Source organism: Duganella sp. GW821-FHT07F09, from assembly GCF_059418705.1.
The window spans coordinates 754,478-810,535 of sequence record NZ_JBWKQJ010000001.1; the positions used below are offsets into that span (position 1 = coordinate 754,478).

General features: G+C 67.0%; 51 protein-coding genes (2 of these 51 only partly in view). 28 read left to right on the forward strand and 23 right to left on the reverse strand.

Annotated elements, in window-relative coordinates; translation table 11 throughout:
- Together AC07P1_RS03465 and AC07P1_RS03470 are read left to right on the forward strand one after the other, a co-directional pair.
- Window positions 1-44: the final stretch of a bifunctional 2',3'-cyclic-nucleotide 2'-phosphodiesterase/3'-nucleotidase gene (locus AC07P1_RS03465; protein ID WP_494694507.1), read on the forward strand. The gene continues 2,053 nt to the left of window position 1, outside the view; 44 of the gene's 2,097 nt are visible here — the last part of the coding sequence; its start codon lies off the left edge, out of view; its stop codon occupies window positions 42-44.
- Window positions 45-60: 16 nt separating this feature from the next.
- A complete protein-coding gene (locus tag AC07P1_RS03470) occupies window positions 61-810 on the forward strand; it encodes a tetratricopeptide repeat protein (protein WP_494694508.1) in 750 nt (249 codons plus the stop codon).
- Between the two features lie 177 nt (window positions 811-987).
- Here AC07P1_RS03470 and coaD read toward each other — a convergent pair whose 3' ends face one another.
- The 6 genes from coaD to AC07P1_RS03500 form a co-directional block, all read right to left on the reverse strand.
- Complete coding sequence (gene coaD / locus AC07P1_RS03475) at window positions 988-2,136, reverse strand: pantetheine-phosphate adenylyltransferase (RefSeq protein ID WP_494694509.1); 1,149 nt, start codon at window positions 2,134-2,136, stop codon at window positions 988-990.
- 31 nt (window positions 2,137-2,167) lie between these two features.
- Window positions 2,168-3,541: an ATP-binding protein gene (locus AC07P1_RS03480; protein ID WP_494694510.1), complete on the reverse strand. Its 1,374-nt coding sequence runs from the start codon at window positions 3,539-3,541 to the stop codon at window positions 2,168-2,170.
- Window positions 3,542-3,555: 14 nt separating this feature from the next.
- On the reverse strand, window positions 3,556-4,215 hold the full coding sequence (locus AC07P1_RS03485) for a response regulator (RefSeq protein ID WP_494694511.1): 660 nt from the start codon (window positions 4,213-4,215) through the stop codon (window positions 3,556-3,558).
- Window positions 4,216-4,278: 63 nt separating this feature from the next.
- Complete coding sequence (locus AC07P1_RS03490) at window positions 4,279-5,808, reverse strand: DegQ family serine endoprotease (protein WP_494694512.1); 1,530 nt, start codon at window positions 5,806-5,808, stop codon at window positions 4,279-4,281.
- Between the two features lie 213 nt (window positions 5,809-6,021).
- Complete coding sequence (locus AC07P1_RS03495; protein WP_090314987.1) at window positions 6,022-6,480, reverse strand: Hsp20 family protein; 459 nt, start codon at window positions 6,478-6,480, stop codon at window positions 6,022-6,024.
- A 14-nt stretch (window positions 6,481-6,494) separates the two neighbouring features.
- Window positions 6,495-6,692: a hypothetical protein gene (locus AC07P1_RS03500; RefSeq protein WP_494694513.1), complete on the reverse strand. Its 198-nt coding sequence runs from the start codon at window positions 6,690-6,692 to the stop codon at window positions 6,495-6,497.
- Window positions 6,693-6,929: 237 nt separating this feature from the next.
- Between AC07P1_RS03500 and AC07P1_RS03505 the strand changes: the two genes are divergently transcribed.
- The 3 genes from AC07P1_RS03505 (at window position 6,930) to AC07P1_RS03515 (ending at window position 10,222) form a co-directional block, all read left to right on the forward strand.
- On the forward strand, window positions 6,930-8,810 hold the full coding sequence (locus tag AC07P1_RS03505; protein ID WP_494694514.1) for a M61 family metallopeptidase: 1,881 nt from the start codon (window positions 6,930-6,932) through the stop codon (window positions 8,808-8,810).
- 82 nt (window positions 8,811-8,892) lie between these two features.
- Window positions 8,893-9,843, forward strand: a complete 951-nt coding sequence (locus tag AC07P1_RS03510) for a sensor domain-containing diguanylate cyclase (protein ID WP_494694515.1) — start codon at window positions 8,893-8,895, stop codon at window positions 9,841-9,843.
- Between the two features lie 31 nt (window positions 9,844-9,874).
- Complete coding sequence (locus tag AC07P1_RS03515) at window positions 9,875-10,222, forward strand: hypothetical protein (RefSeq protein ID WP_494694516.1); 348 nt, start codon at window positions 9,875-9,877, stop codon at window positions 10,220-10,222.
- On the opposite strand, the gene AC07P1_RS03520 is transcribed toward AC07P1_RS03515, so the two are convergent.
- The 3 genes from AC07P1_RS03520 to imuA form a co-directional block, all read right to left on the reverse strand.
- On the reverse strand, window positions 10,223-10,990 hold the full coding sequence (locus tag AC07P1_RS03520; RefSeq protein ID WP_494694517.1) for an alpha/beta hydrolase family protein: 768 nt from the start codon (window positions 10,988-10,990) through the stop codon (window positions 10,223-10,225).
- A 129-nt stretch (window positions 10,991-11,119) separates the two neighbouring features.
- Window positions 11,120-12,598, reverse strand: coding sequence for a Y-family DNA polymerase (locus AC07P1_RS03525; RefSeq protein ID WP_494694518.1), 1,479 nt, complete (start codon window positions 12,596-12,598; stop codon window positions 11,120-11,122).
- A complete protein-coding gene (gene imuA / locus AC07P1_RS03530) occupies window positions 12,531-13,256 on the reverse strand; it encodes a translesion DNA synthesis-associated protein ImuA (RefSeq protein WP_494694519.1) in 726 nt (241 codons plus the stop codon). Before imuA ends, AC07P1_RS03525 begins: the two co-directional genes overlap by 68 nt.
- Before the next feature lie 137 nt (window positions 13,257-13,393).
- Here imuA and AC07P1_RS03535 point away from each other — a divergent pair, with 137 nt between their 5' ends.
- Window positions 13,394-14,665 (forward strand): putative Na+/H+ antiporter, encoded by a 1,272-nt coding sequence (locus tag AC07P1_RS03535; protein ID WP_494694520.1) that lies wholly within the window; start codon window positions 13,394-13,396, stop codon window positions 14,663-14,665.
- A 122-nt stretch (window positions 14,666-14,787) separates the two neighbouring features.
- The gene (locus AC07P1_RS03540; RefSeq protein WP_494694521.1) at window positions 14,788-15,792 is read left to right on the forward strand and encodes an alpha/beta fold hydrolase; all 1,005 of its coding nucleotides are present in this window, start codon (window positions 14,788-14,790) and stop codon (window positions 15,790-15,792) included.
- Window positions 15,793-15,797: 5 nt separating this feature from the next.
- Here AC07P1_RS03540 and AC07P1_RS03545 read toward each other — a convergent pair whose 3' ends face one another.
- From AC07P1_RS03545 to hrpA, 3 genes are all read right to left on the reverse strand, one after another.
- On the reverse strand, window positions 15,798-16,406 hold the full coding sequence (locus AC07P1_RS03545) for a carbohydrate binding domain-containing protein (RefSeq protein WP_494694522.1): 609 nt from the start codon (window positions 16,404-16,406) through the stop codon (window positions 15,798-15,800).
- 254 nt (window positions 16,407-16,660) lie between these two features.
- Window positions 16,661-17,869, reverse strand: a complete 1,209-nt coding sequence (locus AC07P1_RS03550) for an extracellular catalytic domain type 1 short-chain-length polyhydroxyalkanoate depolymerase (protein ID WP_494694523.1) — start codon at window positions 17,867-17,869, stop codon at window positions 16,661-16,663.
- A gap of 78 nt (window positions 17,870-17,947) precedes the next feature.
- Window positions 17,948-22,216: an ATP-dependent RNA helicase HrpA gene (gene hrpA / locus AC07P1_RS03555; protein WP_494694524.1), complete on the reverse strand. Its 4,269-nt coding sequence runs from the start codon at window positions 22,214-22,216 to the stop codon at window positions 17,948-17,950.
- A gap of 54 nt (window positions 22,217-22,270) precedes the next feature.
- On the opposite strand from hrpA, the gene argA reads away from it, so the two are divergent.
- Window positions 22,271-23,581 (forward strand): amino-acid N-acetyltransferase, encoded by a 1,311-nt coding sequence (argA, locus tag AC07P1_RS03560; protein ID WP_315223018.1) that lies wholly within the window; start codon window positions 22,271-22,273, stop codon window positions 23,579-23,581.
- Between the two features lie 35 nt (window positions 23,582-23,616).
- Complete coding sequence (locus AC07P1_RS03565) at window positions 23,617-23,889, forward strand: oxidative damage protection protein (RefSeq protein WP_494694525.1); 273 nt, start codon at window positions 23,617-23,619, stop codon at window positions 23,887-23,889.
- Window positions 23,890-23,947: 58 nt separating this feature from the next.
- On the opposite strand, the gene rpiA is transcribed toward AC07P1_RS03565, so the two are convergent.
- Window positions 23,948-24,625 (reverse strand): ribose-5-phosphate isomerase RpiA, encoded by a 678-nt coding sequence (gene rpiA / locus AC07P1_RS03570; protein WP_494694526.1) that lies wholly within the window; start codon window positions 24,623-24,625, stop codon window positions 23,948-23,950.
- A 262-nt stretch (window positions 24,626-24,887) separates the two neighbouring features.
- Between rpiA and AC07P1_RS03575 the strand changes: the two genes are divergently transcribed.
- The 4 genes from AC07P1_RS03575 (at window position 24,888) to AC07P1_RS03590 (ending at window position 28,610) form a co-directional block, all read left to right on the forward strand.
- On the forward strand, window positions 24,888-25,265 hold the full coding sequence (locus tag AC07P1_RS03575; RefSeq protein ID WP_494694527.1) for a response regulator: 378 nt from the start codon (window positions 24,888-24,890) through the stop codon (window positions 25,263-25,265).
- A complete protein-coding gene (locus tag AC07P1_RS03580) occupies window positions 25,262-25,888 on the forward strand; it encodes a chemotaxis protein CheC (RefSeq protein WP_494694528.1) in 627 nt (208 codons plus the stop codon). The genes AC07P1_RS03575 and AC07P1_RS03580 overlap by 4 nt, the downstream gene beginning before the upstream one ends.
- Before the next feature lie 12 nt (window positions 25,889-25,900).
- Window positions 25,901-26,869, forward strand: coding sequence for a GGDEF domain-containing protein (locus tag AC07P1_RS03585; RefSeq protein ID WP_494694529.1), 969 nt, complete (start codon window positions 25,901-25,903; stop codon window positions 26,867-26,869).
- A gap of 313 nt (window positions 26,870-27,182) precedes the next feature.
- A complete protein-coding gene (locus AC07P1_RS03590) occupies window positions 27,183-28,610 on the forward strand; it encodes a cytochrome P450 (protein ID WP_494694530.1) in 1,428 nt (475 codons plus the stop codon).
- A gap of 32 nt (window positions 28,611-28,642) precedes the next feature.
- On the opposite strand, the gene AC07P1_RS03595 is transcribed toward AC07P1_RS03590, so the two are convergent.
- From AC07P1_RS03595 to AC07P1_RS03605, 3 genes are all read right to left on the reverse strand, one after another.
- A complete protein-coding gene (locus AC07P1_RS03595) occupies window positions 28,643-29,155 on the reverse strand; it encodes a hypothetical protein (protein ID WP_494694531.1) in 513 nt (170 codons plus the stop codon).
- 7 nt (window positions 29,156-29,162) lie between these two features.
- Window positions 29,163-29,870 (reverse strand): hypothetical protein, encoded by a 708-nt coding sequence (locus AC07P1_RS03600; protein ID WP_494694532.1) that lies wholly within the window; start codon window positions 29,868-29,870, stop codon window positions 29,163-29,165.
- Between the two features lie 246 nt (window positions 29,871-30,116).
- The gene (locus tag AC07P1_RS03605) at window positions 30,117-30,335 is read right to left on the reverse strand and encodes a DUF7661 family protein (RefSeq protein WP_494694533.1); all 219 of its coding nucleotides are present in this window, start codon (window positions 30,333-30,335) and stop codon (window positions 30,117-30,119) included.
- A gap of 72 nt (window positions 30,336-30,407) precedes the next feature.
- Between AC07P1_RS03605 and AC07P1_RS03610 the strand changes: the two genes are divergently transcribed.
- Window positions 30,408-30,920, forward strand: coding sequence for a hypothetical protein (locus AC07P1_RS03610; protein WP_494694534.1), 513 nt, complete (start codon window positions 30,408-30,410; stop codon window positions 30,918-30,920).
- A 1-nt stretch (window position 30,921) separates the two neighbouring features.
- Here the strand turns inward: AC07P1_RS03610 and AC07P1_RS03615 are convergent, their stop codons facing one another.
- Window positions 30,922-31,701: an NAD(P)H-dependent oxidoreductase gene (locus tag AC07P1_RS03615; protein WP_494694535.1), complete on the reverse strand. Its 780-nt coding sequence runs from the start codon at window positions 31,699-31,701 to the stop codon at window positions 30,922-30,924.
- 97 nt (window positions 31,702-31,798) lie between these two features.
- On the opposite strand from AC07P1_RS03615, the gene AC07P1_RS03620 reads away from it, so the two are divergent.
- Together AC07P1_RS03620 and AC07P1_RS03625 are read left to right on the forward strand one after the other, a co-directional pair.
- Window positions 31,799-32,698: a LysR family transcriptional regulator gene (locus tag AC07P1_RS03620; RefSeq protein ID WP_494694536.1), complete on the forward strand. Its 900-nt coding sequence runs from the start codon at window positions 31,799-31,801 to the stop codon at window positions 32,696-32,698.
- Window positions 32,699-32,928: 230 nt separating this feature from the next.
- Window positions 32,929-33,393, forward strand: coding sequence for a hypothetical protein (locus AC07P1_RS03625; protein WP_494694537.1), 465 nt, complete (start codon window positions 32,929-32,931; stop codon window positions 33,391-33,393).
- Window positions 33,394-33,414: 21 nt separating this feature from the next.
- Here the strand turns inward: AC07P1_RS03625 and AC07P1_RS03630 are convergent, their stop codons facing one another.
- Both AC07P1_RS03630 and AC07P1_RS03635 read right to left on the reverse strand, forming a co-directional pair.
- The gene (locus AC07P1_RS03630) at window positions 33,415-34,071 is read right to left on the reverse strand and encodes a RhiA family protein (protein ID WP_494694538.1); all 657 of its coding nucleotides are present in this window, start codon (window positions 34,069-34,071) and stop codon (window positions 33,415-33,417) included.
- A 119-nt stretch (window positions 34,072-34,190) separates the two neighbouring features.
- Window positions 34,191-34,820, reverse strand: coding sequence for a RhiA family protein (locus AC07P1_RS03635; protein WP_494694539.1), 630 nt, complete (start codon window positions 34,818-34,820; stop codon window positions 34,191-34,193).
- A gap of 297 nt (window positions 34,821-35,117) precedes the next feature.
- On the opposite strand from AC07P1_RS03635, the gene AC07P1_RS03640 reads away from it, so the two are divergent.
- Window positions 35,118-35,348, forward strand: a complete 231-nt coding sequence (locus AC07P1_RS03640; protein WP_494694540.1) for a hypothetical protein — start codon at window positions 35,118-35,120, stop codon at window positions 35,346-35,348.
- A 75-nt stretch (window positions 35,349-35,423) separates the two neighbouring features.
- Window positions 35,424-36,941: a sigma-54-dependent transcriptional regulator gene (locus AC07P1_RS03645; protein ID WP_494694541.1), complete on the forward strand. Its 1,518-nt coding sequence runs from the start codon at window positions 35,424-35,426 to the stop codon at window positions 36,939-36,941.
- Here the strand turns inward: AC07P1_RS03645 and AC07P1_RS03650 are convergent.
- The 4 genes from AC07P1_RS03650 to edd form a co-directional block, all read right to left on the reverse strand.
- Entirely contained in the window at window positions 36,933-37,529 is a 597-nt protein-coding gene (locus tag AC07P1_RS03650; protein WP_494694542.1) for a hypothetical protein, read from the reverse strand. The genes AC07P1_RS03645 and AC07P1_RS03650 overlap by 9 nt on opposite strands.
- On the reverse strand, window positions 37,526-39,733 hold the full coding sequence (locus tag AC07P1_RS03655; RefSeq protein WP_494694543.1) for a protein kinase domain-containing protein: 2,208 nt from the start codon (window positions 39,731-39,733) through the stop codon (window positions 37,526-37,528). Before AC07P1_RS03655 ends, AC07P1_RS03650 begins: the two co-directional genes overlap by 4 nt.
- A gap of 286 nt (window positions 39,734-40,019) precedes the next feature.
- A complete protein-coding gene (gene eda / locus AC07P1_RS03660) occupies window positions 40,020-40,643 on the reverse strand; it encodes a bifunctional 4-hydroxy-2-oxoglutarate aldolase/2-dehydro-3-deoxy-phosphogluconate aldolase (protein ID WP_494694544.1) in 624 nt (207 codons plus the stop codon).
- 3 nt (window positions 40,644-40,646) lie between these two features.
- Window positions 40,647-42,569 carry a phosphogluconate dehydratase gene (gene edd, locus AC07P1_RS03665; protein ID WP_494694545.1) on the reverse strand — a complete coding sequence of 641 codons (1,923 nt, stop codon included), beginning with the start codon at window positions 42,567-42,569 and terminating at the stop codon, window positions 40,647-40,649.
- 249 nt (window positions 42,570-42,818) lie between these two features.
- Here edd and pgi point away from each other — a divergent pair, with 249 nt between their 5' ends.
- The 10 genes from pgi to AC07P1_RS03715 all read left to right on the forward strand — a co-directional run.
- Window positions 42,819-44,468 (forward strand): glucose-6-phosphate isomerase, encoded by a 1,650-nt coding sequence (pgi, locus tag AC07P1_RS03670; protein ID WP_494694546.1) that lies wholly within the window; start codon window positions 42,819-42,821, stop codon window positions 44,466-44,468.
- A 13-nt stretch (window positions 44,469-44,481) separates the two neighbouring features.
- Complete coding sequence (locus AC07P1_RS03675) at window positions 44,482-45,378, forward strand: SMP-30/gluconolactonase/LRE family protein (protein WP_494694547.1); 897 nt, start codon at window positions 44,482-44,484, stop codon at window positions 45,376-45,378.
- 304 nt (window positions 45,379-45,682) lie between these two features.
- Entirely contained in the window at window positions 45,683-47,155 is a 1,473-nt protein-coding gene (zwf, locus tag AC07P1_RS03680) for a glucose-6-phosphate dehydrogenase (protein WP_494694548.1), read from the forward strand.
- Between the two features lie 19 nt (window positions 47,156-47,174).
- Window positions 47,175-48,029, forward strand: coding sequence for an SIS domain-containing protein (locus tag AC07P1_RS03685; RefSeq protein ID WP_494694549.1), 855 nt, complete (start codon window positions 47,175-47,177; stop codon window positions 48,027-48,029).
- A 179-nt stretch (window positions 48,030-48,208) separates the two neighbouring features.
- Entirely contained in the window at window positions 48,209-49,663 is a 1,455-nt protein-coding gene (locus AC07P1_RS03690) for an ATPase domain-containing protein (protein WP_494694550.1), read from the forward strand.
- A gap of 9 nt (window positions 49,664-49,672) precedes the next feature.
- Window positions 49,673-50,077, forward strand: a complete 405-nt coding sequence (locus AC07P1_RS03695) for a response regulator (RefSeq protein WP_494694551.1) — start codon at window positions 49,673-49,675, stop codon at window positions 50,075-50,077.
- Window positions 50,078-50,270: 193 nt separating this feature from the next.
- Window positions 50,271-51,206, forward strand: a complete 936-nt coding sequence (tal, locus tag AC07P1_RS03700; protein ID WP_494694552.1) for a transaldolase — start codon at window positions 50,271-50,273, stop codon at window positions 51,204-51,206.
- Between the two features lie 282 nt (window positions 51,207-51,488).
- A complete protein-coding gene (locus AC07P1_RS03705) occupies window positions 51,489-52,691 on the forward strand; it encodes an efflux RND transporter periplasmic adaptor subunit (RefSeq protein WP_494694553.1) in 1,203 nt (400 codons plus the stop codon).
- Window positions 52,692-52,703: 12 nt separating this feature from the next.
- Window positions 52,704-55,856, forward strand: a complete 3,153-nt coding sequence (locus tag AC07P1_RS03710) for an efflux RND transporter permease subunit (RefSeq protein WP_494694554.1) — start codon at window positions 52,704-52,706, stop codon at window positions 55,854-55,856.
- On the forward strand, window positions 55,849-56,058 hold the 5' portion of the coding sequence (locus AC07P1_RS03715) for an efflux transporter outer membrane subunit (protein WP_494694794.1). 1,275 nt of this gene lie beyond the right edge of the window; only the first 210 of its 1,485 coding nucleotides appear in the window; its start codon is at window positions 55,849-55,851; its stop codon lies off the right edge, out of view. Before AC07P1_RS03710 ends, AC07P1_RS03715 begins: the two co-directional genes overlap by 8 nt.

Consider the following 56,058-nt stretch of genomic DNA (forward strand, 5'->3'; position numbering starts at 1 on the left):
ACGCTAGCGGCTTCGCCAAGTACACGATCGATCTGAGCAAATAAACCGGGGAGCGCGGCGATGAAAAAACCTTCGATGACGATGGTGGCGGCGGCGCTGGCGTCGGCGCTGCTGCTCGGGACCCAGGCGTGCCGGATCCAGCGCGATCCGCCCGACGCGGCGCAGATCGAAACGGTCGGCATGAAGGCGCTGCAGCAGGCCGACGCCGGCGCCGAGCGCAAGCTGATGGCGTGGGCCGGCCAGCACATGCCGGTGGCCCAGCGCGAGCTGGCGCTGTTGTACAAGACCCGGCCGGACCAGCGCGCCGAGGCGCTGAAGCTGTTCGAGCAGGCGGCGCGCGGCGGCGACATCGAGGCCGCTTTCCAGCTGGGCGAGCTGTTGCGGCTGGGCGTGGCGGCCGGCGTGCCCGCGCAACCGGCGGCGGCCGCGCCGTGGTACGCGCTGGCGGCGCAGCAGCGGCACGCGCGGGCGGCGCTGGTGCTGGGCCAACTGTACAAGAACGGCGACGGCGTGGCGCGCGACGACCAGCTGGCCGCGCGCTGGCTGGCGGCCGCCAGCGAAGGCGGCAACGCGCACGCGATGTTCCTGCTGTCGTACTTCTATAGCGAGGGGCGCGGCGTGGCACGGGACCCGGCCAGGGCGCGCGCATTGCTGGAGGAGGCGGCCGAGCACGAGTACCCGCCGGCGCTGCAGGAGCTGGCGATGACGGTGCAGCTGGGCGACGCCCACAGCGCCAGGGACGAGCGCCGCGCCGGCTACCTGCTCAAGGAGGCGACCGAGCACCGCCGCAACAACTGGAACCGTTTTTGATCGCGGAGCAAGTGCCGCGACATAAACCACGAAAACACGTAGGGCGGATTAGGCGGAACGCCGTAATCGGCCATTTTTGAGCCGCCGACGGCGCCACCATGGCCGATTACGCTGCGCTAATCCGCCCTACGTGGTTCCGAGGTTGGCACCGGACCCGGGCCGTTTCAGGATGGTCCGCTAGCCGGCGTCGAGCGCCGCCATCTCGCGCCGCATGTTGTCGATGGCGCGCTCGTTGTAGGTGTCGGCGAAGTAGGCGTTGCCGAACAGCTGGCCCGCCTCGGCCTTGCGGCACAGGTGCGCCAGCGCGCCGCCCCGGTCCTGGCGGTATTTGACGTCCGGCAGATGGCTGTATTCGCGCCGGATGCCGCGCGCGTAGTTCTGGTAGACCTCGTCGTCCTGGCCGAGGATGGCCAGGTCGACGCTGAGCATGACGTCCTTGAGCCGGTGCGTGATCGATGCCTCCTGGAAGTGGTCGGTGGCGCGTATCAGTTGCGCCGTGTCGTCCATCTCCTGCGCCAGGTGGCTGCCCAGCCACAATTGGGCGCTGGCCTCCTCGTTGGTCGGCTCGCCCGCCCCGCCCCGGTGGCCGTACTCGGCGTCGTGGAACCAGAACGCCTGCTTGACGATGTCGACGTCGGCCGGCTCGGGGCCGGTGTTGGCGGCCCAGGCGCGGATCTCGCACAGGCCGTGCACCAGGTGGTCGAGGTTGTGGTAGTGGCGGTCGGCGCCGCCGTAGGCGGTGGCGCCGGTCAGGCGCACGAACCATTGGTCGGCGTGGGCGATGGCCGGCACGTCGGCGTGGGCGTAGTCCCACAGCGTTTCCCATTCCTTGCGCAGCCAGCTGAGCACCCAGGCGTGGTAGGCCGGGCCGGGCACGAATTTCTTCATGATCCAGTTCCAGCCGATCGGCCCCTCGAGCGCCTTGACGAAGCTCGAGCTGACCGAGCCCAGGTCGCGCGGCGGCATGACGAAGATGGTCTTGGCGCCCTGCAGCACGTCGACGTTGGTTTGCTGGATCAGGTTTTCATAGTCGAAGTCGGCCGTGGTGCGGATGCCGCGGATCAGGCAGTCGGCGCCGTGCTTCTTGGCCGCGCGCGCCGTGTAGTCGCCCTTGACGATGACGACCTGCACGTTGTCCCAGCCCTGCTCGGCGCAGCTGAGCGCGATGATGCTCTTGCGCTCCTCGGCCGTGAACTTGGGTTTCTTGGCGGTGTTTTCGGACAGGAAGACCACCACCTCGTCCGCGATCGAGCGGGCCTCGTTGATCACCCACATGTGGCCGTTCGTGATCGGGTCCAGCGTCCCCGAAAAGCCGATCTTCTTCATACGCCGCTCCAACCTGTGTCAAAGGGGCATTTTAGACCGGAGTGGGCGTCGCAGTCTCGGGAAAATCGACTTTGACCTTCAAGCCGCCCAAACGCGCGGACTGGTCGAGGGTGAGCACGGCGCCGTGGCGCTCGGCGATGGACTTGATGATGGCCAGGCCCAGGCCGCTGCCGCCGGCCGCGCTGCCGGGCACGCGGTAGAAGCGGTTGAACACGCGCTCGCGCTCGTCGGCGGGGATGCCGGGGCCGGAATCCTCGACGCTGAGGACCACCCGTCCCGGCGCCGACTTGCTGCCCGGCACGCGGCGCAGGTCGAGATCGACCGTGCCGCCGGCCGGCGTGTACTTGATGGCGTTGTCGACCAGGTTGCGCAGCAGGATGATGAGGGCGTCGGGCTGGCCGTCGACGCCGGCCTCGTCGGCGTGGTGCAGGCCGAGGTCGATCTGGCGCGCCTGCGCCAGGCCGGCCATGTCGCCCAGGGTGCGCTTGACCAGGTCCGACAGGCTGAGCGCCTCCATCCGCGTGTCGTCGACCGAGCCCTCCTGGCGCGCCAGCACCAGCAGTTGCTCGACCAGCCGGGTGGCGCGCTCGATGCCGGCCGTGACCCGGCCGATGGCGACGTTGCGCGCGGCCTCGTCCTGCGCGCGCCCCAGGCTGAGCACCTGGAGTTTGAGCGCGGCCAGCGGCGAGCGCAGCTCGTGGGCGGCGTCGGCGACGAAGTGCTGTTGCGCCTCGAAGGCGGTGCGCACGCGGCCGAACAACAAGTTAAGCTCGTGCACCAGCGGCAGCACCTCGTCCGGTAAATCGTTTTCCGACACCGGCGACAGATCGTCGGCCTGGCGCGCGGCCACCTGGCGTTTCACGCGCGAGACGGGCGCGAGCGAGCCGCTGACCACCCACCACACCACCAGCATCAAAATCGGCGCCATGACGGCGATCGGGCCGACCGTGCGCAACGCCAGGGTGCCGGCCATGCGCTGGCGCACCGCCATGTCCTGGGCGACCTGCACCGTCTGATTGCTCGTTTGCACGGAGAAGATGCGGTAGGTGGTGTTGTTGGCCTTGACGTTGGAAAAGCCCAGCACGGCGCGCTGCGGCAGCGCCGCGCGCGACAGCGAGCGGAACACCTGGGCGCCGTCGGGCGTCCACACCTGCACCACGAGGTCGTCGTTTTCGGGGTCGGCCACGGCGTCGGCGGCCTTGTTGGTCAGGGTCGCGCTGGAACGCAGCGACATGGCCATTTGTTGCATGTGATAGTCGAAGATCTGGTCGGCGTCGCTCAGCGCGCTGCGGTAGGCGATCAGCGCCTGGGCGATCGCCGCCATGGTGATGGCCGCCAGCAGAAACCACAGCAGCCTGCCCCGCAGCGAGTGCGTGACCACCGGCACCCGTGGCAGCGAGGGCATTTTCACCTTCACCTTCATAGCTTGGGCACCATGTAGCCGAGGCCGCGCACGTTCTGGATCAGCTCGGCGCCGAGCTTTTTGCGCAGGCCGTGGATGTAGACCTCGACGGCGTTGCTGTTGACCTCGTCCTTCCAGCTGTACAGTTTTTCCTCCAGCTGGTGCCGCGACAGCACGATGCCGGGGCGGGCGATCAGCGCTTCGAGCACGGCCCACTCGCGCGCCGACAGGTTGACCTGCTTGCCGTCGGCGAACACTTCGCGCGTTTGCGGATTGACCGAGACGTTGCCGTGTTCGAACACCGGCTCGGCGCGGCCGGCCGAGCGGCGCAGCAAGGCGCGGATGCGCGCCAGCAGCTCGTCGAGGTCGTAGGGTTTGAGCACGTAGTCGTCGGCGCCGGCGTCGAGGCCGGCGATGCGCTGCTCCTTGGCGTCGCGCGCGGTGGCCACCAGCACCGGGGTCAGTTCCTTGCGCGCGCGCATCGAACGCAGCACCTCCAGGCCGTCCTTGCGCGGCAGGCCCAGGTCGAGCAGCACCAGGTCGTAGGTTTGCGTTTGCAGCGCGGTGTCGGCCATGTCGCCGTCCTTGACCCAGTCGACCGCGTAGTGTTCGGCCCGCAGCAGGTCGAGCACCACTTCGCCGATCATCGTGTCGTCTTCCACCAGCAGAAGTCGCATAGTGTGTTTCCTTTCTTGTTATTGTCGAATTCCGCCAGGGGTGTTGCACATTGCCGGCCCGGATCAGCCCAGTCGCACCGGGATGAAGATTCTCTCATCTCCGCGCTGGATCAGCAACGCCACCGACTTGCCGGACTTGTCGACCACCTGGCGCACCTGGTCGACGGTGTTGACCGCCAGGCCGTTGACCGACAGCAGCACGTCGCCCGGCTGGATGCCGGCGTTGGCGGCCGCGCCGCCGGCGTCCTCGATCACCAGGCCGCCGGGAATGCCGGACTGGCGTTTTTCCATCTGGTCGAGCGGACGCAGCGACAAGCCCAGTTTCAGCCTGGCGGTGGACTGGTCGGGGCGGTCGAGGGCGACGGCGGCGACCTTGTCGTTGGCGTTGCCCAGGGTCGCCGTCAGCGGCACCAATTTGCCGTTGCGCCACACCTCCAGGTTGATCTTCGAGCCCGGCTCGGCCAGGCCGACCATGGCCGGCAGGTCGATCGAACTGACGATCTTCTGGCCGTTCATCGTGCGCACCACGTCGCCCGGACGCAGGCCGGCCTTGTCGGCCGGGCCGCCGCGCTCGACGTTGGCCACCAGCGCGCCCTCCGGCGTGGCCAGGTTGAACGACTCGGCGAAGCTCTGGTCGATCTCTTGCACCGTCACGCCCAGCTTGGCGTGTTCGACCTTGCCCTTGGAGACGATCTGGTCCTTGATCTTGGTGGCGACGTCGATCGGGATCGCGAACGACAGGCCCTGGTAGCCGCCGGTCTGGCTGTAGATCTGCGAGTTGATGCCGACCACCTCGCCGCGCGTGTTGAACAGCGGCCCGCCCGAGTTGCCGGGATTGACGGCGACGTCGGTCTGGATGAACGGCACGTACGAATCGTCCGGCAGGGTGCGGCCCTTGGCGCTGACGACGCCGGCGGTGACGGTGTTGTCGAGGCCGTATGGCGAGCCGATCGCCAGCACCCACTCGCCCACCTTCAGGTTGTCGGTCTTGGCCAGCGGCACGACCGGCAGGTTCTTGGCGTCGATCTTGAGCACGGCGACGTCGGTCTTGGGATCGGAGCCGAGCACCTTGGCGCGGAATTCGCGGCGGTCGGTGAGCTTGACGACCACCTCGCGGGCGTCGCGCACCACGTGGGCGTTGGTCAGGATGATGCCGTCGGCGCTGATGATGAAGCCCGAGCCCATGCCGTGGGTCGGCATGTCGCGCTGGCCGCGCGGCTGCTGCTGGCCCTGGAAGCGGCGGAAGAATTCCATGAACGGGTCGTCGCCGAAGGCATCGCCGCGCCCTTGCGGGCCGTTGCCGTCGTACGAGGTCTTGACGCTGCCGGTGACGTTGATGTTGACCACGGCCGGCCCGTTGTGGGCGGCCACGACGCTAAAGTCCGGCAACGAGATGCCGGGCGCCGGCACGGCCACGGGCGCGGCCTGGGCGGCGGCGGGCGCAGCGGCGACGGCGACAGGAGCGCCGCCGGCGGCCGTCGCGCTGTTCTGGTGGACCACCACCGCACCGCCCGCGCCGATCGCGGCCAGCACGGCCACGGCGGCGACTGCGCGCTTGGCGGTCTTCGATCCGGACGAAGTAGTTTGGGACATATGCACTCCTGAATTGAATGAGGTTTTGTAGATGTATTCAATATGAGGCAAAAAACTTAGACGCCACTTAACATATGTTATCGATACAAATTCTTACAAACAATATTATTTAGACAAGATCAGGGGCGGGCGCGACGGACGTGCAACTGGCCGGATAAACCGGCCAGTTGGTCCTACTCGCGTGCCACCGAAGGCGCGCACCCTACAACCGGATTACGCCGCCTGGCGTTGCTCCAGAGCCGCGACGTTGTCGCTGCCATCGATGACGATTTTACGCGGCTTGAGGGCTTCCGGAATCTCGCGCACCAGTTCGATGGTGAGCATGCCGTTGTCGAAGGACGCGCCGGTCACTTTGACGTGGTTGGCCAACTGGAAGCGCTGCTCGAAGTCGCGCGCCGCGATGCCGCGGTGCAGATAGGTGCGCTCGGTGGCGTCCTTCTGCTTGCGGCCGACAACCTGCAGCGAATCGCGTTCGAAGGTGATGTCGATTTCCGACCGGTCGAAACCGGCGAGCGCCATCACGATCCGATACTTGTCTTCGGAGACCAACTCGATGTTGTACGGTGGGTAGCTTGGTGCGGAATCTCCCCGCTGGGCATCGTTCAGCAGTTGTGCCAGACGATCAAAACCGATAGCGGAACGATACAGAGGAGTGAGGTCAAAAGTACGCATGATAAATATCCTTTTCAAGTTAAGCGATATGGAAGCGTGGCCCCCATCTGGGCGACCACTGAGTCCGATATAGGTCGTTTTCCGGGGCTTTCAAGGCCTTGAAAAACGCCTTCAACATCCCCAGCGGCCCACTTTTTTGAAAAATTTTTGGATTTTTTTCGTTTGCCGGCCACCCTGCCAGGCGCCAGCTTCGCGGTCACTGTGGATTTCATTCGATTTCCTCTTCTATTTTGTTCTGCTTTCCTCTAGTTAGACCTGCTAAGTCGCTATCGGTTCTCGAGCCGAAAGAAGCAGAGAAAAATAGAAGGAAAGAGACGTCGAAATCGAAGACTTCCTACAGGGGACCGTGGGGGCATACCCCTCCATGTATTCCCGGAGCATTTGCCAACTTGCCCACGTGCTAAACTCTTTCTCTTGCCCAACCTTTCAACCTTTTTTCACGCCGCCCCATGTCCCCTACCCGTGCCGCACTTGCCGTCCTGTTGGCCACCGCCTTCAGCGCCCAGGCAGAAACGATCTCCGAGCAGCCCTACCCGGGCACCATCGTGCTCAAGGTCGACGCCAGCAACTTCGCCCAGCAAATCTTCCGCGTGCGCCAGACCATCCCGGCCAAGCCCGGCAAGCTGACCTTGCTCTACCCGCAGTGGGTGGTGGCCAACCACGGCCCCAGCGGCGCGCTCAACCAGTTCGCCGGCCTGAAGGCCAGCGCCAACGGCAAGCCGCTCGACTGGAAGCGCGACCCGCTCAATGTGTGGGCCTTCGCCATCGACGTGCCGGCCGACGCCAGCGCCGTCGACGTGGAATTCCAGTACCTGTCGCCGATCGAGGCCAACCAGGGCCGCACCACCTTCACCGCCGACATCCTGGGCGTGCAGTGGCAGTCGCTGGCGCTGTATCCGGCCGGCTACCGCAGCCGCAACATCACCGTGCAGCCGAACCTGACCGTGCCGCCCGGCTGGCAATTCGGCAGCGCGCTGGAGACGGCCGCGCGCAACGGCGACGAGATCGCCTTCAAGCCGCTCGACCTGGAAACCCTGCTCGATTCGCCGCTGTTCGCCGGCCGGCATTTCCGCCGCGTCGACCTCGATCCGGGCGCCAAGGTGCCGGTGCACCTGAACATGGTGGCCGACAGCGCCGAGCAGCTGGCGGCGACGCCGGAACAGATCGCGCCGCACCGCGCGCTGATCCAGCAAGCTTATAAACTGTTCGACTCCAAACACTATCGCCACTACGACTTCCTGTTCGCCATCAGCGACGAATTCGGCGGCATCGGCCGCGAGCACCACGAGTCGAGCGAGAACGGCGTCAAGCTGGGCTACTTCACCGAATGGGCCAAGTACGAGGCGCGGCGCGAGCTGCTGTCGCACGAATTCGTGCACTCGTGGAACGGCAAGTTCCGCCGCCCCGACGGCCAGGACGTGCCCAACTTCAACACGCCGCTCGACAATTCGCTGCTGTGGGTCTACGAGGGCCAGACCCAGTACTGGGGCGCGGTGCTGGCCGCGCGCTCGGGGCTGATCAAGCCGGAGAACACGCGCGACCTGCTGGCCGCGTCGGCCGCGCGGCTGGACAACGTCAAGGGCCGCGAATGGCGCGCGGTGCAGGACACGACCTACGATCCGATCGTCAACGCCCGCCGCCCGCAGGTGTGGAACAACTGGCAGCGCGGCGAGGACTACTACCAGGAAGGCCAGTTGATCTGGCTCGACGCCGACACCCGCATCCGCGAGCTGTCCGGCGGCAAGCGCTCGCTCGACGATTTCGCGCGCGCCTTCTTCGGCGTCGACGACGGCGCCCGGGTCGCCAAATACTATACGTTCGACGAGCTGGTGGCGGCGTTGAACGCGGTGCAGCCGTACGACTGGGCGGCGTTCCTGCGCAGCCGCGTGGACGGCCACGGCCCCGGCGCGCCGCTCGACGGCCTGGCGCGCGCCGGCTGGAAGCTGGTCTACGCCGAGCAGCAAACCCCGTTCCTCAAGGCCCAGGAGGAGCTGGCCAAGTCGGCCAACTTCCAGTATTCGCTGGGTTTCTCGGTGGGCGCCGAAGGCAAGCTCGAGGCGTTCATGTGGGAAGGCGTCGGCTTCAAGGCCGGCATGTCCGGCGGCTCGACCTTGCTGGCCGTGGATGGCCGCGCCTACAAGCCGGAAGTGCTGCGCGCGGCCGTCACCGCCGCCAAGGACGGCAAGCAGCCGATCCAGTTGCTGGTCAAAAAGGGCAATCTGTACCAGACCTACGCGCTCGACTACCACGGCGGCCTGAAGTACCCGCGCCTGGAACGCATCCCGGGCACGCCGGACCGGCTGGAAGCGATCCTCAAGCCGCTGAAGTAAGCCGCCCACGGGATGGCGCCGGCGTGTTTTTCCGGCGCCATCCCGGGTTATACTGGCGCATCCCCCTTCGCGATGGATGCCCATGACCGACCGCCCGCAAAGCGCCGCTTCGAGCACCGAACCGCCGCCCGCTCAACCGCAGCCGGAACTCGAACGGCTGCGCGCCTCCGACCGGGTGTTCCAGGCCCTGCTCGACCACGCGCCGGTGCTGATCTCGACTAAGGATTTGCAAGGCACGGTGCTGATGGCCAACCGCCATTTCGACATCCTCGACGGCTACGATCCGGACAAGTTCATCGGCGCCAACATCTTCACCCTGTTCCCCCGCGACATCGCCGAGCAGCTGTGGCGCAACGACCGCCGGGCCGCGCTGGAACGACGCGCGGTGCACGAGGAGGAATCGGTCTACCACCGCGACAAGACGCTGCACACCTACATGACGGTGAAATTCCCGCTGTTCGACGACGACGGCGAGGTCTACGGCACCTGCGCCGTCTCGACCGACATCACCGAGGCCAAGGCGGCGCAATACGACAGCGTCACCGACGAATTGACCGGTCTGAAGAACCGGCGCTACTTCAACATCCGCTTCACCGAGGAACAAAAGCGCGCCCACCGCGACCGCCGCATGTTGACCCTGCTCTTGATCGACGTCGACCGCTTCAAGCAGTACAACGACACCTACGGCCACCCACAGGGCGACCAGGTGCTCAAGGCGGTGGCCGACACCATGCGCCGCTCGCTGAACCGGCCGGGCGACCTGTGCTTCCGCATCGGCGGCGACGAATTCGCCTGCCTGTTCGCCAGCGGCGGCCCCGACGAAAGCGCCGCGCTGGCCGAGCAGATCCGCGCCGGCGTGGCCGCGCGCATGATCGCGCACGAGGGCAACCCGCCCGGCGGCCACGTGACGTTGTCCCTGGGGCTGGCGTTCATCGACCCCGACTCCACCTTGGGCCAGGGCGCCATCTACGAGCTGGCCGACCAGGCGCTGTACCGGGCCAAGCACAAGGGCCGCAACACCGTGTCGCGCTGAAACCCCGGGCCGTTTGGTGTATGCTGGCGGTATGAACAAAGACACCGACATCCAACTGAGCGGCCCCTTCAAGGCCACCGACGGCTCCGGCCGCGCCCACGACGCCAAGGCGATCCGCATCTTCGACGAAGGCTACGGCGCCATCGACGTCTACGTCGATTTCGCCGGCTCGATCAGCGGCCTGCACAAGGACAAATCCCTGATCGACGCCGTCGTCGCCCAGCTGCGCACGGTCGGCTACAAGGGCCCGGCGCTGACGGCCGGCGACCCGGTGCTGCAGGAAAGCAAACTGCTGGTGCTCGAATCGCCCGACGCATTCAACACCTTCGCCGCCGGCAAGGGCTGGAAAGACCTGGCCGAGGAATTCGGCGACGAATAATCAAGCGAGGTAGCGCCCGCTCCAGACGGCGATCAGGTCGGCCACGTAGACGGCGTCCTCGCGCCGGGTCAGCAGGTGGTCGGCGCTGTCGAGCGAGACGAAACTTTTCGGATGCTTGGCGGCCGTGAAGATATCGACCGCGTTGCTGATCGGCACCGTGTCGTCGCCCGGCGCGTGCATCACCATCAGCGCGCGCCGCAGCGCCGCGATCTTGCCCTTCAAATTATGTTCGCCGGCGTCCTCGACGAATTGCCGCTTGATGCGGAACGGCCGCCCCGCCAATTGCACCTGCGCCTCGCCGTCGCGCGCGATCGCGTCCAGGTGCGCGCTGAACAGGCCGGTCACATGCGACGGATCGCTGGGCGCGGCCACGGTGACGACGGCGTTTACTTCCGGCATCCGGTCGGCGGCGGCCAGCACGGCCGCGCCGCCGAGGCTGTGGCCGATCAGCAGGCGCGGCGCCGCGAAGTTATCGCGCAGGAAGTCGGCGGCGGCCACCAGGTCGGCCAGGTTGGACGAGAAATTGGTGTTGGCGAACTCGCCCTCGCTTGCGCCCAGGCCGGTGAAGTCGAAGCGCAGCACGGCGATGCCGTGGGCGGTCAACGCCTGGGCGATGCGGCTGGCGGCGAACACGTCCTTGCCGCACGTGAAGCAGTGGGCGAACAAGGCGTAAGCTTTGATGTCCGCATTGTCGCCATCGGGCGCGTCGAGGCGCGCGGCCAGCCTGGCGCCGTCGGCGCCGGGGAATTCCTGTCGTTGTGATCGCATGTGGGCTCCCTGGATGAGTTCCCCCAAGAATACATGAAAGACCATTGAAACACGTAGGGCGGATTAGCGGGCGAGGCCCGCTAATCCGCCCTACGCGCCTCCGCGATTTTCAGCATTCAACATGTTGTCTCACCCGAACAAACCATGCAAATACCAGCGCGTGACGGCCTCGGCGTCGCTGCCGCCGCGCTCCCGGTACAGCCAGTAATGCGCGTGGTCCTGCCCCTCGGCCATGAAGTAATCGCGCGTCTGCATCTCGCCCCACCAGCCCGCCTCTATGCGCTCGCCGGTCGACACGATCTTCAACGGCGACCCGTAGAACGGCCGGTGGTCGCGCATCAGCAGGGCGATCGGCTTGGCCAGCAGCCACGCCGGGCGCGGCAACCCGGGCATGTCCGGCGGCAGTTGCGCGCGGACATCGGCCGGCCGTATTTTTTCGTGCGCGCCGACCCAGGCGTTGGCGTGCTCGGGCCGATAATCGGCGCGCGGCGCCGCCCGCAGCACGTTCTCCGGCCCCAGCCGCGCGGTCAGCAACTCCAGCAGGCGCTGCCAGTCCTCCTTGCTGCCGCCCGGCTCGGGGAACAGCGATTCGCTCGGCGGCGCCATCGGCCGCACCCGCGGCGCCTCCAGGCACAGGCCGATCACCGGCGCCTCCAGCGTCTGCTTGGCCAGGCGCTCCTTGAGCAGGCGCACCAGATGCTCGTCGCGCCACGTCGGCTCGGCCAGCACCACCTCGATCGCGGTCGGCGGCCGCGCCACCCGGCCGCGCTCGTGCTCCATCAACAAGACGATGCGCTCGACGGCGAACTGGTGGGCGCTGAGCCACCCGGTCAGCTGCAGCAGCAGCCGGTGCGCGCCGAACAGCAGCGCCTCGGCGTTCTCGACGCGGTCGAACAACTCCAATTTGGCGCGGAAGCCGGCCGGCGCCGCCAGCCACTGGTGCATTTCGGGCCGCTCGCCGTGGGCGTCGTCGAGCATGTCGAGCAAGGCGCGTCCGCAGCGCCGCTGCAGGCCCGGACGCGGCAGCGCGCGCGCCGCGCCCACGGTCAGGCAGCCGATGCCCTCCAACCAGCCCAGGTAGGGCCGCGCCGGCGGCAGCAGGTCCACCGGCAGACGCGCCAGGCGTCGCGCCATCGACGCCACCGTCAGCGCCCGCCCGGCGTCGGCGCGCGCCAGCAGCCAGGCGCCGCGCGCGGTCGGCGCGCAGGCGAGCGTGGCGGTGAAACCGAGCGCGCGCAGGCTGGCGGCGATTTGCCGGCACAACGAGCGGATGCCGCCGAACAGGCGCAGGCTGCCCCCCACGTCGAGCAGCAGGGTCGCCTCCTCGGCCGGCGCCAGTTGCGGCGTGAATTGCAGCAGCGCCATCGCCACCGCGTCTAGCGCCTCGGCCTCGCGCCGGGGCGCGCGCTGCTGGAAGCGCGCGTGCGGCGCCAGCATCAGCGCGCCGCCGCGCCGCATGCCCGACTCGACGCCGGCCGCGCGCGCCGCCGCCGACATCGCCGCCACCCGCTCCTGCTCGAGCACGACGGTGCAGTTGTCGTCAGACCAGCGCGGGCAAAACACTTCGAGCGGCAGCCGGGGCAGGTGTAGGGCGATCCAGAGGCGCATGGCGTTGTAGCAAAGAAGGGGTCAAGGGGAGGAACAAGGGGGCGTCGCGCCGCGGCCCGCGCCGCTTGACGAAACCGATGTCGACGCCGCCGGGCGCCGCCGTCAGCGACAGGCGCAGCGGCGCCGGCGAGGCGTCCTGCGCCGCCGCCAGCGGGCGCAACATGCAAAACAGGGTGTCCGCGCTTTGCGCGGCCAGGTGCAGCCGGCGCAAGGTTTCGCCGCGCGCGTGGTTCTGCCACAGCAGCAGCGCGCCGCAACAGCCGCTGCGCAACACCTGCTCGGCCGCCCACAGGGCGTCGCCGCCGCTTTTGCCGCCGGCCCCGGCGCGTATCCAGATCAATTGCGACGGCTCGATCCCCAGCGCGGCCAAGGCCAGCGCCTGCGGCGCGTGCGGCGGCTGCAACAGCACGATGGGGCGCTTGCCCAGCGCGGCCAGCGCCGGACGCAACAAGCGCAACTCGCCGATGCCGTGCTGCTGCAGCAGCAAGTCGATCAAGGTGCCCAGCGGCCAGCCACCGCCGGGCAACTGCGCCGACAGCGCGGCGAAGCCGGTATCGACGCAGCGCGTGGCGCTGTGCGCCAGTTGCGACGCCCGCCATAGCGAGGGATGGACGGTTTCGGGCGCGGCCAGGGCCGTGGTGGTTGCGAAAGGATTCATGAGGTCACCGGCGCATTGTAGCGCAAATACTGTATAAATACACAGTACTATTTCACCCCCGTTTTGGCAAGGCCGAATTTGTTTGGCGCGCGGCATGCTGTAACATGACACCAAGGAAACATCACCAGGACAATATTTTGCACACAATACAACTGGTCGGCGCGGTCATTTTCGGCCTCGCCCTGCTCCACACCTTCACCGCCAAATCCTTCGACGTGCTCGCGCGCCGCCATCCGCGCCACGCCGGCCTGTTCCACCTGCTGGGCGAGGTCGAGGTCGTGTTCGGCTTCTGGGCCTTCATCCTGATCGCCGCGATGGCCTTGCTCGACGGCCCCGACGCAGCCGTCGCCTACGCCGAAACGCGCCACTACACCGAGCCGCTGTTCGTCTTCACCGTGATGGTGGTGGCCGCGTCGCGCCCGGTGCTCGACGTCGTCCGGCGCGTGTTGCGCACCCTGGCCAGGCTGCTGCCGGTGTCGACCGACCTGGCGCTGGCCTGGTTCGGCCTGGCGCTGGTGCCGCTGACCGGCTCGTTCATCACCGAGCCGGCCGCGATGACCCTGGCGGCGCTGATGCTGGCGCCGCTGATCTTCCGCCAGGGCATGCCGGAATGGCTCAAGTACGGCGCGCTCGGCGTGCTGTTCGTCAACGTCTCGATCGGCGGCACGCTCACCGCCTACGCCGCGCCGCCGGTATTGATGGTCGCCTCCACCTGGCAATGGGACAGCGCCTACATGGCGAGCCACTTCGGCTGGAAGGCGGCGCTCGCCGTCGCGTTCAACGCCACCGTCGTCGGCGTCCTGCTGCGCCCGCACCTGCGCGCACTGGCCGCCGCCGCGCCGGGCGCGGACGCGGACGCGGCCGATACACCGCTGCCGGTGCCATGGCCGGTCACCCTGATCCATCTGGCCTTCCTGGCCGGCGTGGTCCTGCTCGGCCACCATCCGGTGCTGTTCCTCGGCCTGTTCATGCTGTTCCTCGGCTTCACGTCGGCCTACCCGCGCCACCAGAGCCCGCTGATCATCAAGGAAGGCTTGCTGGTGGGCTTTTTCCTGGCCGGCCTGGTGGTGCTCGGCGGCATGCAGCAATGGTGGTTGCAGCCCATCGTCGAGAGCCTGTCGCCGCTGGCCTTGTTCTTCGGCGCGCTGGGGTTGACGGCGATCACCGACAACGCCGCGCTGACCTACCTCGGCTCGCTGATCGTGGGCATCTCCGAGCAGTCGCAATACATGCTGATGGCCGGCGCGGTGGCCGGCGGCGGCCTGACGGTGATCGCCAACGCGCCCAATCCGGCCGGCGCGTCGCTGCTGCGGCGCGGCTTCAACGACGAATCGATCGGCGCCGTCGGCCTGCTGCTCGGCGCGCTGGGCCCGACCATCGTCGCGGCGGCCGCGTTCCTGCTGCTGTAGGCCGGACGGTGCCGCCTGGCGGTACTTGTCAAAAAATGATGCCCGATCGTTAAAATGATTCTAATATCTAACTTCCAGGGCGCAACCTTGCCGCCCGCCAACTGTTAGGGATGGCATCGATGATGAAAACAACACCATGGGTCGGCCTGCTGCTGGGCGCTGCCGTCTGCCTGCCGTCGTTCGTCCATGCGGCCGAGGCGCGGGCGACCGACGGCGCCTTCGCCAAACCGCAGCTGCGCGTCGACATCGGCGGGCGCAAGCTCAATTTGCACTGCAGCGGCAGCGGCAAGACCACCGTGCTGTTCGACGGTCCGGCGGCCGATGCCGGATGGGCCTGGTTCAGGGTCCAACCCGAGGTGGCCAGGCACACGCGCGCCTGCGTGTACGACCGCGCCGGCTACGGCTTCAGCGACCCGGCCAAGCGCCCCAACACGTCGCAAAACGTGGCCGAGGACCTGCACAAGGGCCTGGCCGCCGCCGGCGTCAAGCCACCGTATCTACTGGTGGGCAACTCGATCGGCGGCGCCAACGCGCAGGTCTTCGCCTACCGCTATCCGGGCGAGGTCAAGGGCATGGTATTGGTCGAGCCGCAGACCGAGGACGAAACCGCGCGCACCAACCAGGCCTCGGGCGGCATGATCGACAAGGTCTACGCGATGGTGGCCGGACGTAACGCCGAGTGCCTGCGCGAGGCGGGCAAAGGCTTCAAGCCGGGCGGCAAGGCGATGGCCGACTGCATCGGCGATCCGGCCGGCTTCTACGGCCCGGTGCTGGGCCCGCAGGTGCTGGCGGCGATGAAGAAGAAGTCGTACTGGAGCACGGTGGTGGGCGAATACCAGGGCTTCGGCGCCAGCGACGATCAGTTGCGCGCGTTGCGCAAGCCCTTCGGCGACCTGCCGCTGCTGGTGCTCACGCGCGGCGTGAGCCCGTACGCCATCCCCGGCAAACCGCAAAGCGCCATCAACAAGGCGATGGAGGACGAGAACGAAAAGATGCACAAGGAGCTCGCCGCGCTGTCGACCAAGGGTACGCAACGCGTGGTGCCGGGGGCGGGGCACAACATACAAAGCGAGCAGCCGGCCGTCGTGACGGCGGCCGTGCTGGAGATGCTAAAACAGATCGACTAGACCGGTCAGAACGGCGCGTCGCGGCGCTGGCGGCGGCGGGCCACCAGGCCCACGCACGCCAAGCCGGCCAGCAGCATGGCATAGGTATCGGCCTCCGGAACGGCGGAGACCGTCACCTGGTGCAGGAAGGCGCCGCGGTTGTCGCCGCCGAGATTGTGGAAGCTCAGGCCGTAGACACCGGAGGTGGTCGGCGCGAAGGTCAGTTTGCGGGTCGTGATCGGATCGGACGCACCGATCACATAGGTCTGGCGCGTGGTGCCGAAAATGACCTCGACCGTGTCCGAACCCCAATTGCGCTGGTTGCCGGCGAGATCAAAGCTCAACGTATAGATGCCGCCGGCGCCGGCGGTGAAGCTGTTGCTCAACACGCCAGCGCGCTTGGTCGAGCCGTCCAGGTCGACGTAGTGGCCGTTGCCCGGCATCTCGTTGTGGACGAAGCCGGTGCCGTCGACATCGACGGTGCCGTCGCTGACGGTCCAGCCGTGGACGAACTGGGTGGCGTTGTTGGTGGTCTTATCGGCGTCGAAATTGTCCGAGAAGATGGTGACGGCGGCGTGGGAGGACAGACTGGCGGCAAGCATGGCGGCCGCGGCGGCGAATTTACGGATAAACATTGGCACCCTTTAATTTTTATCAACATGACAATGTGACCGCGAATGCGAGCACACAATCATTGTACCAACGAGAAACTATTATTTCAATATAATAACGAATATGAACCCACATCAACATTGCGCTGTTGTTTTAGCCCCCAAAGCGGGGTCAGACATTCGGACACGAACTGAACCGCATTGCTGTTGTGCTCGTGTCCGAATGTCGGCACTGACCCCGGTGGGGTTTAGAATGTCGGCACTGACCCCGGTGGGGTTTAGGCGCGCTGGTGGCGGTTGAAAAATTCCATCATCATCTTGCTGGCGTCCGGGCCGGTCTTGGTGTTGTAGGCCAGCGTTTCGTCGCCGCCGCTCCAGGCGTGTTCCAGATGCTCGATCTGCGCCACGCGCAATAGTAACTTTCTGCCGTCGTAGAAGTCGTGGATGCGGTGGGCGTTGTGGCGCCCGCCCCGCCCCTGCGACTTGAGCGTGGTCTTCGGTTGCGCGACGGCGACGATGCCGTTCAGCGCCTGGCTTTGGCGGACCAGTTGCGCTTGATTGATCGGGCGCACCACGCTGTCGCCCTCGCCCTGGATCAGGATCATCGGCATGCCGGGGAACTGCGGCTGGCGCATCAGCACTTCCCGCACCGCCATGTCCGCGCGCATGCCGCCGCCGTGCTGCATGACGCCCAGCGCGCCTATCTGGCTGTGGCCGGCGCCGAACACCGGGCCGGAATGCATGCCGACCGCCGCGAACAAACGCGGGTGGTTGACGGCGACGATGTTGGCCATGCCCGCCCCCGCCGAGATCCCTGCGATATAGATACGGGAACGGTCGATCGCGTATTCCGTCATGACCTTGTTGACCATGCCGACGATCATCGGCACCTCGCCGCCGCCCTCCTGCGTGGCGCGGTCGTACCATTTCCAGCAACGCTGCGCGTGCGCGCCGACCGATTGCTGCGGATACAGCACGGCGTAGCCCATCTGCTCGGCCCACTGGTTCATGCGCGTGCCCTGCGCGAACTGGGTGGCGGTTTGCTGGCAGCCGTGCAGCATCACCACCAGCGGCAGGCCCTTGCGGATCGCCTGGGCGGGAATGTTATTCGGCAGGTAGAGCCAGTAACCGAGGCGCTGGGCGCGCGTGCCCACGCCGGCCGGCATCGCATAGTGCGAGGCCAGCCATTTGCCCGGCGCCGGCGGGGTGTGGTGAGCGGGCGGCGGCGTGGCGGCACGGGGTTTGGCGGCGGCGCGCGGCGCGGCCGCCCTCGCCGGCGGAACCTTGACCGGCTTGACGGCCACCGTCGCGACCTTGGCCACCTTGGGCTTGGCCACTTTGGCGACCTTGGTCGCCGGCGCGCGCTTGCGCTTGGGCGCGGGCGGGGCGGCGGCCTTGAACAATGCCGTCATCAATTTGTTGACGGACTTACTCTGACGTGTGCCGGTACGCACCAGACTACGCAGCAAACCAGCGGCACTCTTCATCGGGTCGACCTCCTGTTGCCATAAAGTCTACCCTGAAAACCCCATTCGCTTGCGTTCGCCACCTCGCTTATTGCGGCATCAACGCAACATCGACTCCCACACTTTCTGCAAGCGCTTGGCCGACACCGGCATCGGCGTGCGCAGCTCCTGGGCGAACAGCGACACGCGCAACTCCTCCAGCATCCAGCGGAACTCGACCATCTTCGGATCGGTGTTCTTGCCGGCCGATTTGTCCTTGTTGGCGCGCTGGTACAACGCCGCCGCCGACTGCCATTCGGCCATCAGTTTGGCGTCGCGCGCGGGGTCGCCGCGCAGCTTCTCGATGCGTACGTTGATCGCCTTCAGATAGCGCGGGAAATGCGCCAGCTGGCTGTACTCGTTGTCCGACAGGAAGCGTTTGTTGACCAGCGCCTGCAACTGCGCCTGCATGTCGGCGGCGGCCGCCGCCGGCAGCCCCTGCAGGCGCTTGGGCAGGCCGTGGAACTCGGTCAGCACCTGCGACAGCAGGCGCGCGATCTCGTTCACCAGCAGCACCAGGCGCGACTTGCCCTCGTCCTTGCGCTTGGCGAAACTGGCGGCGTCGAGCGGCAACGGATCTTGCAGGCAGGCGATATCGAGCGCCTTGTTGATGATCTGCTCGCGCAGCTCCTCCTGCGTGCCCATGCTCATGAACTGCATGCCCATCTGCTGCAGGCCGGGAATGCCCTTTTCGATGAACTTGATCTGGTCCTTCATCTGCAGCGCGAACAGCCGGCGCAGGCCGATCCGGTGCGTGCGCGCCGCCACCGTCGGGTCGTCGAAGACCTCCAGGTCGCAGTGCGTGCCCTTGTCGACCAGCGCCGGGAAGCCGATCAGGGTCAGCTTGCCCTGGACGATCTCCAGCAGCTCCGGCAGCTCGCCGAAGGTCCAGCTGGTCAGGCCCGTCAAGGTGATGCCGCTGGCGGCGCTGGACGCTTCCCTGGCGCCGCCAGCGTTATCCTTGGCCGCCGCCGGCGCCGCTCCGGCTTTGCCGACGGCGGCGCGTGGCGCCAAGGCGGACGGCGACGCGCCGCCGCTGCCCAACGCCCGCAGCGTCACACCCTGCGTGCCCGAGGTCTCGGCCATCTTCTGGAAGCTCTCGCGCGCCTGCGCACCGAATTCGGCCTGCAAGGTGGCCAGGTTGCGGCCCATCTCCAGTTGGCGTCCGTGCTCGTCGATCACCTTGAAGTTCATGAAATGGTGGGCCGGCAAGGTCTCCGGCTTGAAGTCGGTGGTCAGCACCGAGATCGTGATCTGCGACCGGATGTCGGCGATGATCGCGTCGATCAAGTCGCCCCGGCCGAAGGTGCCCGCCTCGTGCACCCGCTCGCAGAACTTGGCCGCGTAATCGGGCAGCGGCACGCAGTGGCGGCGCAGCTTTTGCGGCAGGGATTTGAGCAGCAGGTGCACCTTCTCCTTCAACATGCCCGGCACCAGCCATTCGCAACGCTCGCGCGGCAACTGGTTGAGCGCGAACAGCGGCACGGCCATCGTCACGCCATCGCGCACGCTGCCCGGTTCGAAGTGGTAGGTCAGCGCCATCTCCAGCCCCGTCACCGACATCATCTTCGGGAACAGGTCGGTGGTGACGCCTGCCGCCTCGTGGCGCATCAATTCGTCGCGGTTCAGGTACAGCAGTTTCGGCTCGGCCGCCGTGGCGTCCTTGTGCCACTTTTCGAAACCGGCGCCGTTGACCACGTCGGCCGGTATCAGCTTGTCGTAGAACGCGGCGATCAGTTCATCGTCGACCAGCACGTCGAGGCGGCGCGACTTGTGCTCGAGGTTCTCGATCTCCTTGATCAACTTGTGGTTGTGGGCGAAAAACGGCGCGCGCGTGTCGTAGTCGCCGCCGACCAGCGCGTCGCGGATGAAGATCTCGCGCGCCTCGGCCGGATTGTGCAGCGCGTAGTTGATGCGGCGCTGGCTGTACACCACCAGGCCGTACAAGGTGGCGCGCTCGGACGCGCTGACCTGCGCCCCGCGTTTTTCCCAGCGCGGCTCGCCCCACGATTTTTTCAGCAGGTGGCCGCCGACCTTCTCCAGCCATTCCGGCTCGATGCGGGCGACGCAGCGCGCATACAGGCGCGTGGTGTCGACCAGCTCCGCCGCCATGATCCACTTGCCCGGTTTCTTCAGCAGCGAGGAACCCGGCCAGATATTGAACTTGATGCCGCGCGCGCCCAGGTAGCCGGCGCCCGGTTCGTCCTCGCTCTTGAAGCCGATGTTGCCCAGCAGGCCGGTCAACAGCGCCAGGTGCAGGTTCTCGTACGTGGCCGGCGCCTCGTTGATGCGCCAGCCCTGCTCCTTGACGATGGTCAGCAGCTGCGAGTGCACGTCGCGCCACTCGCGCAGGCGCAGTTGCGACAGGAAGTTGGTGCGGCAGTTGTCCATCAGCTGGCGGTTGGTCTTCTTATGCTCGATGGCGTTCTCGAACCACTGCCAGATCTTCAGATAGCTGATGAATTCCGACTTCTCGTCGGCGAATTTCTTGTGCGCCTCGTCGGCCGCCTGCTGGTGCTCCATCGGGCGGTCGCGCGGGTCCTGCACCGACAGCGCCGAGGCGATGATCAGCACTTCGTTCAGGCTGGCGTTGTCCAACGCGGCGAGGATCATGCGGCCCACGCGCGGGTCGAGCGGCAGCTTGGCCAGCTTGTTGCCCAGCGCCGTGAGCTGGTTGTATTCGTCGACCGCGCCCAGCTCCTGCAGCAGTTGGTAGCCGTCGGCGATGGCGCGCGCCAGCGGCGGTTCGATGAACGGGAAGGTCTCGACATCGGTCAGGTGCAGGGACTTCATGCGCAGGATGACGGCGGCCAGCGACGAACGCAGGATCTCCGGCTCCGTGAATTTCGGCCGCTGCAGGAAGTCCTGTTCCTCGTACAGGCGGATGCAGACGCCGTCGGCGACGCGGCCGCAACGGCCGGCGCGCTGGTTGGCGGCCGATTGCGCGATCGGCTCGATCTGCAGCTGTTCGACCTTGTTGCGGTAGCTGTAGCGCTTCACCCGCGCCAGGCCGGCGTCGACCACGTAGCGGATGCCGGGCACCGTCAGCGAGGTTTCGGCGACGTTGGTGGCCAGCACGATGCGGCGCGCGTTGGTCAGCTTGAAGACGCGCTCCTGCTCCTCGGCAGACAGGCGGGCGAACAGCGGCAGGATTTCCACGTGCGGCGGGTGGTGCTTGCGCAGCGCCTCGGCGGCGTCGCGGATTTCGCGCTCGCCGGGCAGGAACACCAGCACGTCGCCGGAGCCGAGGCGGCACAGCTCATCGACACCGTCGACCACCGCGTCCATCAGGTCGCGCTTTTCGCGGGCGGCGGCGGTGCGCTGGCCCTTGCCCTCGGCGTTGGCCACCGCCGGATTCTGGACGTCGCTCTCGATCGGGCGGTAGCGCACCTCGACCTTGTACAGGCGGCCGGAGACCTCGATCACCGGCGCCGGCATGTCCGGCGTGCCGAAGTGGCGCGAGAAGCGCTCGGCGTCGATGGTCGCCGAGGTGATGATCACCTTCAGGTCGGGGCGGCGCGGCAGCAGCTGCTTCAGGTAGCCGAGCAGGAAGTCGATGTTCAGACTGCGCTCGTGGGCCTCGTCGATGATGATGGTGTCGTAGTTCTTCAGCAGCGGGTCGGTCTGGGTCTCGGCCAGCAGGATACCGTCGGTCATCAGCTTGACCGAGGCGCCCTTCATCAGGGTGTCGGCGAAGCGCACCTTGAAGCCGACCGTCTCGCCCAGCGGCGTGCCCAGTTCCTGGGCGATGCGCTTGGCGGTGGACGAGGCGGCGATGCGGCGCGGCTGCGTGTGGCCGATCAGGGCCTTCTGGCCGCGTCCCAGCTCCAGGCAGATCTTCGGCAACTGGGTGGTCTTGCCGGAACCGGTTTCGCCGGAGACGATGATCACCTGGTGCTTTTGCAGCGCCTCGGCGATTTCGTGGCGGCGCCCGGAGACCGGCAGGTCTTCCGGGAAGGTTATCGGCGGCAGCGGGTTGCGGAAGGCGCGTTCGGCGGCGCGGGCGGCTTGCTCCTCGGGTGTCAGACGCGGACGGGGCTCGCGGCGGGGCTGGGCGCGCGAGCCACCCTCGCCGTCCGGGCGCGGCGCGCGGACCGGCTGCTGGCCGGCACCGCCCGCGGCTCCGTCGGGGCGCGGCGCGCGCGCGCCCTGGCCCGGCTGGCCGCCCTGGCGCGCCTCTCCCTGCGGACGTGGCCCTCCCTGCCCTTGCCGGGCGCCGGGCGCTTGCGGGGTGCGGGACGGGGCGCCGGTCGGGGCGTTTTGCGGTCTGCGGGGCTGGCCAGGCGTGCTATTGGAGGCGGTTTTCGGTTTATTGCTGGCTTCTGACATTGTTTTTTACAAGATTGGAGCGCGGAACTCGCGCACCGAATTATAATGCGGCTAATGGAAAACCCTACCCAATTCGTCCAATGGCTGCGTTCCGTCGCGCCCTACATCCACGCCTTCCGCGGCAAGACCTTCGTGGTCGCCTTCCCCGGTGAACTGGTCAGCGCCGGCGCGCTGCAGGTGTTGGCCCACGACTTGTCGCTGCTGCACGCGCTCGACATCAACGTCACCGTGGTCTACGGCTCGCGTCCGCAGGTGGCCGAGCAGCTGGCCCTGCGTAACGTCGAGGGCCGCTTCCACAACGGCGTGCGCATCACCGACACGGCCGCCATGGAGTGCGCCAAGGAGGCCGCCGGCGAACTGCGCCTCGACATCGAGGCCGCCTTCAGCCAGGGCTTGCCGAACACGCCGATGTCGAACGCGGCCATCCGTATCATTTCCGGCAACTTCATCACGGCCCGCCCGCTCGGCGTCATCGACGGCGTCGACCTGGAACTGACCGGCGTCACCCGCAAGGTCGACGCCGAGACGATCCACTCGATCCTCGGTTCGGACGGACTGGTCTTGCTGTCGCCGCTGGGCTTCTCGCCCACCGGTGAGGCGTTCAACCTGACCATGGAGGACGTCGCCTGCAGCGCCGCCATCGCGCTGCACGCCGACAAACTGGTGTTCATCACCGAGACCGACATGATGGTCGACGCGGCCGGCACCGAGATCCGCGAGCTGTCGTCGCACCAGGCCGAGGCGGTGCTGCAGGCCGGCTTCCTGCCCGATTCGACCGCGTTCTACCTGAAACACTGCATCAAGGCCTGCGACAACGGCGTCGAACGCTCGCACATCGTGCCGTTCGCGATGGACGGCTCGGCCCTGCTCGAGCTGTTCACCCACGACGGCGTGGGCACCATGATCTCGCACGAGAACCTCGAATCGCTGCGCAAGGCCACCATCGAGGACGTCGGCGGCATCATCAAGCTGATCGAGCCGCTCGAGGCCGACGGCACCCTGGTCAAGCGCGGGCGCGAGTTGATCGAGCGCGAGATCGATTATTTTTCCGTCATCGAACACGATGGCGTGATCTTCGGCTGCGCGGCGCTGTACCCGTTCCCGGAACAGAAAATGGCCGAAATGGCATGCCTGACCGTCAACCCCGAGGTCCAGGCCCAGGGCGACGGCGAGCGCATCTTGAAGCACATGGAGAACCGCGCGCGCGCCATCGGCGTGACCAAACTGTTCGTGCTCACCACGCGCACGTCGCACTGGTTCCAGAAGCGCGGCTTCGTGCCGACCACGGTCGATTCGCTGCCGAAGGACCGGCAACGCATGTATAACTGGCAGCGCAAATCCCAGGTCCTGATTAAATCTTTATAATCACGGTTTATCGAACCGTTTTAGGAGCAACACAGATGGCCCGCACCGTGCAATGCGTCAAACTCAACAAGGAAGCCGAAGGACTGGACTTCCCGCCGTATCCGGGCGAACTGGGTAAGAAGATCTACGAATCGGTCTCCAAGGAAGCCTGGGCCGCCTGGCTCAAGCACCAGACCATGCTGGTCAACGAAAACCGCCTGAACCTGGCCGACCAGCGCGCGCGCAAGTACCTGGCGCAGCAGATGGAAAAGCACTTCTTCGGCGACGGCGCCGACGCGGCCATGGGCTACGTGCCGCCGGCCGAGTAAGCGTAGCAAGTAGTACGGCTAGCAGCACAAAACCCCCGGCCCGGCCGGGGGTTTGTGTTTAAAACGTCAGCGTATTGACGCCTTCGGCCGTGCCCAGCAGGCACACGTTGGCGCCGCGCGCGGCGAACAGGCCCACCGCGATCACGCCGACGATCTGGTTGATCTGCGCTTCCAGCGCCGTCGGATCGGCGATGGCCAGGCCGGCCACGTCGATCAGCATGCCGCCGTTGTCGGTGATGAAAGCCTCGTCCGTGCCCGGCTTCAGGCGCAGCTTCGGCTCGCCGCCCAGCTTGGCCAGCTCGCGCGTGACCGACGCGCGCGCCATCGGCAGCACCTCGACCGGCAACGGGAACTTGCCCATCACGTCGACCAGCTTGGAGCCGTCGGCGATGCAGACAAAGCTTTTCGCCACCGAGGCGACGATTTTTTCGCGCGTGAGCGCCGCGCCGCCGCCCTTGATCATCGCGCCCGTGTGGGTGATCTCGTCGGCGCCGTCGATGTAGACGGCGATCTCCGGCACGTCGTTGAGGTCGAAGACCGCGATGCCGTGGCCGCGCAGGCGGGCGGCGGTGGCCTCGGACGACGCCACGGCGCCCTTGATGTCGGCCTTGATCTTGGCGAGCTCGTCAATGAAAAAATTGGCGGTCGAGCCGGTGCCCACGCCGATGATCTCGTGCTTGACCACGTAATCGATGGCGGCGCGCGCCACGGCTTGCTTCAATTCGTCTTGAGTCATGTTGATGCTATTTCTATATAAAAGGGAAAGCGGTGTGGCCGCAAAGTGACTGACATGCGGCCGGGTAGCCGCCATTTTAACGGATCGCCCCCGCCCGCCCCCGATTTCCGCTAAAAATTGCGCATGGACAACATCGCCCCGGCCCCGGTGTCGCAGACTTGCACAAGGGGGGCGCGGACGGTACGAACCTCGCCAGCGGCGCCGCCGATTGTGCGAGAATGAAACCAGCAGATCCCATCCAAACGTTCGTCCGGGGAGTCCCATGCCGCAAGCTAAAACAGTCTTGATCGTCGACGACAGCCGCGTCTCGCGCCTGATGGCGCGCCAGTACATCAACGGCCTGCACCCGGACTGGATCGTCGAGGAGGCCGGCACCGGCGAGGAGTCGCTGGTCAAGTCGCGCGACGTGCACCCGGACCTGGTGCTGATGGACGTGAACATGCCCGGCATGGGCGGCATCGCCGCCGCCGAGCAGCTGCGGCGCGAGAACCCGGACCTGCCGATCTCGCTGCTGACGGCCAACGTGCAAACGGCCACGCGCGAGGCGGCCGAGGCGATCGGCGTGGGCTTCGTCGAAAAACCCATCACCGAGGCGCGCATCGCCCGCCTGCTGTCGCCGCTCGAAGAGGCCCGGCCATGATCGTGCTGTCCGAGCTGGAGAACGACGCCCTGATCGAGATCTTCAACATCGGCGTCGGCCAGGCGGCCGCCTCGATGAGCGCCATCGTCAACGAGGCGGTGCGCATGTCGGTGCCGTCGATCACCTTCATCCACCGCGCCGACGCCGCGCGCCTGCTGCGCAACCGGGTGTTCGAGTCCGAGCGCATCTGCGGCGTGAGCCAGCACTACGAGGGCGCGTTCGAGACCGAGGCGATCCTGATGTTCCCGGAAGATAAAAGCCTGGAGATCGTGCGCCTGATGGTCGGCGAGAGCGTGCCGCTGGCCGAGCTGACCGACATGGAACAGGAGGCCATGTGCGAGATCGGCAACATCATCCTCAACTCCTGCGTCGGCACCTTGGCCAACATCTTCCAGCACGAGCTGCGCGGCTCGCTGCCGGCCTACCACGTGGGCACCAGCGACGAGATCCTGACCGCCTCGGGCAGCGAGCCGGACGCCGTGGTGCTGATGCTGCACATCGACTTCGTGCTCGAGAAGCACCAGATCCAGGGCTATGTCGCCTTCGTGCTCGACCTGTCGGCCATGCACGACCTCAAGGCGCAGATCAACCAGTACATCGCGCGCGCGATGGGGCAGGCCTGAGCCGTGCGGGCGATGGACAGCAAGCTGCCGGAGGCGCACCGGCTCGCGGTGCTGCGCAGCGTGCTCGGCGCCGTCAACCTGGGCGTGGTGGTGATCGACCCCGACGGCCGCGTGGTGCTGTGGAACGCCTGGATGAGCCGCCATTCGGGGCTGGCGCAGGCCGACGTGGTCGGCGCCGAGTTCCTGGCCGCCTGTCCGGGCCTGCGCGGCGGCCGGGTCGACTCGGCGATCGGCCAGGCGCTGCGCGACAACTTCCCGTCGGTGCTGTCGCAAAGCCTGAACAAGGCGCCGTTCGCGCTGCACGCCAACGCGGCGGCGGCCGCGCGCGGCGAGCGCCTGCAACAGGCGGTGGAGGTCACGCCGATCGAGGTCGAGGGCGCGCCGCGCCACTGCCTGGTGCAGATCAGCGACGTCAGCGTGGCCGTCGCGCGCGAAAAGCTGCTGCGCGAGCAGGCCATGGTGCTGCGCTCGCAGACCTTCGCCGACGGCCTGACCGGCATCGCCAACCGGCGCCACTTCGACGTCGCCATGGAAAAGGAGCACCGGCGCGCCAAGCGCGCGGGCGCGGCGCTGTCGCTGCTGATGATCGACATCGACCATTTCAAGGCCTACAACGACCACTACGGCCACCAGAAGGGCGACCAATGCCTGATCCAGGTGGCCGCCGCGCTGGCCGGCGAGCTCAAGCGCCCGTGCGACCTGATGGCGCGCTACGGCGGCGAGGAGTTCGCCGTCATCCTGCCGGAGCTCGACATCGAGCAGGCCGGCCGGATCGCCGAGACGATACGGACCCGCGCGCTGGAGCTGGCCATCCCGCACGAACGCAACAACGACGTGCCGTACGTCACGGTGAGCATCGGCGTGACATCGCAGCGGCCGGAGGCGCCGGTCGATATCGAAGCGCTGATCGGCGCGGCCGACCGCGCGCTATACCGGGCCAAGAACGAAGGCCGCAACCGCAGCGCCGCCCGCCTGCCGTAAGCGCGCCGAGCCACCCCGCCGCCGACCCATCCAATCCCGGCCCCGGTCCCGAAAACACCGCGGAGACACCGTGGGCACACCGCGGGAAAACCGTGGACACACTGCGGGAACACTGTGGGCACACTGCGGAAAAACCGTGGAAACACGTAGGGCGGATTAGGCGGCACGCCGTAATCGGCCAAGCGCCGCCAACAGCCCCACCTTCCATACCAAATTGTGGCGGGCGCGCAGCGTTGTCGCAAACGTTCAATACGCGGCGGCGGGAGTACGGCATAGTGGTGGCACCGCCAACGGAGAACAACGGAGAAATCCCATGATGGAGAACACCTTGCCACTCGCCCTGCGTGAAATCGCCGACCTGCCCGGCCCTGCCCCGTGGCCGCTGGTGGGCAACCTGCCGCAGATCAGGCCGCTGCGCATCCACCAGGACGTCGAAGCCTGGAGCCGCCAATACGGCCCGCTGTTCAAGATCCGTTTCGGCCGCACCGACATCGTGGTGCTGGCCAGCCACGAGCTGGTCGGCGCGGCGCTGCGCGACCGGCCCGACGGCTTCCGCCGGCCCGCGATCACCAGCGACGTGGGCGAGGAGATGGGCGGGCGCCCGGGTGTGTTCGTGGCCGAGGGCGCGACCTGGCGCGAGCAGCGCCGCATGGTGATGGCGGCGCTGTCGCCGCACGCGGTCAAGGCCTACTTTCCGGCGCTGGTGGCGGTGGCGCTGCGGCTGCGCGAGCACTGGCGGCGCGCGGCGGCGGTCGGCCATTCGATCGACCTGACCGACGATCTCAAACGCTTCAGCGTGGACGTCATCGCCGGGCTGGCGTTCGGCACCGACGTCAACACCATCGACGGCGGCGAGGACGTCATCCAGCGCCACCTGGACATCATCCTGCCGGCGGTGGCGCGCCGCACCATCGCGCTGGTTCCGTACTGGCGCTACGTGCGCCTGCCGCAGGACCGGCAACTCGACGCCAGCGTGGCCGCGCTCAACGACTCGATCGACGCCCTGATCGCCTCGGCGCGCGCGCGGCTGGTCGCCGAGCCGGCGCGGCGCGAGCGTCCGGCCCACTTGCTCGACGCGATGATCTGCGCGGCCGACGAGGGCGGCGGCATCGACGACCGCGCCATCGCCGGCAACGTCATGACGATGCTGCTGGCGGGCGAGGACACCACCAGCCATACCCTGGCGTGGATGCTGTATCTGTTGCAGAAAAATCCGGCGGCGCTGCGCAAGGCGCGCGCCGAGGTGGCGCGCGTGGCGCCCGATCCGGCGGCGCTGACGATCGCGCAGATGGATAGCCTGGATTACCTGGACGCCTGCGCGCAGGAGGCGATGCGGCTCAAGCCGGTGGCGCCGTTCATTCCGCTCGAAGCGCTGCGCGAGACCGTGATCGGCGGCGTGCGCATCCCCAAGGGAGGATTGGTGTGGTGCGTGATGCGCAACGACAGCGTCGACGAGACGCACGTGCCGCGCGCCGACGCCTTCGAGCCGGAGCGCTGGCTGCGCAGCGGCGAGGAGGCGATCGACAAGCACCTGTCGATGCCGTTCGGCGCCGGCGTGCGCACCTGCCCCGGACGCTATCTGGCGCTGCTGGAGATCAAGCTCGCCAGCGCCATGCTGCTGAGCAGCTTCGAGATCGCCTCCATCGACACCGTCGACGGCAAGGAACCGGAGGAGTTGATGGGGTTTACGATGTCGCCGATTGGATTAAAAATGCGTCTCGGGCGGCTCAATACCGTTTGAAGGGCAACGCAATTGGCCAACATCGGTGTCAATCAGGCCTGATTGGTGCTGCCCCTGACGTTTTCACATTGCACTTCCGACGTCTTGGGAAGTGGTGTACTTGCCAGCCGAATCCTTCTAAAAAATTTGAATGGACGGCTTACGCTGGTGGGCTCCGAGATTATAGGGATCGCGAACTGTTCCTTCGAAAGCAATGTCAGCGTCCACAATACGCCATCGAAGAACTGAAATCGAACGGTGTCTGGTTCCGTCAAATCCAACTCTGAAAATATGCCGGTCGAGTACATGACACCCATGCGAGCCGAGTCCACGACAGTCAAATCATGGTCAAGTAGATACATGCGCAGCGTGTCCTCGAATGGGACGTCATCAGTGAGGAAGAGCAGTACAAACTGGCGCCATCTCAACGCAGCTCTCAGTATCGCACCAGCGATGACTTTCCCGGTGGGCACGCCAGCAACCATCATTTCACTCTGCGGCGTCAATTCTGGCGTCGGTGGAGTGATTACGCGGATTGAATATTCTGCGGCAGGGATCAATTTCATGGCAGCTCTACCAGATATAGCTGGTTCCGAGGGCAGCAAACGCGCCACCTACAAACGCTCCCACTGTAACGCAAATTGGGGCACCGGGGCCACATGCAAGTCCCGCTAACGCGCCACCGGCGATTCCGCCCGCGACGCCCGCGCCGTTGATTGCAAGCTCCTTTTTAAACACTGCAACCTTGTTCTCCGCCGTGGCAATCTGGTAGATGGACAGCGCCAATGCCAGAAAAAGCACGCCGCGTCCCGCATAGGAAATCCGAGTCATTGCGCGAGTGACTTCCGCGTTGGAATTGCCTGCCGACTTGACGATACCTGCGTAGATGGCGTTCTGCTGGGTGTTGGACAGGCTTGAAAAGAGAGCCTTGTCGCCATGCATTCTGATGGTTTTCTCGGCGATCAATTGGTTAAGCGAGTATCCCTTTTGCTTCATACGTTGGGCTAAGGCGCGACCGACCGGGGTGCTTCGCGCTCGGATGACTTCCATGATCAGATTTCGAGTTTCTTGCGCTTCCCGAGCCGCATCGGCCCAAGTGATTCTGCGCGCAATGGCATCAACTCGTAGCCTGTTGGACATACGTTTGATCTCTATCGTGTACGTGAGCCGTGCCTTGGAGTCGATGGTCAGGTGAGCTCCGGCGCTGGTAATCTGGGCCTCCAAAGATTGCATAGTACTATCAAAAAGAATTTCGTCGTCGCTGCGTGTGATTGCATTCATATGCTCGCCATTGAGTAACGATTGGGATATCGACACAGGGTAAGCTCAATGCTCGCTTAGTCGATTGTGGCGCCGCAATAAAGGTGGCGGGCGCTATTTGGCGCTGCTGGAGATCAAGCTTGCCAGCGCCATACTGCTGAGCAGCTTCGAGATCGCCTCCATCGACACCGTCGATGGCAAGGAACCAAATGCGCGCTGGAGAGTTCGCGCGAGTTACTGTCGTCGATACCGGGTAGAACGGCGGTCTCAGCCTATCTGCGTTACAGAATGATTTCGCGGCGTCGCGTCCTCGTGGAACAGGTCGAACAGATATTCGCACAACTCGTCGTCGGCGACGTCGCCGGGAACGATGAAGTCCGCCGGACGGCGTTTGCCTTCCGCGCCCAGCTCGAACGTCCGCCGTTCGCCCGCCTCGCCACGTATCGCGATCAGCCGCCCGAATACATTGAACCGAAACTCCTTCATCGCGCCCTCCCCTTCGATCAAGGAAGTATATACTCGAGCGTCGCCCGGTATGATTCAAAGGATGTTATGAAGATGTTGTCTCGCGTTGACGCGAACCTTGCAGAACAAATTAATAAGCAATTCCCCAACCTGAACGACATCTGGCAGCTCGGCGCCGATGGCGGCATGCAGCGTGTGGCCATCTCCGTGTTCGACCACTGGCTCGACGACGAATCCGAATGGCACCTGATGGCCTGTTTCGAAGGCGAGGAGCGCGAGCGCAGGAACCAGAAAATGCTGGCCCACTGGGCGGCGCTGTACGACCTGACGCCGGTGTATACGCTGCGCTATCGCGGCCGCTGGCCCGCCAAGGCCAACACCGTCATCAAGCGCTACACCAACCGCGACGGCTTCCTGATCCAGTCGCGCTACGACAAACACCACCCGCCGTCCCAGTTCCTGATCATGCCGGAACTTGGCTGCATCTGCGCCGCCGGGTGGGACGACACCAATATCCTGTACTTCCACGACAAGGCGCAGGCCGCGCCGGTGCTGGAACTGGCCAGCAAGGCCGGCCTGTTTGTCCTTGAGGGCGACGCTGCCTGATTTAGGCTTTCCGGTGCGCGCAGAATCCGGTGCGGCCGGGCGCCACGTCGTCGCGCAGCGTCAGTTGCGGAATGTCGTAATCGCCGCCGTTCTGCGGACGGAATGCGATCGGCGTGGTCGTCGCCAGCGTGTCGAGACGCTGGCCCAGCTCCTCGCGGATCGTGTCGAAACGCGCTTCGTCTACTCGGCTCGTGCGGTAGACCACGAACGGCGGTAGCACCTCGAAGCCCGGGTAGTACAAAATGCCGTGCTGGATCGGGAACAGGATGTCGTCGATCGGGCCGTTGATGCCGCGCGCGTCGTAGTGGGATTGCCAGCCGCCGGTGGTCACGATCAGCATCGCGCGCTTGCCGGCCAAACTGCCCTCGCCATAGCGGTCGCCCCAGCGGCGGTCCGAGTGCTCGCCCACGCCGTAGGCGAAACCATGGGCGTAGACCCGTTCGACCCAGCCCTTCAAAATCGCCGGCATCGAGAACCACCACATCGGGAATTGCAGAATCACGGTATCGGCCCACATCAGCTTTTGCTGTTCGAGGGCGATGTCCGCGCTTTGCCGTCCGCCGTCGAACGCGCGCTTGGAATCGAGCGCGGCGTCGAAGCGTTCGGTCGCCGCGCCATCGAGGCTGTCGTCCGCGTCGAGCGCGGGCTTCCACTGCATCGCGTACAGATCGGACACTTGCACGCTGTGGCCGGCCGCCTCCAGACGCTCGACGGTGAAGTTTTTGATGGAGCCGTTCAGGGACAACGGCTCGGGATGGGCGTAGACGATAAGGACGTTCATGATAGCGGCTCCTGATGGAAAGAACACAGCGTAGGCCCGCCTCGGGTATATTGGAAATGAATTCCCGACATAGCAGGTATCAACAGGAATAATTTCGATGGATAATTTACGGCGGCTCGACCTGAATCTGCTGGTGACGCTTGACGTCCTGCTCTCGGAGCACAACGTCACGCGCGCGGCGCGGCGGCTCAATTTTTCGCAGCCGTCGATCAGCGTGCATCTGGCCAAACTGCGCGACATTTTCGGCGACCCGCTGCTGCTGCCCGGGCCGCGCGGCATGAAACCGACCGCCAGGGCCGAGGAGCTGCGCGAGCCGTTGCGGCAGGCGCTGGCGGCGCTTGGACGCGCGGTGTCGCCGGCGCAGCCGTTCGAGCCGGCGAAAGCGGATCAAACGTGGCGGGTGGCCGCCACCGACTACGGCGAATCGACGATCCTGCTGCCGGCGCTCGCCGGCCTGCGCGCGCTGGCGCCCGGCACCCGGTTGGCGGTGCTGGAGATGAACCCGGCGCGCATCGCGCGGCAAGCGGAGCAAGGCGAAATCGACCTAGCCTTCCACACCACCGAAGGCTCGCCGCCGGGCATGCGGCGCCGCACGCTGTTCGTCGAGCGCTATGTACTGGCCGGCCGCGCCAACCACCCGCGCCTGAAGCGCAAGCCGACCCTGAAGCAATATTGCGCGCTGGAGCATGTGCTGGTGTCGTCCGACGGCGGCGGCTTTCATGGCGTCACCGACGCCGCGCTGGCCCGTGTCGGCCTGTCGCGCCGGGTGGCGCTGTCGGTGCCGCACTTCCTGTTCATGGTGTCGGTCCTGCAAAGCACGGACCTGGTGGCGATGCTGCCGGAGCGGCTGGTACGCGACAACCCGGCGCTCAAGATTGTCGAATCCCCGGTCGAAATCCCCGGCTACGAAATGGCGATGCTCTGGCACGAGCGTTCACACCGCGACCCCGCCCACCAATGGCTGCGCGAGCATATCCAGCAATCCGCGCAGCGCTGACCGGGTATTTGCGCGGGAGCGCCGGCGCCAACGGCCGCAGGGCTGTCAACGCTGCCGCGCTTTACATGTCAACGGCCCGGCCTTGACATGTAAAACGGTCGCCGGGCGGGCGCGGCGCCGGGCCCGGGCGGCGCCGGCCACGCTTTTTCGCGTGGCATGCAACTTGCCATAAGGAGGACAGGCGCCGGCGCGCAAGCCGGCATCGCACATTCCACGTGGAGACGACCATCATGCATATCCAAGCCACGACGCCGGCGCAGGCCACCGATCGGACCGACCCGTCACCGGCGCGCGCGCCGGCCGGCGGCGCCGCCTTTTCGCTGCACTTCGACGTCAGCCTGGACGAGGAACATGTCTTCCTGAGCATCACCCAGGGCCAGCGACGCCTCGACCTTGGCGAGCGCGTCCACCACTATGCTTTGCTCACGCTGGCGCGGCGGCGCCTGGCCGACCGCGCCAGCGGCATCGATCCCCACAGCCAGGGCTGGATCGACACCGAATTGCTGTCGAAGATGCTGGGCCTGGAGGCGGCGCACCTGAACATCCAGATCTTCCGCGTGCGGCGGCAAATCGCGCTGGCGCTGCCGGCGTCGCCCGAGGTCATCGAGCGCCGGCGCGGCCAGATTCGTTTCGGCACGCCGCTGGTGTCGATCGCGCGCGGCTCGGCCATCGAAGCGCCGGGGCCGCGAGATTGAGCGGCCGGCGCCCGCCTCCGCTCAGATAGTGGTGGGCGAGAACGTCAACGTGTCGTCGAGCGTGTAGCGCAATTGGGTAGCTCCGTCGTGGAACGGAAGGCGAACCGGGACGGTCTCGCTGACGACCGCGCTCAACAGGCGCATCGACGCCGGCGGCGGCCGCAGCGCCATGCCGGCCTCCGCGTTGGTGACCGTCAGGTAGTAGACGATCCGATCCAGATCGAAGGTGTAGACGGTGTTGGGCGCGCCCCGCATCGCCAGCGCGGGAGAACCCTCCAGGTAGAGCGCAACGCTCATCAACGCGGCCTCGCCGACCGTGAAACTGAGGTCGGTGGCAAGGTTGACGCTGTTCCCCAGCCCGGGATCGCGGTAAGGCTGGCCGGCCTCGAAGCCGCCGTTGTAGCCGATCGGCAGCGTGTTGTTGCCCTGCGCGGACAAGGGATCGACGCCGACCGGCGCCTGTCCGCTGACGTATCGCAAACCGTAGTCCAGCGGCGCGGCGCTTGTCCCCCACCCCAATCCGAACGCACCCTTCCTCCATGAGAATACGGAACTGCCGGTGTCGGGGATTTCCCTCACCGACCACACCAGCGAATAGCCGCCGCCGGCGTCGGCCATGAATACGGCGACCGTTTGCGCGGCGCCACTGTTGTTGTCGATCGTGACCGAGTAGTTCATGTGCTGTCCTCACTGGTGGTGGTGGCCATGCGCCGCCGGCGATGGCCGATGCCGTGGACGCCGCGCCGCCGTGGCGGCCGGCGCGGTGTCCACGATGGGGTCTGCCGGTTCAGCGGCGGTCAGACCGGGACGAACTGCAGCGTATCATTGAGCTTGTACTTCAGCGACGTCACGCCATCGGCGAATTCGAACCGCGTCGGGCTGCTGACGAAGGTGCCGGAGACGGCCACGCCGCGCTTCGAATCGGTGGTGCAAATCCAATAGGTCGGGTGGGTGTCGAACAGGACCTTGCCGTTGGGCCGGCCCTGCATGGCGAACGCCGGTAGCGAATTCATGTACACGCCCAGGCTCATCGACTTGGCCTCGGGCACCGTGAAGCTGGTGTCGGTCGTTACCAGCATGCTGCCGGCCGGAACGTCCGGATCGTGGAACGCCGTCGGCGAGGTTTGGAACTGGCCGCCGGAGAAGGTCACGCCCATCTCGTTGTTGCCCGACGAGGTGTTCGGCTCCATGTGCTGGATCGGCCCGCCCGAGCTCCATTGCACGCCGGGCGCCAGCGGTTGCGGGGTGGTACCCCAGTTCAGCGCCCAGTCGATCGACCAGTTATAGACGTTGGTGTTGCCATCGTTGACGGTTTGCAGCAGCCACACCAGCGGCAGGCCGCCCGCCAGGTTCGGGTAGGTTTGATAGATGGCGATGTTGGCGGAGCCGCCGCTGGCGTTTTGCACGGAGATGGAATAGTTCGACATGGTATGTTTCCTTTAAAGGTGGATAAATGGTTCAGGCACGCATCACCTGCTCACCAGCCTTGCGCCTGTCGGCTGTCCCCGGCTGGTGGAACCCATCTTGCCGCCGGCGCCCGCCGCGCGCCATTACAGCGCCTTACAACCCATTACACCGCCGCCGCTGTAATGGCGTGTAAGGGGGCGTAATGGTTCGGCGGCGGCGCCATCCCTACACTGGCCCCGTCGGATCAACACGGCGCCCGTCGCCGCAGTCCGGCAAGACCGTTTCAACCATTCCATCTCACTGAAAAGAGGACAGCCATGACCACCATTACCCTGATCCAAGCAGCCGCCCATGACGCCACCGGGATTCATTTGATGACCGCGCGGCCGATGAACGTCAACCTGCACAACCTGCAGGGCGGAGCCATCCAGTTCCAATGCAGTAACCCGCTCGCCACCATCGCCGGCGCCAAGGAAGTCGAGATCACCTACGACGCCGCCCATGGCAGCCGCCACGAGACCATCCAGGTCAGCTCCGTCATCGCCTAGCCTGGCGTAGTGGCGCCACCGGGGCGGTGGCGCTTTGTTCTATAATTGGCCTCCGCCCCGCCCAGGACCGCCACCGTGATCGACGCCGACAACACCTTGACCACGCCGCTGCCGGCTTGCGCCTCGGACGACGCCGCCATGCTCGGCCTGACCATCCTGTGGCACCCCGATAACGAGCGCGTCGGCGAGCAGTTCATCGCGCCGCCGGCCGCCGGCGCGCTCGAACTGAACCGCTTTTCACCCCTGTTCCGCGCGCCCGGCGGCGACGGCCTGCCGCTGGGCCACCGCTGCGTCACGCGCGCGCCGCTGGGCATCGCCTGGGAGGCCGGCGGCGGCCTGTCGATCGCCGCGCCCGACAGCCGCATGGCGGTCGACATCAACGGCCGCCGCGCCACCGCCACCACCCGCCTGTCGAAGGCCGAGCTCGAGCGCGGCGTGGTGCTCGCCCTGGGCGGCACGATTCTGCTGTGCGTGCACTGGATGCGCGCGCTACCGCGGCACAACGACGTGCCGGGCCTGCTGGGCGTGGGCGGCGGCGCCATCGCGCTGCGCGAGCAGATCGGCCAGGCCGCCGCCACCGACCTGCCGGTGCTGCTGCTGGGCGAGACCGGCACCGGCAAGGAGGTGGCCGCCCAGGCCATCCACGCGGCCGGCGCGCGCCGCGCGCGCCCCTTCGTCGCGGTCAACATGGCGGCGCTGCCCGAATCGCTGGCGGCGGCCGACCTGTTCGGCGCCGCGCGCGGGGCCTACACCGGCGCCCAGGCCGCGCGCGGCGGCCTGTTCGCCGAGGCCGGCGACGGCACCCTGTTCCTCGACGAGATCGGCGACACCCCGCCGCTGGTGCAGCCGATGCTGTTGCGCGTGATAGAGAACGGCGAATACCGGCCCCTCGGCGCCGGCGCGACGCTGCGCGCGCGGGCCCGCCTCGTCACCGCCACCGACAAGGACCTGCACGCGCGCGCGTTCAACCCGGCGCTGCTGCGCCGGCTCGAGGGCTACACGATCCGCCTGCCGCCGCTGCGCGAGCGGCGCGAGGACATCGGCGTGCTGCTGCGCCATTTCGCGCGCGAGGCCTGCGCGCCGGCGCCGCCGGTCGAGCTGCCGTTCGCCTTCGTCAGCGCGGCCTGCAACAGCGACTGGCCGGGCAATATCCGGCAACTGGCGCACGCGGTGCGGCGCGCCGTCGTCGCCGTGCGCGCCGGCCAGGCGCCGCCGGCGCCCGATCCGGGTCCGGTGAGCGCGCACGATGACGACGACGACGGCGACGCACGGGACGCCATCGGCGCGGCGCCGGCCGCCGGCAAGGCGCCACGGCGCCGGCTCGACGCGCTGACCGACGACGAGATCCTGCGCGCCATGGAAGACAACGGCTGGCGCATCCTCGGCGCGGCCGCGCAGTTGGGCATTTCCCGGCCGTCGCTCTACAAGCTGCTCGAGACCCACCCGCTGATCCGGCGCGCCGAGGCGATCCCGGCGCCGGAACTGCGCGCGGCCGTGGCCGAGCACGGGCCGGACGTGGACCGCTGCGCGTCGTGCCTGCGCACGCCCGGGGAGGCGCTGCGCCGGCACCTGCGCGCCAACGGCCTAATCTGAAGCAAGCGCGAAGCGGTGGCCGCCCCCGCGCGTGCCGCCCTCGTCGCCACGGCCCGACCCCACCTGCCCCTCCGGGTCGAACGAGAACACGCGGATGTCCGGTTGCAGCTGGTCGCCGCGAAAGATGCGCACCGTCACCGTCAGCGACAGCTCCCAGCGGCCGTGGGCGGTGCCGACGTTGAGCGTGCGCTTCCACTCCTGCGTGACGAGCCGGTAGCGCTTGTCGTGGTCGTCGACGGCGCTGGTGGTGAAGTCCAGCTCCATCTGGTAGCTGGCGCCCACCGGTTGCAGGAACGGCGACGGCGGCGCGTAGCGCACCGTCGCGTCGCCGCCGGCCGACACCACGCGCGGCAGGGTGAGCAGGCAGCAGTCGACGATCTGGAACGACGTGAAGCGGTCCTGCCTGCCACCGCCGAGCACGCGCAGATGGAACACCTCGCCCTCGCAAAAATAGATCTCGGCCTCGTACAAGCCGCTCGGGTGAACCGGCACCGAGCCGTCGGGCGAGGTGAACTTGTGCACCAGCTGGTCGCTGACCTGGTCGGCGTCGAAGGCGACGGTGAGATAGACGTCTTGGGACTGTGTCATGGCGTACTTTCTGGGGTGGGGGAACGGAAGCGGGGATCGCGCCGCAAGGCGAGCAGGTCGGGTTCGGTGTCGATCAAATGGGCGGGGTAGCCGAGCGCCTTGGCGCGCGCCAGCTCGGCCAGGGCGCCGCCGCGCTCGCCGGCCAGTTCGTAGGCGACGCCGGCGCGAAAGCGCACGTCGGCGTTGTCCGGCTCGGCGAGCACGGCGCGCCGGCTCCACAGCAGCGCCGTATCGCGCGCGCCCAGCTTGGCCGCGTACAGGCCGCGCCTGGACTGGTAGAGCACGTTGCCGGGCGAGCGCGCCAGCAGCGCCGCGAGCAGCGCCTCGGCCTGGCCGTAGGCGTGGCGCGCGTCGGCGCCGCGCCCGGGCAGCCAGCGCAGCGCGTCGGCCAGGTTGCCCCAGTACAGGTATTCGCCGGGGCCGCCCTTCTTGGCCGAGACCGCCTGCTCGAAGGCGCGCGCCGCGCCCGGGTAGTCGCCGCGCGCGAACAGCGCCGTGCCGAGGTTGGAATACAGGCGGCTGCTGGGGCGCACCTGCAGCCCGTCCTGCAGCACCTGCAGCGCCTCGTCGCCGCGGTCCTGCCGCAGCAACACCTGGCTCAGGCTGGCGTAGGCCAGCACCGAGTCGGGGTCGAGCGCGATGCTGGCGCGGAACGCCCGCTCGGCGGCCGGGTAGTCGTTGCGCTGGTAGTGCAGGCGTCCCAGCACGTCGGCGAACAGGCGCTCGGCCGGATAGATGGCGGCGGCGGCGTCGACGGCGGCGCGGGCGTCGTCGAAGCGACGCATGCGGATTAGCAGGTCGGCCTTGCCCCACCAGGCGAACAGGTTGCGCGGGTCCAGCCGCAGGGCGCGCTCGGCCGCGCGCAGCGCCTCGTCCTGGCGGCCCTGGGTTTCCAGCACCCAGCCGTGGGCGGCGTGGGCCAGCGCCAATTGATCGTCGAGCCCCAGGGCCTGCTGGGCGCTGGCGTCGGCGCGCCGCAGCCAGGCCTCGTCGCGGCCGGCGCCGAAGTACACCAGGCAGTAGGCCAGCGACAGCCCGGCCGCGGCCGCCGCGTTGCCCGGATTGCGCTCGAGCACGCCGGTGAACGCCGCCACCGCCGCGTCCAAGCTGCCGTCGCGGTCCGAGCGGCGCAACGCCTCGAGCCCGGTGCGCAGCGCCGCCGCCTCGGAGTATGCCGGCGCGGCGGCGCGCCACGCGACGGGCGCCCAGACCTGCGCGGCCAGTCCCGACGCCAGCAACGCGCACAGCGCGCCGGCCAGCGCCACCGTCCGGGCGCGCCATGGCCGGGACAACGCCGGCGGCCACATGGGCGGCCACAGCGCCGGCGGCCACATAGTCGGCCACAGCCGTCGGCGCGCCGTGGCCGGCGCCGGGCCGGGCCGCTCCATCAGCGCGCCGATCGCCACGGCCACGGCCGCCATCGAGCCGGTGCGCCGCGCCGGGTCGCTGGCCGTCATGGCGCGCACCAGGGCCGCGACGGCCGGATCGCAATCGGGCGGGAACGCCCACAGCGCCGACGAGGATTGCATCTGCGCGACCGCCAGCGCCAGGCCGGCCAGGTCGGGAAACGGCCGCTGGCCGGCGATCAGTTCGTACAGGATCACGCCCAGCGCGTAGATATCGGCGGCGGCGCCGGGCGCGCTCCCGGCCAGCCGCTCCGGCGCCATGTAGGCGATGGTGCCCGGCGCGGCGCCGGCGGCGGCGCTGGCCTGGGTGGCCAGCGGGTCGATGTGGCGCGCCAGGCCGAAGTCGAGGATGCGCACCCGGCCCGACGGTTCCATCATCAGGTTGGACGGTTTGAGGTCGCCATGGACCAGGCGGGCGGCGTGCGCCTCCTGCATGGCCTCGGCGATCTGCGCCGCGATCGCGAGCGCGGCGCCGACGGAGAAAGGCCGGTCGGCGGCCAGTTGCCGCAGCGTGCGCCCCTCCACCAGCTCCATGACGATCGATTGTGTCGCCGCGCCGCCGTCGATCGCGTACACCTTGACGAAGGCGCTGTGGCGCAGCGAGGCGGCCATGCGCGCCTCCTCCAGCAGCCGGTCGGAAGCCGGCGCGTCGGACGACACCTTGAGCCGCTTGAGCGCGACGCTGCGCTGCAACTTGGTATCCCACGCTTCGAACACCTCGCCGAATCCGCCCTCGCCAAGGCGCCGCCGGATGTGATACTGCGCGGAGACGGCGGGGTCGAGGGAAACGTCTTGCATGGCTGTCCAACAGGTTGTTCAGATCGTGGCGCCGGCCCCCGTCGAAGGCCGGCCGGCGCCGGCTGCCGGCATCGCGACACCGCCAGTGTTGCTTGTATTCTAACAGTGTTTTTTGTCTCAGGAAAATACGCGATGGATGTCGCCGCCGTCCGCGTTTGGCCGCGCGGCGGCCGGCCCGATCCGGTATCGAATTGCAAGCGAGGGCCGCCGCGAAGGCAAAAAAAAACCGCCCGGCTTGCACCGGGCGGCATCGACGCGTTAGCGTCGTTTCAGGTATTTGACGGTATTAACGCAAACCGCTGGCGGCCTTGGCCAGGTCGGTGATGCGGCCCCAGTCGCCGGCGGCGATGGCGTCCTTCGGCGTCAGCCACGAGCCGCCCACACAGGCGACGTTCTTCAACGCCAGGAACTGCGACGCCGTCTCCTGCGAGATGCCGCCGGTCGGGCAGAACGTCACGTCCGGCAGCGGGCCGTTGATCGCGTTGAGCATGCCGATGCCGCCGGCCGGCACCGCCGGGAACAGCTTCAGTTGGCGGAAGCCCTGCTCGCGCGCGGCCATCACTTCCGACGGCGTCATCACGCCCGGCAGCAGCGGCAGGCCGCTGCTCTTGGCGGCGGCGATCAGCGCCGCCGTCAAACCCGGCGAGACGCCGAACACCGCGCCGGCGTCGCGCGCGGCGGCGAATTCGTCCGGCTGCGTCAACGTGCCGACGCCGACGATGGCGCCTTCCACTTCCGACATGGCGCGGATCGCGCCCAGGCCGTGCTTGGTGCGCAGGGTCACTTCCAGCACGCGGATGCCGCCGGCCACCAGCGCGCGCGCCAGCGGTACGGCGTGTTCAGGTTCGTCAATCGCGATCACCGGGATCACGGCCGAGGTACGCATAATATCGAGCAGGGTCATAGTCATGATTTACGCTTCTTTCTTCATCGAGAAATCTTCATCGGAACCCGGCACGGTGTTGCCGACCGGGTCTTTGTCGTGCAGGCCGACGATCGTCGGAATCGGCGACGGCAGCGGGAACGTGGTCGCGCCCTTCTCCGCCTCGCACACGCTGTTGCGGAACATTGCGAACAGCTCGCGGCCCATGCCCACGCCGTTCGGCGTCAGGTCGGCCGTGGCCTGCTCGCGCGCGGCCCACACGGCCGGCTCCACCAGCGCCTCCAGGGTGCCGTTCTTGGCGCAGACGCGGATGATGTCGCCGTCGCGCACGCGGCCCAGCGGACCGCCGGCCAGGATCTCCGGCGACACGTGGATCGCCGCCGGCACCTTGCCCGACGCGCCCGACATGCGGCCGTCGGTCACCAGCGCCACGTGGCGGCCGGCGTCCTGCAGGTTGGCCAGCGCCGGCGTCAGCGCGTGCAGCTCCGGCATGCCGTTGGCGCGCGGGCCCTGGAAGCGCAGCACGGCGACGAAGTCGCGGTCGAGCTGGCCGGCCTTGTAGGCGTCCATGAAATCTTCCTGCGAGTTGAACACCAGCGCCGGCGCTTCCACCGTCTGGTGTTCCGGCTTGACCGCCGACACCTTCATCACCGCGCGGCCCAGGTTACCCTTGACCAGCACCGTGCCGCCGTCCGGCGAAAACGGCGCGGTGATCTTGCGCAGCACCGCCTCGTCGCCCGATTCGGCCGGCGCGTCGCGCCAGACGACACCCTGGCCGGCTTCGCCCAGGAACGGCTCGGTGCAGTGCGCGCGCAAGCCCTTGCCCAGGATGGTGGTGACGTCGTCGTGCAGCAGGCCGCCGTTGAGCAATTCGCGGATCACGAAGCCGGTGCCGCCGGCGGCGTGGAAGTGGTTGACGTCGGCGTTGCCGTTCGGGTAGATGCGCGTCAGCAGCGGCACCACTTTCGACAGCTCGTCGAAGTCGTCCCAGTCGATGACGATGCCGGCCGCCTTGGCGATGGCCACCAGGTGCAGCGTGTGGTTGGTCGAGCCGCCTGTCGTCAGCAGCGCGACGATGGCGTTGACGATGGACTTCTCGTCGACCACGTGGCCGACCGGCAGGTACTCGCTCGATTGCGCCGTGATGACGGCCGCGCGGCGGGCGGCGGCCTTGGTCAGCTCGTCGCGCAGCGGCGTGTTCGGGGTGATGAAGGCGGCGCCCGGCAGGTGCAGGCCCATGACTTCCATCAGCATCTGGTTGCTGTTGGCGGTGCCGTAGAAGGTACAGGTGCCGGCGCCGTGGTAGGACTGCGATTCGCCCTCGAGCAGCTCGGCGCGGCCGACCTTGCCCTGCGCGTACAGCTGGCGGATCTTGGCTTTCTCGGAATTGGACAGGCCGGTGGTCATCGGGCCGGCCGGCACGAACACCGCGGGCAGGTGGCCGAAGTGCAGCGCGCCGATCAGCAGGCCCGGCACGATCTTGTCGCACACGCCCAGGTAGACGGCCGAGTCGAACATATTGTGCGACAGCGCGACGGCGGTCGCCATGGCGATGGCGTCGCGCGAGAACAGCGACAATTCCATGCCCGGCTGGCCCTGCGTGACGCCGTCGCACATGGCGGGCGTGCCGCCGGCGAACTGCGCCACCGCGCCCACTTCGCGCACGGCGTCCTTGATCAGCGCCGGGAAGCCTTCGAACGGCTGGTGCGCCGACAGCATGTCGTTGTAGGCCGAGACGATCGCCACCGACGGCTTTTTCAATTCCTTCAACGACAGCTTGTCGTTGGCGGGGAAGGCGGCAAAACCATGTGCCAGGTTCGTGCACGCCAGGGCGCCGCGCTGCACGCCTTTCACACGCGCCGCCTCCAGGTGCGCCAGGTACGCGCCGCGCGAAGGTTTGCTACGCTCGATGATGCGAGCGGTGACACTTTCCAAGACCGGATGCAACGCCATGATTGTTCCTTATGAATGAATTCCGTGAAATTTTACTACAAAATCTCAAACACCGACTGTTTTTTCTCTTTTTTAGCTGGCAAACGCTGGCGAACGCCGGCACCGGAAAAGCATCCTGGCATGCAGGAAAAACCACCTCCAGAGCGATAAAAATTCTATTCTTTCAACAGTGTCGTAGTGAATTTACCGGGTTTTCCTGTATTATTCAGTGATCCCCTCTACCCTCTCAGACGAAGACGCCCGACCATTATGCGCCAGCCCGCCCTGACCACCCTCGCCAGCTTCAAAGCCCTCGAATCCCACGCCGCCGACGCCAAGCACTGGCAATTGCGCCAACTGTTCGCGCACGACGCCAAGCGATTCCCGACCTTGACGGTCGATGCGGCCGGCCTGTTCCTCGATTATTCCAAGAACCGCCTGACCGGCACCACCGTCGACCTGCTGCTCGACCTGGCCCGCGAGCGCGGCGTCGAAGGCAAACGCGACGCCATGCTCAGTGGCGAGAAGATCAATATTACAGAACATCGCGCCGTGCTGCATACGGCGCTGAGATTGCCGCGCGGTAAGATTTTGACGGTCGACGGCCAGGATGTCGTCGCCGACGTCCACGCCGTGCTCGACCACGTCAAGGAATTCACCGACCAGGTCCGTTCCGGCGCCTGGCTCGGCCACACGGGCAAGCCGATCACCGACGTCGTCAACGTCGGCATCGGCGGCTCGGACCTGGGCCCGAAAATGGCCGTGCTGGCGCTGCGCTCGTACGCCCATCCGCGCCTGAAGATGCACTTCGTCTCCAACGTCGACGGCCACGACATGGACGCCGCGCTGGCCCAGGTCGATCCCGAAACCACGCTGTTCATCATCGCCTCCAAGACCTTCGTCACGGCCGAGACCATGCTCAACGCCGGCACCGCCCGCACCTGGTTCCTCAAAACGGCCAAGGAGGAGGACCTGGCGCGCCACTTCGTCGCCGTCTCCACCAACACCGAGGCGGTCAAGGCCTTCGGCATCGACCCGGCCAACATGTTCCCGTTCTGGGACTGGGTCGGCGGCCGCTATTCGGTCTGGTCGGCGATCGGCCTGGCCGTCGCGCTGGCGGTCGGCTATGGCTACTTCAGCGACTTCCTGGCCGGCGCCCACGCCATGGACGAGCACTTCCGCACAGCGCCTTTGGCCCAGAACATGCCGGTGCTGCTGGCCATGGTCGGCTTCTGGAACCGCCAGTTCCTCGGCGCCGGCTCGCTGTCGATCGCGCCCTACCACCAGGACCTGAACCGCTTCCCGGCCTACCTGCAGCAGCTCGACATGGAAAGCAACGGCAAGCGCATCACCCGCGACGGCGCCGAGGTCGACACGCCGACCTGCCCGGTGGTCTGGGGCGAATGCGGCACCAACGCGCAGCACGCCTACTTCCAGCTACTGCACCAGGGCACCGACGTCACGCCGATCGACTTCATCGCCACCCTGCGCGCCACGCACGACCTGCCGGGCCACCACGACTCGCTGCTGGCCAACTGCTTCGCCCAGTCGGAAGCGTTCATGACCGGCAAGACCGCCGACGAGGTGCGCGCCGACCTGACCGCGCAAAAACTGGGCGCCGAGGAGATCGAGGCGCTGGTGCCGCACAAAACCTTCCCCGGCAACCGCCCGTCCAACACCATCCTGATGGACCAGCTGACCCCAACGACCCTGGGCGCGCTGATCGCGCTGTACGAGCACAAGACCTTCGTGCAGGGCGTGCTGTGGGACGTCAACAGCTTCGACCAGTGGGGTGTGGAGCTGGGCAAGGTGCTGGCCAAGAACATCCACGCCGAATTGACGGGCGAAGTCCAGCCGGAGCGCCACGACAGCTCGACCAATGGCCTGATCGTCATGGCCAAAGCGGCCCAGCACATTTAATCCGGGGACGACCATGAGCGCACCGCACATCGAAGTGGCCTACGACGCCGTCATGCAAACCGGCGAATGCCCGCTGTGGCACGAGGGGGAGCAGGCGCTGTACTGGGTCGACATCCCCGCCTTCACCGTGCACCGGCTCGACCCGGCCAGCGGCGACCACCGCGCGTGGCGGCTGTCGAGCGAACCGGCCAGCCTGGCCGTCAGCGACAACGGCGGTTTGATCGTCGCCATGCGCAGCGGCTTTTACCACCTCGACACCGGCGCCGACGACGTGCGCATCACCGAGATCGCGCCGGCGCCGTACGACACCTCGCTGGCCCGCTTCAACGATGGCCGGGTCGATCCGGCCGGGCGCTTCTGGGTTGGCACCATCTACGAGCCGCGCGACCGGCCGGCCGCCGAGATGTTCGTGCTGGAGCAAGGCGAGATCCGCAAGGCGTGGTCGGGCGGCATGACCAACTCGAACGGCCTCGGTTTCAGCCCGGACGGCAAAACCATGTACCACGCCGATACCACCGCGCACTTGGTGCGGCGCTTCGACTTCGACGTCGACGCCGGCACGGTGGAAAACCAGCGGCCGCTGATGCAGTTCTCGGCCGACAAGGCCAATAATTACGGCGGCCGTCCGGACGGCGCGGCGGTCGACAGCGACGGCAACTACTGGAGCGCGCTGTTCGAGGGCGGCCGGTTGGTCAAGCTGTCGCCGGACGGCGAACTGCTCGACGAGATCAAGCTGCCGTTGCGTTGTCCGACGATGGCGGCCTTCGGCGGTGCCGATTTGCGCACCTTGTACGTCACCAGCGCCGGCGAGCGGCCGGCGGCCGAGCTGGCGCAGTATCCGCTCAGCGGCAAGCTGCTGGCGATCGCAGTGGACGTCGCCGGCCGCGTGGAGCCGCAGTACCGGAATTAAATAGCGCCGCGGGCGGCTCACACATGGCGGATTAGGCGGCACGCCGTAATCCGCCACGCGCCGCCACGACCGCCACCGCGCCCCGGCAAAAACCGGCGCGACCCTGTATAGTATCCCGACAACCAAGCCAGCAAACCATACCAAAAACACCAACAAAATGTAGTAAAATTACTTGCATTTCACCGCTTACCGTAGTAAATTTACACAATGAAAAATCGCCTCCGGTTATAGTGTCAAGCCGGCGGCGGCGCTCCGCAGCGACTTCCCATTCAGGCACACCCAACTCTTGCGACGACTCTCAATTATGGCTCTTACCGATTTTGATCTGGTTCTGTTCGGCGGCAGCGGCGATCTCGCGATGCGCAAATTGCTGCCGGCGATGTACGCCCGCGACGTGGCCAACGACCTGCCCCCGACCGCGCGCATCATCTGCGTCGGCCGCGCGGACGCCAGCCAGGAGGACTTCCTGCACACGGTCGAAACCACCTCCAAGCCCCACATCAAGTCGCCGGCCATCACCCCGGTCGCATGGAGCCGCTTCACCGCGCGCATCGTCTACGTGTCGCTCAACGCCACCGACAGCGCCAGCTACAAGAACCTGGTCGAGGCGCTGCGCAAGGACGACGCCATCACCCGCGTCTACTACCTGGCCACGCCGCCGGCGATCTTCTCGCAGATCTGCGACAACCTCAAAGAAAACGGCCTGGTCACCAAGAATTCGCGCGTGGTGCTGGAAAAGCCGCTCGGGCGCGACCTCGCCTCGGCCAAGCAGATCAACGCCGAAGTGGGCAAGGTCTTCGAGGAATCGCAGATCTACCGGATCGACCACTACCTCGGCAAGGAGACCGTGCAGAATCTGCTGGCCCTGCGCTTCGGCAACATCCTGTTCGAGCCGCTGTGGCGCCGCGAATGGATCTCCGACGTGCAGATCACCATCGCCGAGAAACTCGGCGTCGGCAACCGCATGGGCTACTACGACACGTCGGGCGCGCTGCGCGACATGCTGCAAAACCACCTGTTGCAACTGCTGTGCATCGTCGCCATGGAACCGCCGACCTCGATCGCCCCGGACGCCGTGCGCGACGCCAAGCTGCAAGTGCTGCGCTCGCTCAAGAAATTCACGCCGACCACCTTGGCGCAAAACATCGTGCGCGGCCAGTACCGCGCCGGCCACGTCGACGGCAAGGCCGTGCCGAGCTACCGCGACGAGCCGGACGCGCCGGAACACTCGCGCACCGAGACCTTCGTCGCCATGAAGGCCGAGATCGACACGTGGCGCTGGGCCGGCGTGCCGTTCTACCTGCGCACCGGCAAGCGCATGGCCGACGGCCTGGCCGAGATCGTCGTGCGCTTCAAGCAGATCCCGCACTCGATCTTCGCCCAGCCGACCAACAGCTTCCAGCCCAATTCGCTGGTCATCCGCCTGCAGCCCGACGAGGGCCTGCGTATGAACCTGATGGCCAAGACGCCCGGCGACGGCATGCGCCTGAAGCAAGCCGAGCTGGAACTGGACTTCCGCGAATCGTTCAAATCGCCCCGGATGGACGCCTACGAGCGCCTGCTGCTGGACGTCTTGCGCGGCCAATTGACCCTGTTCATGCGCGGCGACGAGCTGGAAGCGGCGTGGGAATGGGTCGAACCGATCCTGAACAACTGGGAAAGCGACGACAGCTACCCGATCCCGTACGCCTCCGGCACCTGGGGTCCGGCCGCCGCCTCCGCGCTGATCGGCCGCGACGGCCTGCAGTGGCGCGAAGAAGCGCTGCCGGAAGACTAAAGACCAACCCGCCGCTCCGATGCTGCTCGACTCCATCCGCACCCAGCTCGACTCGCTCTCCAAATCGGAGCGCAAGGTCGCGCTGGCCGTGCTCAACCACCCCGGCCAGACGGTCAGCCAGAACATCACCGCGCTCGCCAAGAGCGCGCAAGTGTCCGAGCCGACCGTGGTGCGCTTTTGCCGCACGCTGGGCTACGACGGCTGGCACGAGTTCAAGCTGAAACTGGCGCAGGGGCTGGCGCTGGCCCTGCCGGGTCTCAACGAGCAGCCGACCCAGGACGATCTCGCGGCCGACCTGGTCAACAAGATCTGCAGCCGCTCGATCAACACCCTGCTCGACCTGCGCAACAACCTCGACCCGGACGCCATCCAGAAGGCGCTCGACATCCTGGCCAAAGCCAACAAGATCGAGTTCTACGGCCAGGGCACGTCCGGCATCGTCGCCGCCGACGCCCAGCACAAGTTCTTCCGTTCCGGCGTGCCGACGGTGGCCTACGCCGACCCGCACATCCACAGCATCGCCGCCGCCCTGTTGCGCACCGGCGACGCCGTGGTCGCCATCTCCCAGCGCGGCAACAGCCCGTCGCTGGTGCGCTCGATCAAGCTGGCCCGCCGCGGCGGCGCCGACGTCATCGTGCTGGCGCCGTCGGGCACGCCGCTGGCCGACCTGGCCACGGTGCTCATCCCGATCGACCTGATCTTCAATATCGACCCCTACACGCCGATCTCGGCGCGCCTGGCGTATCTCGTCGTCATCGACGTGCTGGCCGTCGGCCTGGCGCTGCAGCGCGGCCCCGAGTTCCGCAAGAAGATGCAGAACGCCCAGAAGGCGCTGCAAGAGTTCGACTTGCAATTCGACTCCTTCATCGGCTAAGCTCTCCCTCTTACAAAAAAACCACTACCTGCCGCCGTGGGTGTGCTGGCGTACGCGGGCCTCGCGCGAGGCCTCCTATAATTGTTGCTGTGCTACAGTGTGTCTGTTTTTTACGCAGGCACAACATTGCCGTTTGCACATGCAGTACGTTCGTGGCCGACGAGCCCCCGAGAGTGGACATGACTACCTTTACCTCCCATACCGCCCAACCCGCAGTGCGCATGCCGCTGCTGCAGACGGGCGTGTCCGGCTTCGACCAGATCCTCGGCGGCGGCTTTCCGGCCCACAGCCTGTATCTGATCCAGGGCCTGGCCGGCAGCGGCAAGACCACCCTGGCCTGCCAGATCGGCTTCCAGCACGCCCACCAGGGCAAGAAGGTGCTAATCCTGACCTTGATCGCCGAAACCCACGGCAAAATGCTCAACCACCTGAGCAGCTTCTCCTTCTTCGACGAGAAGCTGGTCGGCGAGCGCATCATCTTCCTCGGCGCCTACAACGAACTGCTCAAGGGCGGCCTGCGCGAACTGCTCAAGTCGATCGCCGCCACCCTGGCCGACCAGCGCCCCGACATCATGATCATCGACGGCTTCCGCACCGTGCGCGAGGCCAAGCCGTCGGATGTGGCGCTGTCCGAGTTCATGCTCTCGCTCAATTCGCTGGTGGCGACCATGCAGTGCACCACCTTCCTGCTCTCGCCCACCGAGGGCAACGTGGCCGACTCGGAAAACACGCTGGTCGACGGCTTGATCGAACTGAGCCAGTATGAGCAGGGCTTGCAGCTGATCCGCGAGATCAAGGTCTTCAAGTTGCGCGGCAGCAAGCACCTGCTGGGCCGCCACGTGTTCGAGGTCGGCGCCGACGGCGTCGCCATCTACCCCCGCCTGGAGGCTGTCAGCACCGTGTCCGGCGCCACCCCGGCCGTGTCGCGTCAGCGCCTCGGCTTCGGCATCGAGGGCTGGGACAAGCTGACCAACGGCGGCGTGGCGCGCGGCTCGACCACGGCGCTGCTGGGCAATCCCGGCGTCGGCAAGACCCTGATGGGCCTGCATTTCATCTACGACGGCTTGAAACGCGGCGAAAACTGCCTGATCGCCGGCTTCTACGAGTCGCCGCTGCGGCTGCTGGAAAAATCGGCCAGCGTCGGCATGGACATGACGCCCTATTACGACAGCGGCGCGCTGGAGATCATCTGGCATCCGCCGCTCGAGGTGCTGGTCGACGCCATGGCCCAGGACATGCTGCGCAACGTCGAGCGGCGCGGCGTCACGCGCCTGCTGATGGACGGCCTCGACGGCCTGCGCGAGATCGTCATCCACGAGGGCCGCTCGCGCTCCTTCCTGGCCGCGCTGGTGAACGAGCTGCGCTGCCGCAACGTCACCAGCTTTTTCACGCAAGAGCTGCCGTACTTCGGCACCGGGCCGGCGCACAGCGAGGTGTCGGCCTCGATGTTGTTCGAAAACATCATCCTGTTGCGCTACGTCGACGTGCGCGGCATCAACCGGCGCCAGATCGGCGTGCTCAAGCTGCGCGAGAACAGCTACGACGCGGCCAACCACATCCTGCTCATCACCGACCAAGGCATGACGATCGAAGGCGCCGTGTTCGGCCCCGTCGCGCCGCCGCAGACGCTATAGCGAGATGACATGAGCGACTCCCCGGCTATCATGGACGCCAACCCGGATGGAAAAATCATCCTGGTGGTCGACGACGAGTTCGACGTCCTGTCGGCGTACACGATGCTGTTCGAATACCGCGGCTACCGCGTGCGCACCGCCGGCAACGGCGTCGAGGCGCTGGAGGCGGCCGCGCGCGAACGCCCGGACATCATCGTCTCCGACTACATGATGCCGGTGATGGACGGCGCCCAGCTGTGCCTGCAATGGCGGGCCGACCCGGCGCTGGCCGCCATCCCCTTCATCCTGGCCAGCGCCGGCATCCCGCGCAAGGACCAGGTCCTGCCGTACGACACCTTCTTCCGCAAGCCGATCCGCTTCGAAGTGCTGCTCGAGGAAATCGCACGGCTGATCGCGCGCGGCGCGGCGTCGTGACGCCCGCCCCCCGAACCATGCAAACCCCGGAGACACGTAGGGCGGATTAGGCGGAACGCCGTAATCGGCCATCGATGAGCCGCCGGCAGCGCATGCATGGCCGATTACGCTACGCTAATCCGCCCTACGCAAACCGGTCACCCTTGAGTACAATAAGACAACGCAATCCCCTTACCTCTGATTGGCAGCGCATATGAACCAACTCGAACAGCTCAAGCAATTCACCACCGTGGTCGCCGACACCGGTGACTTCCAGTCGATCCAGGCCTACACGCCGCGCGACGCCACCACCAACCCGTCGCTGATCCTCAAGGCGGTGCAAAAGGACGAATACAAGCCGCTGCTGGAAAAAGCCGTGCGCGACAACCTCGACCGCTCGATCCCGGACACCATCGACCACCTGCTGGTCGCCTTCGGCAAGCAGATCCTGCGCATCATCCCGGGCCGCGTGTCGACCGAGATCGACGCCCGCCTGTCGTTCGACGTCGAGGGCTCGGTGGCCAAGGGCCGCGACCTGATCAAGCTGTACGAGGCGGCCGGCATCGAGCGCGAACGCGTGCTGATCAAGATGGCCGCCACCTGGGAGGGCATCCGCGCCGCCGAGATCCTGGAAAAGGAAGGCATCCGTTGCAACATGACCCTGCTGTTCTCGCTGGGCCAGGCGATCGCCTGCGCCGACGCCGGCGCCCAGCTGATCTCGCCGTTCGTCGGCCGCATCTACGACTGGTACAAGAAATCCACCGGCCTCGACTACACCGGCGGCGAAGACCCGGGCGTGCAGTCGGTCAAGCGCATCTACAACTACTACCGCAAGTTCGGCTACAAGACCGAGGTCATGGGTGCGAGCTTCCGCAACACCGGCCAGATCCTGGAACTGGCCGGCTGCGACCTGCTCACCATCAGCCCGGACCTGCTGCAGAAGCTGGCCGACACCGACGCCCCGGTCGAGCGCAAGCTCAGCGCCGACAAAGTACCGGCGTCGGGCATCATCAAGCTGACCCAGGACGAGAAAACCTTCCGCTTCCAGCTCAACGAGGACCAGATGGCGTCCGAGAAGCTGGCCGAGGGCATCCGCGCCTTCTGCGCCGATTCGGGCAAACTGAAACAAATCATCTCCGGCATGCGCTAACCCCGGCATGACGGGCCGGGTCGAGCCGGAGGGGGGCGGGAGCACGGCATCAGCCGTCCTCCCGCCCTTTGCCTTTTATGACGACTTCTCGGCAACCATTGGTCAAAATCCGGCCACCGGCGCACGGCCATCTCGCACCAAAATGCGGCAATTTCGCGCAACTTGGCACAAATCGATATATACAAAACGTTACATAACTGACTGTATTACAATGTTGCAGCCTCATCCGGCACACGCTCCGGCTGGCAAACGTCCAACACTATTCTTTTCAGAGACCATCCAATGAGATCCGTCCCTCGTTCCACCACATTCGCCTGCGCCGCCCTCACACTAGCCGTTGCGGTGCTCAGCGCCTGCGGTAAGAAAGACGCCGCGCCCGCCACCCCGCCGCCGCCGAAGGTGGCGGTGGTCACGGTGGCGCCGGCCAGCGTCACGCTGACCAGCGAACTGCCCGGCCGCACCGAGGCCTCGCGCATCGCCGAGGTGCGCGCGCGCACCGCCGGCATCGTGCTGAAACGGGTGTTCAAGGAAGGCGGCGAGGTCAAGGCCGGCGAGGTGCTGTTCCGCATCGATCCGGCCAGCTTCCAGGCCTCGTTCGACAGCGCCCAGGCCGCCGTCGGCCGCGCCGAGGCCAACCTGGCCCAGGCCGACCTGCGCGTCAAACGCTACACGCCGTTGCTGGCCGCCCAGGCCGTCAGCCAGCAGGAATACGACGACGCCATCACCTCGCAGAAGCAGGCCCGCGCCGACCTGGCCACGGCCAAGGCGGCGCGCACCAACGCCGGCCTGACGCTAGGCTACGCCACCGTCACCGCGCCGATCGCCGGACGCATCGGCCGCGCGCTGGTGACCGAGGGCGCGCTGGTCGGCCAGGGCGAAGCGACGCCGATGGCCACGGTGCAGCAGCTCGATCCGATCTACGTCACCATCACGCAATCGTCGACCGAGCTGCTCAAGCTGCGCCGGGCGCTGGCCGACGGCAAGCTCAAAAGCGCGGGCAAGGACGAAGCCCGCGTCTCGCTGGTGACCGAGGACGGCCAAACCTATCCGCAAACGGGCAAGCTGCTGTTCGCCGACGTCTCGGTCGACCAGACCACCGGCTCGGTGTCGATGCGCGCCGAGTTCCCCAACCCCAACCGCACCCTGCTGCCGGGCATGTACGTGCGCGCGCGCCTGGAACAGGGCGTCAACGAGGCCGCCATCACCGTGCCGCAGCAGGCCGTGGTGCGCGGCACCGACGGCGCCACCGTGCTGCTGGTCGGCGCCGACAACAAGGTCACCGCCCAGGCGGTCAAGGCAGACGCCGCGCAAAACGGCAGCTGGATCGTCAGCTCCGGCCTCAAGGGCGGCGAGCGCGTCATCGTCGAGGGCTTCCAGAAGGCCAAGCCGGGCGCCACCGTGACGCCGGAGGCGTGGAGAGGTCCGGTCGGTACCTCCGCCGCGGCCGCGCCGGCCCCGGCCGCGCCAGCCGCCGCCACCAAATAATCGGGAGACCAGATGGCAAAGTTCTTCATCGACCGCCCCGTGTTCGCGTGGGTGATCGCCCTGTTCATCCTGATCGGCGGCGCGCTGTCGATCACCATGCTGCCGGTGGCGCAATACCCGACCATCGCGCCGCCGTCGATCGTCATCGACGCCAACTACCCAGGCGCCACCGCCCAGATCCTCGACGACGCCGTCACCAGCGTGATCGAACAGGAAATGAACGGCGCCGACGGCCTGCAGTACGTCGAGTCGGTCAGCGAGGGCAATGGCGCGGTGTCGATCACCGTCACCTTCCTGCCCGGCACCAACCCCGACCTGGCCGCCGTCGACGTGCAAAACCGCATCAAGCGGGTCGAGTCGCGCCTGCCGCAGGCGGTCACGCAGCAGGGCGTCAACGTCAACAAGGCGCGCAGCAACATCCTGATGTTCGTCGGCGCCTCGTCGACCGACGGCAAGATGGACACGGCCGCCATCGGCGATTACCTGGCGCGCAACGTCGTCAATGAGCTCAAGCGCCTGCCCGGCGTGGGCCAGGCCCAGTTGTTCGGCACCGAGCGCGCCATGCGCATCTGGGTCGACCCGGCCAAGCTGCTCGGCCTGCGCCTGACGATGGCCGAGGTCACCGCCGCCATCCGCGCCCAGAACGCGCAAGTGACCGCCGGCACCCTGGGCGACCTGCCCTCGCCCGAATCGCAGGCCTACGCCGCGCCGATCGTGGTGCAGGGCCAGATGACGTCGCCGGAGGAATTCGGCAAGATCGTACTGCGCGCCAACACCAACGGCTCCTTCGTGCGCCTGGCCGACGTGGCCCGCATCGAGATGGCCGGCGCCAACTTCAACCGCAGCGCCCGCCTCGACGGCAAGCCCTTCGTCGCCGTCGCCGTCCAGCAGTCGCTGACCGGCAACGCGCTGGCCACCGCCACCCTGGTGCGCGCCAAAATGGACGAGCTGTCCAAGTTCTTCCCGCCCGGCCTGAAGTACACCGTGCCGTACGACACCTCGACCTTCGTCAAGATCTCGATCGAGGAAGTGGTCAAGACCCTGTTCGAGGCGGTGCTGCTGGTGTTCATCGTCATGTACATCTTCCTGCAGAACCTGCGCTACACCCTGATCCCGACCATCGTCGTGCCGATCGCGCTGATGGGCACCTTCGCGGTGATGCAGTTGGCCGGCTTCTCGATCAACGTGCTGACCATGTTCGGCATGGTGCTGGCGATCGGCATCCTGGTCGACGACGCCATCGTCGTCGTCGAAAACGTCGAGCGCATCATGAGCGAGGAAGGCCTGTCGCCGCGCGACGCCACCCGCAAGGCGATGTCGCAGATCACCGGCGCCATCGTCGGCATCACGCTGGTGCTGATCGCCGTGTTCATCCCGATGGCCTTCTTCGGCGGTGCCGTCGGCGCCATCTACCGCCAGTTCTCGCTGGCGATGGTGTCGGCCATGGTGTTCTCGGCGCTGATGGCGCTGACCCTGACGCCGGCGCTGTGCGCCACCATTTTGAAACCGGTCGAGGCCGGCCACCACATCGAGAAGAAGGGTTTCTTCGGCTGGTTCAACCGCAAGTTCGCCGTCACCGCCACCGGCTACCAGGGCATGATCGCCAAGATGCTCACGCGCACCGGGCGCTTCATGATCGTGTTCCTGCTCATCTGCGGCGTGGTCGGCTGGCTGTACGCGCGCCTGCCGTCGTCGTTCCTGCCGAACGAGGACCAGGGCTACATCATCGCCAACGTCCAGCTGCCGCCGGGCGCCTCGCGCAGCCGCACCGAGGCCGTGCTGGCCCAGGTCGAGGACTACCTGCACAAGCAGCCGGCCGTGGCCCGCACCATCGCCGTGGCCGGCTTCAGCTTCTCCGGCGCCGGCCAGAACGTCGGCCTGGTGTTCGTGCCGCTCAAGGACTGGAGCGAACGCGGTCCGGACGACGCCGCCGACAAGGTCGCCGCGCGCGCGCTGCGCGCCCTGTCGGGCATCGCCGACGCCGTGGTCTTCCCGCTCAGCCCGCCGCCGATCCGCGAGTTGGGCAACGCCACCGGCATCACCGCGCGCCTGCAGGACCGCGCCGGCGCCGGCCACGCCGGCCTGCTCGACGCCCGCAACCAGTTGCTGGCCCTGGCCGGCAAGAGCGACATCCTCAAGGGCGTGCGCCCCGAAGGCCTGGAAGACGCGCCGCAACTGCAGATCGACGTCGACCGCGACAAGGCCAACGCGCTGGGCGTGGCCTTCGCCGACATCAACAGCCTGTTGTCGGTGGGCCTGGGCTCGAGCTACGTCAACGACTTCACCAGCAGCGGCCGCCAGCAGCGCGTCATCGTGCAGGCCGACGCGCCGCAGCGCCTGCAACCGGAGGACTTGATGCGCCTGAACGTGCGCAGCGCCTCCGGCGGCATGGTGCCGATGTCCGCCTTCGCCAGCACGCGCTGGATCAACGGCCCGGTGCAGCTGGTGCGCTACAACGGCTATCCGGCCATCAAGCTGACCGGCGACGCCGCGCCGGGACGCAGCACCGGCGAGGCCATGGCCGAACTGGAACGCCTGGCCACGCAACTGCCGCCCGGCTTCAGCATCGAATGGACCGGCCAGTCGCTGGAGGAGAAAACCTCCGGCTCGCAGGCGCCGGCGCTGTTCGCGCTGTCGATGCTGGCCGCCTTCCTGGTGCTGGCAGCGCTGTATGAAAGCGAATCGATCCCGATCGCCGTGCTGCTGGTGGTGCCGCTGGGGATTCTGGGCGCGCTGCTCGGCGCCCACATCCGCGACCTGCCCAACGACGTGTACTTCAAGGTCGGCCTGATCGCCATTATCGGCCTGTCGGCCAAGAACGCGATCCTGATCATCGAATTCGCCAAGGACCTGCAGGCGCAGGGCATGGGCCTGATCGAGGCGACCCTGGAGGCGGTGCACCTGCGCTTCCGCCCCATCATCATGACGTCGCTGGCCTTCATCCTCGGCGTGCTGCCGCTGGTGATCGCCACCGGCGCCGGCTCGGCCAGCCAGCGCGCCATCGGCACCGGCGTCATGGGCGGCATGATCACGGCGACGGTGCTGGCGGTGTTCCTGGTGCCGGTATTCTTCGTGGTGATCCGCAAAATCTTCAAGGGCAGCGAACGCCAACGCAAGTTGGCCGCTCACGAAATGGACGACAAAAAGCATGAGACTTATGACTAACCAGGCCCGCGCCTCCCTCCCCGCCGCGCGCGCGGCCTTGCTGGCGACCGCGATGCTGGGCGCGGCGCTGCTGTCGGCCTGCTCGCTGGCGCCGACCTACCAGCGTCCCGACGCCCCGGTGGCCGCCGCCTTCCCGGCCGACGACGCCGGCAAGGCCGCCAAAACCAGCGCGACGCCATCCGCCGCAACCACCCAGCGCGAC

Excerpts from the sequence above, each read along its gene's own strand:
- AC07P1_RS03705 (WP_494694553.1), top strand. The coding sequence starts at position 51,489 with ATGAGATCCGTCCCTCGTTCCACCACATTCGCCTGCGCCGCCCTCACA.
- AC07P1_RS03490 (WP_494694512.1), bottom strand. The coding sequence starts at position 5,808 with ATGTCCCAAACTACTTCGTCCGGATCGAAGACCGCCAAGCGCGCAGTC.
- AC07P1_RS03515 (WP_494694516.1), top strand. The coding sequence starts at position 9,875 with ATGAACAAAGACACCGACATCCAACTGAGCGGCCCCTTCAAGGCCACC.
- eda (WP_494694544.1), bottom strand. The coding sequence starts at position 40,643 with ATGACTATGACCCTGCTCGATATTATGCGTACCTCGGCCGTGATCCCG.
- AC07P1_RS03540 (WP_494694521.1), top strand. The coding sequence starts at position 14,788 with ATGAAAACAACACCATGGGTCGGCCTGCTGCTGGGCGCTGCCGTCTGC.
- zwf (WP_494694548.1), top strand. The coding sequence starts at position 45,683 with ATGGCTCTTACCGATTTTGATCTGGTTCTGTTCGGCGGCAGCGGCGAT.
- AC07P1_RS03655 (WP_494694543.1), bottom strand. The coding sequence starts at position 39,733 with ATGCAAGACGTTTCCCTCGACCCCGCCGTCTCCGCGCAGTATCACATC.
- AC07P1_RS03610 (WP_494694534.1), top strand. The coding sequence starts at position 30,408 with ATGTTGTCTCGCGTTGACGCGAACCTTGCAGAACAAATTAATAAGCAA.
- AC07P1_RS03620 (WP_494694536.1), top strand. The coding sequence starts at position 31,799 with ATGGATAATTTACGGCGGCTCGACCTGAATCTGCTGGTGACGCTTGAC.
- AC07P1_RS03595 (WP_494694531.1), bottom strand. The coding sequence starts at position 29,155 with ATGAAATTGATCCCTGCCGCAGAATATTCAATCCGCGTAATCACTCCA.
- AC07P1_RS03630 (WP_494694538.1), bottom strand. The coding sequence starts at position 34,071 with ATGAACTACTCGGTCACGATCGACAACAACAGTGGCGCCGCGCAAACG.
- AC07P1_RS03710 (WP_494694554.1), top strand. The coding sequence starts at position 52,704 with ATGGCAAAGTTCTTCATCGACCGCCCCGTGTTCGCGTGGGTGATCGCC.
- AC07P1_RS03585 (WP_494694529.1), top strand. The coding sequence starts at position 25,901 with ATGGACAGCAAGCTGCCGGAGGCGCACCGGCTCGCGGTGCTGCGCAGC.
- AC07P1_RS03685 (WP_494694549.1), top strand. The coding sequence starts at position 47,175 with ATGCTGCTCGACTCCATCCGCACCCAGCTCGACTCGCTCTCCAAATCG.
- AC07P1_RS03650 (WP_494694542.1), bottom strand. The coding sequence starts at position 37,529 with ATGACACAGTCCCAAGACGTCTATCTCACCGTCGCCTTCGACGCCGAC.
- AC07P1_RS03565 (WP_494694525.1), top strand. The coding sequence starts at position 23,617 with ATGGCCCGCACCGTGCAATGCGTCAAACTCAACAAGGAAGCCGAAGGA.
- AC07P1_RS03550 (WP_494694523.1), bottom strand. The coding sequence starts at position 17,869 with ATGAAGAGTGCCGCTGGTTTGCTGCGTAGTCTGGTGCGTACCGGCACA.
- AC07P1_RS03495 (WP_090314987.1), bottom strand. The coding sequence starts at position 6,480 with ATGCGTACTTTTGACCTCACTCCTCTGTATCGTTCCGCTATCGGTTTT.
- AC07P1_RS03590 (WP_494694530.1), top strand. The coding sequence starts at position 27,183 with ATGATGGAGAACACCTTGCCACTCGCCCTGCGTGAAATCGCCGACCTG.
- AC07P1_RS03635 (WP_494694539.1), bottom strand. The coding sequence starts at position 34,820 with ATGTCGAACTATTCCATCTCCGTGCAAAACGCCAGCGGCGGCTCCGCC.
- edd (WP_494694545.1), bottom strand. The coding sequence starts at position 42,569 with ATGGCGTTGCATCCGGTCTTGGAAAGTGTCACCGCTCGCATCATCGAG.
- AC07P1_RS03500 (WP_494694513.1), bottom strand. The coding sequence starts at position 6,692 with ATGAAATCCACAGTGACCGCGAAGCTGGCGCCTGGCAGGGTGGCCGGC.
- pgi (WP_494694546.1), top strand. The coding sequence starts at position 42,819 with ATGCGCCAGCCCGCCCTGACCACCCTCGCCAGCTTCAAAGCCCTCGAA.
- AC07P1_RS03605 (WP_494694533.1), bottom strand. The coding sequence starts at position 30,335 with ATGAAGGAGTTTCGGTTCAATGTATTCGGGCGGCTGATCGCGATACGT.
- coaD (WP_494694509.1), bottom strand. The coding sequence starts at position 2,136 with ATGAAGAAGATCGGCTTTTCGGGGACGCTGGACCCGATCACGAACGGC.
- AC07P1_RS03525 (WP_494694518.1), bottom strand. The coding sequence starts at position 12,598 with ATGCGCCTCTGGATCGCCCTACACCTGCCCCGGCTGCCGCTCGAAGTG.
- AC07P1_RS03505 (WP_494694514.1), top strand. The coding sequence starts at position 6,930 with ATGTCCCCTACCCGTGCCGCACTTGCCGTCCTGTTGGCCACCGCCTTC.
- hrpA (WP_494694524.1), bottom strand. The coding sequence starts at position 22,216 with ATGTCAGAAGCCAGCAATAAACCGAAAACCGCCTCCAATAGCACGCCT.
- AC07P1_RS03470 (WP_494694508.1), top strand. The coding sequence starts at position 61 with ATGAAAAAACCTTCGATGACGATGGTGGCGGCGGCGCTGGCGTCGGCG.
- rpiA (WP_494694526.1), bottom strand. The coding sequence starts at position 24,625 with ATGACTCAAGACGAATTGAAGCAAGCCGTGGCGCGCGCCGCCATCGAT.
- AC07P1_RS03615 (WP_494694535.1), bottom strand. The coding sequence starts at position 31,701 with ATGAACGTCCTTATCGTCTACGCCCATCCCGAGCCGTTGTCCCTGAAC.
- AC07P1_RS03480 (WP_494694510.1), bottom strand. The coding sequence starts at position 3,541 with ATGCCCTCGCTGCCACGGGTGCCGGTGGTCACGCACTCGCTGCGGGGC.
- AC07P1_RS03690 (WP_494694550.1), top strand. The coding sequence starts at position 48,209 with ATGACTACCTTTACCTCCCATACCGCCCAACCCGCAGTGCGCATGCCG.
- AC07P1_RS03510 (WP_494694515.1), top strand. The coding sequence starts at position 8,893 with ATGACCGACCGCCCGCAAAGCGCCGCTTCGAGCACCGAACCGCCGCCC.
- AC07P1_RS03695 (WP_494694551.1), top strand. The coding sequence starts at position 49,673 with ATGAGCGACTCCCCGGCTATCATGGACGCCAACCCGGATGGAAAAATC.
- AC07P1_RS03520 (WP_494694517.1), bottom strand. The coding sequence starts at position 10,990 with ATGCGATCACAACGACAGGAATTCCCCGGCGCCGACGGCGCCAGGCTG.
- AC07P1_RS03675 (WP_494694547.1), top strand. The coding sequence starts at position 44,482 with ATGAGCGCACCGCACATCGAAGTGGCCTACGACGCCGTCATGCAAACC.
- imuA (WP_494694519.1), bottom strand. The coding sequence starts at position 13,256 with ATGAATCCTTTCGCAACCACCACGGCCCTGGCCGCGCCCGAAACCGTC.
- AC07P1_RS03545 (WP_494694522.1), bottom strand. The coding sequence starts at position 16,406 with ATGTTTATCCGTAAATTCGCCGCCGCGGCCGCCATGCTTGCCGCCAGT.
- AC07P1_RS03485 (WP_494694511.1), bottom strand. The coding sequence starts at position 4,215 with ATGCGACTTCTGCTGGTGGAAGACGACACGATGATCGGCGAAGTGGTG.
- AC07P1_RS03580 (WP_494694528.1), top strand. The coding sequence starts at position 25,262 with ATGATCGTGCTGTCCGAGCTGGAGAACGACGCCCTGATCGAGATCTTC.
- AC07P1_RS03575 (WP_494694527.1), top strand. The coding sequence starts at position 24,888 with ATGCCGCAAGCTAAAACAGTCTTGATCGTCGACGACAGCCGCGTCTCG.
- tal (WP_494694552.1), top strand. The coding sequence starts at position 50,271 with ATGAACCAACTCGAACAGCTCAAGCAATTCACCACCGTGGTCGCCGAC.
- AC07P1_RS03600 (WP_494694532.1), bottom strand. The coding sequence starts at position 29,870 with ATGAATGCAATCACACGCAGCGACGACGAAATTCTTTTTGATAGTACT.
- argA (WP_315223018.1), top strand. The coding sequence starts at position 22,271 with ATGGAAAACCCTACCCAATTCGTCCAATGGCTGCGTTCCGTCGCGCCC.
- AC07P1_RS03640 (WP_494694540.1), top strand. The coding sequence starts at position 35,118 with ATGACCACCATTACCCTGATCCAAGCAGCCGCCCATGACGCCACCGGG.
- AC07P1_RS03625 (WP_494694537.1), top strand. The coding sequence starts at position 32,929 with ATGCATATCCAAGCCACGACGCCGGCGCAGGCCACCGATCGGACCGAC.